Here is a 57,671-nt window from a genome sequence, read left to right on the forward strand (position 1 = left end):
GAGGTAACGCACCAAAAACAGTTAGTTCTGCTTGCCCTTGTAACATGCTAGTTAGCACAGTGCGATATTGCCCACGTAAATCAGTCAGATCACGGCCGATAGGCTTACCCGCATAATAGAACACAAAAGGTAAAACAATCAGCAAGGTGAGCATAATGCCACCTAATGTATTGGCTAAGCGAGCATCAATTAACCCAAGGCCAAACATAATCATCATAATGACGACAAAAGCGGCAATAATAGGTGATATAACACGAATGTAGAGGTGATCTAATGTTTCAACATCAGCCACTAAGCGGTTAAGTAGCTCACCTTGACGAAAACGTGCAATTCCACCGGGAGAAAGAGGCAAGATCTTTTCAAAGGTGAATACCCGTAAGTGTGATAACACGCGAAATGTTGCATCATGACTAACGAGTCTTTCAAAATAACGGCCCGCAGTACGAAATATCGCTGCACCACGAACACCTGCCGCAGGTAGCATATAGTTAAAGCTATAAATCCCCGCAAAGCCGGCTAGAGAAGTACCTGCTAAAAACCAACCTGATAGTGTTAAAAGGCCAATGCTCGCCAATAAAGTTAAGATAGCAAGAATAATACCTAGCAATAACATAAACCAATGGCGACGATAGAGTGCGAGAAAAGGAAGCAATACTTTCATAATTAAAGTTCCTCTTTACGATGAGCAAGAAGACGAGCAAAAGCCCCTTGTTGCTGGCTTAATGATGCATAAGTGCCCGTTTCAATAATTTGACCTTTTTCCATTACCCAAATCTGATCATAACCTAATGTTTCTTCCAATAAATGGGTAACAAGCAACGTAGTTTGATTTAATGATGCATTATTGAGTGCATGCATCACACGTTGTTCGCTATGAGAATCAAGGCTTGCCGCTGGTTCATCTAGTAATAATAATTGGCAAGGAGATAATAGAGCACGGGCTACGGCAATTCGTTGTGCTTGACCAACAGAAAGACGTGCAGCACTATCGCCAATGACTGTATTTAACCCATCAGGTAAATCGTTAATAAAATCGCTGACATAGGCGTTTTCAATAGCCAGATTAATTTGTTCTGAACTGGCATTTGGAGCGCTTAAACGTACATTATCAAGTAAAGTTTGTTCAGGTAAATTTGGATTTTGTCCCACCCAACTTAAACATTGACGCCATGCTTCAGGTGAAAGCTGAGTTAATTCAATACCATTAACTTTTAATGAACCGCGATAAGGTAAGAAACCTAAAAGAGCGTTTAATAATGAGCTTTTTCCTGCACCACTTTGGCCTACAATCGCAATACGTTGTTGAGGATTAATTGTAAAACTTAATGGGCCAGCCAATTTTACGCCTTGATGCGATAAAATCTCTAGTTCATGTGCCGTTATTTCAATACTTTCGTTTGTATTGATACGCTCATTACCTGCTAATTGAGGTTTTTCACCATCAGTCTCTAAAAACTCAACCAGAGACTCCGCTGCGCCCACTGCTTGCGCTTTTGCATGATAATAAGTGCCTAAATCTCGTAAAGGTTGAAAAAATTCAGGAGCAAGGATCAGCGCTAAGAAACCTGAAAAGAGGGTAACACCCAAACCATAACTGCCAAAATTAAGTTCACCTAAATAAGAAAAACCGAAATAAACAGCAACAACAGCAATAGAAACAGCTGTAAAAAACTCCAATACACCAGAAGAAAGGAAAGCCATTCTTAGCACTTCCATCGTACGTTTACGGAAGTCTTCTGTTGCTTCTGTAATTTGTTTGACTTCAGCATTACCACGATTAAATAGCCGTAATGTGTCTAGTCCTCTTAATCTATCGAGGAAATTACCACTTAAACGGCCTAACGCGAGAAAGTTTCTACGGTTTGCATCAGCCGCACCTAAGCCAACCAAAGCCATAAATAGCGGAATAAGCGGAGCAGTAAAGAATAAAATTAACCCCGCAACCCAGTTAACAGGAAATAGGGTGATAAGGATAAGAATAGGAACAATAGCGGAAAGATACATCTGTGGAAGATAACGAGCATAATAATCTTGCATATCTTCAATTTGTTCTAAGATAATCGTTGCCCAGCTTCCTGCTGGTTTGCCTTTAACCCAAACAGGGCCTAATTCTTCAAGTCTATCAAGGACAATTTTACGAATTTGTTGCCTAACAGCCATACCACAGCGATAACCAACACGCTCCCGTATTGCCATTACTGCTGCACGTAAGATAAAAATACCAATAAGGGTGAGAAAGGTAGGTATATGCGTATCACGGTTAATACTGTCCATGATAAATGCTTGAAGTAAAACAGCTAATAACCATGCTTGAGCAATAATTAATAAACCGCTTACAACACCTAGAATCATTGATAGCCGTAGCCATCGACGGGCTGGAGCACTTTGCTGTTTCAGCCATCGAACCAATTCATTTTGTTTAGTTTTATCCATAAGAAAAGATTCAAATCTGCAGGTGAGATACAAAGTATCAGAAAGGCCAAGGTAAGTAGTTATACTCTTTGGCAACCAGGTTAGTATGTTACATGGTAAAAGGCGCTACTGAAATAGCGCCTTGAAAGGAAGTGATGATTTTAGTTGGATTTTTGTGCGTCTAAGTAACGTTCTGCATCTAAAGCGGCCATACAACCGGTTCCTGCAGAGGTAATTGCTTGACGATAAATGTGATCCATTACGTCACCTGCTGCAAAAACACCTTCAATTGAGGTTTGAGTTGCATTACCTTGTGTGCCTGATTGTACCTTGATGTAACCGTTATCTAATTCCAATTGTCCATCAAAAATAGCGGTATTTGGGCTATGTCCAATGGCAATAAATACACCCATTACATCCAATTCTTCGGTTTTATCGCTCTTAGTATCTTTTAAACGAACTTTGGTCACTCCCATATCGTCGCCAAGAACTTCGTCTAAAGTACGATCAGTATGCAAAATAATATTGCCACTGTTTACTTTGTCCATTAAACGATTAATTAAGATTTTTTCAGAACGGAATGAATCACGGCGGTGTATCAGATGAACTTCGGATGCAATATTGGCTAAATACAGTGCTTCTTCTACTGCAGTATTACCGCCACCAACGACCGCGACTTTTTGGTTACGATAGAAGAAACCGTCACAGGTTGCACAAGCAGAGACACCTCGGCCTTTAAAAGATTCTTCTGAAGGTAAGCCGATATAACGTGCAGAAGCACCTGTAGCGATAATTAATGCGTCACAAGTGTATTCTTGTTCATCACCAAATAGACGGAAAGGACGGTTTTTCAGATCGACTTTATTAATATGGTCAGAGATAATCTCTGTATTAAATTTTTCAGCGTGCTGAAACATGCGATCCATTAAACCTGGGCCTGTTAACCCTTCTGGGTCGCCGGGCCAGTTTTCGACTTCTGTTGTTGTTGTCAGCTGACCGCCTTTTTCAACACCCGTAATCAGTACTGGTTCTAAGTTTGCTCTTGCAGCATAAACGGCAGCGGTATAACCCGCAGGGCCTGAACCTAAAATAATAAGTTTGCTATGTTTGATGGTGCTCATGTGTACCTCATCTCTGATTAGGCGTGATGCGAATTGGGGGATTGTAGGAGAAATAAGACGTTAAAAAAAGCCAATGACGAGAAATAGACATAATATTTTAGCTATTTTAGCAATAGTTAATACTAATATAGTTTAATAATTATAGAGTTATATTGGGCTAACATCATCGAATCAACATGAAACATTTTGCTTTACAATTGATGACTATCTTGCGTATATAGAGAATAACATAGCGCCTTGTTCTGATTTTTACTCATTTGCTTTGACAATCCGCTGTACATTTGCGAAAACATGATTGTTAAAGATAATTATCTTCGGATGTTATAGGTACAATTTTTCGACAGACAGGGTGTAAGATAGTTACTTTGCGATATTTGCTAATGAGTATTTAGATAAAATAGATGTTTTATCTGGCATTAAAAGAAAATAGATTGGTAGTTTGCTCTGACCGTTTGATACCGAAGTTTCGACATTGATGCTGAAGGTGTACAGGTATGGGTATAGGAAAATAAAGTAAGAGAAAAAGAGAAAGAGAGTATAGAGATGATTGATAATAAAAAACGTCCGGGTAAAGATCTTGATAGAATAGACCGGAATATTCTAAATGAGCTCCAAAAAGATGGTCGTATTTCAAACGTTGAGTTATCTAAACGTGTTGGTTTATCACCAACACCTTGTTTAGAGCGAGTACGTCGTTTAGAGCGCCAAGGATTTATTTCTGGTTATACTGCGCTGTTAAACCCTCATTACCTCGATGCATCATTACTGGTATTTGTGGAAATCACACTAAACCGTGGCGCGCCAGATGTTTTTGAACAATTTAATATGGCTGTTCAAAAACTTGAAGAAATCCAAGAATGTCATTTAGTTTCTGGTGATTTTGACTATCTGTTGAAAACTCGTGTGCCTGATATGTCTGCTTACCGTAAATTACTGGGTGAAACTCTGTTACGTCTTCCGGGTGTTAATGACACACGTACTTACGTGGTTATGGAAGAAGTTAAACAAAGCAACCGCCTTGTAATCAAAACTCGCTAAGCCAACTTAATAGGTTGGTGCAAAGCAGGAAAAAATTAGGTACACTCCTGTTTATGCATACAGTTTCAACGCTGAGATATCTCAGCGTTGTTCCGTTTTAATTTAACCCTAAGTTAAACCTGGAGAGCCCTCTTTGAGCCAGGAATATACAGAAGACAAAAATATTCGTTTAACAAAGATAAGTAACCGTCGTCGTGTTTGGGAAGCTATTCTCATTTTAATCGGGATTGGTGCTGTCTTTTTGATGGTTTCTTTATTTAGCTTTCATCCCTCTGATCCTAGCTGGTCACAAACCACATGGAATGAACCTATTCAAAACCTAGGTGGCAGTATCGGAGCATGGTTAGCTGATATCCTATTTTCAGCATTTGGCTTACTCGCCTATGCTATTCCAGTTGTGGTTGTTTTTGGTTGTTGGAATTCATTGCGCTACCAAAAAAATCGCGAATATACTGACTTTTTCTCCCTTGCACTTCGCACGATTGGCGCCTTGGCTCTGGTTTTTACCTCTTGTGCATTAGCTGATCTTAATTTTGATGATATCTACAATTTTAGCTCAGGCGGTGTTATTGGCAGCTTATTTAGTAAGGCATTGTTACCTTGGTTTAATGTATTAGGCGCAACACTTGCATTGTTATCTGTTTGGGCTGTTGGTTTTACATTATTTACAGGATGGTCGTGGCTAACTATCACCGAAAAGATTGGTGCAGTTATCCTTGGTACGGTGGGGTTTATTACTAATCGAGGCCAACACGACGCTGAATATGAAGACGAACAAGATGATAACACTCAAGATTTTGTTGATGATGTTACTGAACATTCAAATCAAACAGAAAAACAATCATCAGAACTAACAACAGAAGAGAGTGATGACATCTTATTTTCTGCGCCTTCAGCGCTTGAACTTGCTCGTCAGCAAGATATTGATTCATCGCAACCTTCTAAAACAGAAGAAGATGACTTGCCTTCATTCAGTGCAACAAATGATACCGACGATCATGTTCAATCATTAGCACCAGCTGCGCCTGTTATCGCCGAGTCTGTTGCAGAAAATACGTCTGAAATAACAGAAGAAGCACCTGAACATTACCGTTTTGATATTCCGGAAGCCTTCCTTAAAAAAGATATTCAGCCAGAAGCCAGTGCTCCTCAACATTCTGTTTATTCAATTCCAGAAGAGAACACATCTTCTGTGAAGCCATTAGTTGAGAATAACCCTATTGCACAACCTGCAGAGAGTTTTATGCCTGTAGGACGAGCTGAACCTACATTTTCACTGGCGCCAGATAGCGATGATACCTTAACACAAGCTGCAACGGTGACTGCCGGAGTCGCAACAAGTGCCTTAGTCAGTCACGGAGCACAAGTTAAACAAGGCTTAGGACCTGAACTGCCACGACCAAATCCAGTACGTTTGCCTACTCGCCGTGAGCTTTATGGTATTCACATCCCTTCGCAACGTGAAGCAGAGCTACGTCGTCGTGAAGAAGCGGTTCAATCTGAGCCTGAAGATGAGTTAGCTGATATTCAAGACCAAGCGAATTTTGAACAAGAATTACGTCAGCAATTTCTAGAGCAACAGCGTGAACGCTATGGTGACGAAGCTGATGAGGTTATTGAGCAATCCACCTCTCATTATGAGCCGAATATTGAAACACCACTTTCTTCCTTTGATTATCAACAAGATAATTATCGAGACGAACCTACTGTTACTGCAAATACATTCTCTTCAGCAGAAGATAATAGTCATGAGATCGACGAAAACGAGCTTTATGAACAGCAACAACTCGCTGCGCAATTTAAGCAACAATTGCAGGATCGTTATGGTGATGATGTTTCGTTAGATGATGAAGATGATGAAGTTTTGCCTCAAATATCAACATCAGCACCTTCATTACAAGCAACTACGGGTTACCAACCTCATATTCAACATTCGTTTGCCTCACAATCAGCAAAGCCAACGCAAACAATGGAGAAAAAAGTAGAGTATCCAACCAGTAATGCATTTTTACAAATCTCACCTCGTGATGATGACGAGGAAGAGTACACCCCAAAAATTGAGTTAGAAAGAGAACTCTCCGCATTAGAAGCTTTCTCACCTATTGATGATTTATTGGATGAAGAGCCGATAGAGCCGGTATTTACGCCGATTGTTTCTGAACCTGTTACGCCACGTGCTGTATCTCAAACTGCATCGCAATCACGTATTGAACCACAGCCAAATATGGCTCAGCATTTTGCACAGCAACAGCAACAGCAACAGCAACAGCAACAGCAACAGCAACAGCAACAGCAACAGCAACAGCAACAGCAAGAATCTTTAATTCACCCATTCTTGATGCGTAATGACAGACCGTTGCAAAAACCAACCACACCAATGCCTTCTCTGGATCTATTAACAACACCGCCAGTAGAAGAAGAACCTGTTGATATGTTTGAGCTTGAGCGTATTGGTAAACTTATTGAAGCGCGTCTTAATGATTACCGTGTTAAAGCCAAGGTGGTTGGTATTTCGCCGGGGCCTGTTATCACGCGATTTGAACTTGAACTTGCGCCGGGTGTAAAAGCCGCTCGTATTTCAAATTTATCACGCGACTTAGCACGTTCATTGTCTGCTATTGCAGTGCGTATTGTTGAGGTTATTCCAGGAAAACCGTATGTAGGATTGGAATTACCTAATAAAAAACGTCAAACCGTATATATGCGTGAATTGTTAGATAGTGATGCATTTCGTGACAGTCGCTCTCCATTGACTGTTGTCTTAGGTAAAGATATTGGTGGACAACCTGTTGTTGCCAATCTTGCTAAGATGCCACACTTATTGGTGGCTGGTACAACAGGTTCAGGTAAATCTGTCGGTGTGAATGCGATGATTATAAGCATTCTCTATAAAGCGAAACCAGAAGATGTTCGTTTTATTATGATTGACCCTAAAATGCTTGAGTTATCTGTATATGAAGGTATTCCGCATCTTCTGACTGAAGTTGTGACAGATATGAAAGATGCCGCAAGTGCGTTGCGATGGAGCGTGGCGGAAATGGAGCGTCGTTATAAATTAATGTCCGCACTTGGTGTACGTAACCTTGCGGGTTATAACGAAAAAATTAAAGAAGCTGAAGCAATGGGACGCCCAATTCCAGATCCATTCTGGAAACCAACAGATACTATAGCGACAGAAATGCCAACGTTGGAAAAAGAACCTTATATCGTGGTTGTCGTCGATGAATTCGCTGATTTAATGATGACCGCAGGTAAAAAAGTGGAAGAGTTAATTGCTCGCTTAGCGCAAAAAGCACGTGCTGCGGGTATTCACCTTGTACTTGCAACACAAAGACCTTCAGTTGATATTATTACTGGCTTAATTAAAGCCAATATACCTAGCCGTATTGCCTTTACAGTTTCAAGCAAAATCGACTCTCGAACTATTTTAGATCAAGGTGGTGCTGAATCATTATTAGGCATGGGTGATATGCTTTATGCACCGAATGGTTTTGTGCCTGAGCGTGTTCATGGTGCTTTTGTTAGCGATGATGAAGTACATGCTGTTGCAACTGATTGGAAGGCACGAGGTCGCCCACAATATATTGAAGCTATTACTAAGTGTGGTGAAGAAGGCGAAAGTGGTAATGGTGGTGGTTACGATGACGGTGAAGAACTTGATCCATTATTTGACCAAGCAGTAGAATTTGTTGTTGAAAAACAACGAGTTTCTATTTCTGGTGTACAGCGTCAATTTAGAATTGGCTACAACCGTGCTGCAAGAATTGTAGAGCAAATGGAGATGCAAGGTATTGTCAGTACGCCAAATCACAACAATACGCGTGATGTACTTTCACCACCACCGTCTGATATGTAATATCTTGAAAACTCAGTTATCAGCTAATTAGATAGCATGATAACCTGCACAATATCATTAAAATTTATACGCCGACATTATGTCGGCGTAATCTCATGCCGAGGCTTGTAGAATGAAAAAAGTATTATTTGCAGTGTGCGCGATGACATTAATAAGTAGCCAAGCCGCTTGGGCTGATGCGCGCCAAGATCTGCAACAACGATTAAATAAAGTAAATAGTTTTCAAGCTAACTTTAGTCAAACTGTCACTAGTAATGAAGGTGCCCTTATTCAAAAAGGGGAAGGTAATTTAAAAGTACAACGTCCAGATTTGTTTAATTGGCAAATGACTGCGCCTGATGAGAGCACATTGATTTCTGATGGCAAAACATTATGGTTTTATAATCCCTTTGTAGAGCAAGTCACAGCGAGTTGGCTTGAAAGTGCGACAACCAACACTCCGTTTATGTTGATCGCGCGTAACGACAGTAAAGAATGGCAAAATTACGAAATTAAACAAACGGGTGACCGTTTTGAGCTAACACCAAAAGTAGAAAATAACTTAAAACATTTTACGATCACCGTGTTACCTAATGGGCAAATCCAGCAATTTGCTGCCACAGAACAAGATGGTCAGGTGAGTAATTATCAACTCACGGCTCAAACGGTTACGCCAATCGATGCATCCGCATTTCGCTTTACACCTCCTGCGGGTGTGACTGTGGATGACCAACGTCAGTGAGGATATTTTGAGTAATTTATCACTCGATTTTTCACGCAATGAGTTCCAACCTCTGGCTGCAAGAATGCGACCTGAAACATTGGAGCAATATATCGGACAAACGCATTTGCTTGCCGAAGGTAAGCCATTACCTCGTGCTATTAAGGCAGGGCAATTGCATTCCATGATTTTATGGGGGCCACCAGGAACAGGGAAAACAACCCTTGCTGAGATTATTGGTCGCTATGCACAAGCTGATATAGAACGTTTATCTGCGGTAACATCGGGTATTAAAGAAATCAGAGAGTCTATTGAAATTGCGCGCCAAAATCGTAATGCAGGGCGCAGAACAATACTGTTTGTTGATGAAGTACATCGTTTTAATAAAAGCCAGCAAGATGCTTTTTTACCTCATATTGAAGATGGAACTATCACTTTTATTGGCGCAACGACCGAAAACCCTTCTTTTGAACTTAATTCAGCCTTGCTCTCTAGGGCGAGAGTTTATCTATTACGTTCATTGAGTGAAGCTGATATTGAGTTAGTACTTCAACAAGCATTAGATGATACTGAGCGTGGTTTAGGTGGTCGCAATATCATTTTACCTACTGACACCCGTAAAATGATTGCACAATTGGTTAATGGTGATGCACGTCGTTCATTAAATTTACTTGAAATGATGGCAGATATTGCTGAAGTAGATAGCCAAGGAAAACGTACATTGACACCCGCGTTACTCACTGAAATCAGTGGTGAGCGTAGTGCGCGTTTTGATAATAAAGGTGATCGCTTTTACGATCTTATCTCTGCATTGCATAAATCAGTAAGAGGGTCTGCACCTGATGCAGCACTTTATTGGTACGCAAGGATCATAACAGCAGGTGGCGATCCACTTTATGTTGCTCGCCGTTTATTGGCAATCGCATCAGAAGATGTAGGTAATGCCGATCCTCGTGCAATGCAAGTTGCTATTGCTGCATGGGATTGCTTTACGCGTGTAGGGCCTGCTGAAGGTGAACGCGCGATTGCGCAAGCCATTGTGTATTTGTCTTGCGCACCAAAAAGTAATGCGGTTTATACTGCATTTAAAGCAGCTATTGCAGATGCCAAAAGTAAACCTGATTATGATGTGCCTGAACATTTGCGTAATGCACCGACAAAACTCATGAAAGATATGGGGCTTGGTGCTGAGTATCGTTATGCTCATGATGAGCCTAATGCTTATGCGGCTGGAGAGGTTTATTTTCCTAAAGAAATGGCCAATACGCAGTACTATTACCCAGTAAAAAGAGGGTTAGAGATCAAGGTTGCAGAGAAATTAGACTGGCTTTCTCAACAAGATCAAAATAGTGCTACAAAACGCTATCGCAAAATGTAAAGATGCGGTAAGGTTATTAAATTATCATTAATTTCTTAACTATGCCTTGTCTCAGATATCTTTTTATAAGATAGGAGAGAAGGTTTTTATTAATCTATCAATAAGCACAGGATAAGCATGCTCGATCCAAATCTACTGCGTAATGAGCTAGACGCGGTCGCCGAAAAACTGGCTCGCAGGGGGTTCACCCTCGATGTGGAAAAAATCCGTCAACAAGAAGAACGCCGTAAGGTGTTACAAGTTGAAACCGAATCCCTGCAAGCAGAACGTAATTCTCGATCGAAGTCCATCGGTGCGGCAAAAGCGCGTGGTGAAGATATTGAGCCACTTCGTCAGGAAGTTAACCTGTTAGGTGAAAAACTTGAAGCTGCAAAAGCAGAACTTGAAGTTCTTCAAGCAGAAATCCGCGATTACGTTTTAACTATCCCGAATATGCCAGATGATGCTGTGCCAAATGGTAAAGATGATAGCGAAAACGTAGAAGTTTCTCGTTGGGGCACACCAAAGACTTATGATTTCGAATTAAAAGATCATGTGACTTTAGGTGAGTTGACTGATGGTTTAGATTTCGCTTCTGCGGTGAAAATTACTGGTTCACGTTTTGTTGTGATGAAAGGTCAAATTGCACGTTTACATCGTGCTATCACACAATTTATGCTGAATCTGCATACCGAAGAGCACGGCTACCAAGAAATGTATGTTCCTTACTTGGTTAACCACGCAACTCTGTACGGTACAGGTCAGTTACCTAAATTTAGTGAAGACTTATTCCATACTAAACCGTTAGAAGAAGAAGCAGAAAGCCAATACGCGCTTATTCCAACAGCAGAAGTGCCAGTTACCAACATGGTAAGAGACGTTATTCTCGAAGAAGACGATTTACCATTGAAAATGACAGCTCATACGCCATGTTTCCGTTCAGAAGCGGGCTCTTATGGCCGTGATACTCGTGGCCTTATTCGTATGCACCAATTTGATAAAGTTGAGCTGGTTCAAATTGCTCATCCTGAAAAATCAATGGAAGCATTAGAAGAGCTAACAGGTCATGCTGAAAAAGTACTGCAATTACTGAATCTGCCATATCGTAAAGTTGTGCTTTGCACAGGTGATATCGGTTTTGGTTCACGTAAAACTTACGACTTAGAAGTTTGGGTTCCGGCTCAAAATACTTACCGTGAAATTTCTTCATGCTCAAATATGTGGGATTTCCAAGCACGTCGTATGCAAGCGCGTTTCCGTTCTAAAGGTGACAAGAAAACACAACTGGTTCATACATTAAATGGTTCTGGTTTAGCAGTAGGTCGTACCTTAGTCGCAATCATGGAAAATTATCAAATGGCTGATGGTCGTATTGAAATTCCAGAAGTGCTACGTCCTTATATGAATGGTTTAGAATATATCGGTTAATTATTATCTAATTAATTGAATATTAATAATTTAACCCTCTGCTTAGGCAGGGGGTTTTTTATTGATCGTAATAAATATTTATCTCTATGAATTTAATTTATCTTAGAGATTAAAGCTAATGTGTAAAGATATAATCGAGTAAATGTTTTCTAAAAAGATAATTAGGAACCGTTTAATTCTAAGATATGCCATTTTTATTTATCGCATTTTCATTCCCTGCTTGACAATTTCTCTCATTAACATTAATTTGGATTTCTGGATGTTTAGCCGTCTAGATTTCCATTTGATAAGTAGGTTACTTAAAATGATAACACTAAAAAATGTCAGCAAAATTTATCTGCGAGGTAAAAAACAAACTGTTGCTGTTGATGATATTAATCTCAATATTGAACAAGGGGATATCTTTGGCATTATTGGTTATAGTGGCGCAGGGAAAAGTAGTTTGATCCGACTATTAAATCGCTTAGAGCCAGTTACTAAAGGTGAGGTGATTGTAGGTAAATATAATATTACTACGAGTAGTGAGCGCGAGATCCGTAAAATTCGTCACTCGATAGGCATGATTTTTCAACATTTTAATTTATTGTGGTCACGCACAGTTAGAGAAAATATTGAGTTTCCACTTGAAATTTCCGGTTTAGATAAAAAACAACGTTTTCAGCGAGCAAGTGAACTTATGACGTTGGTTGGGCTTGCTGATAAAGCAGATGAATACCCATCAACATTAAGTGGTGGACAAAAGCAACGTGTGGGCATTGCTAGAGCGCTAGCAAACAATCCTGATGTTTTATTATGTGATGAAGCGACATCTGCATTAGATCCAAAAACAACACAAACAATTTTAGCACTGCTTGCTGAAATTAATAAAAAAATGAATATTACGATAGTGTTGATCACACATGAAATGCAAGTTGTAAAAGCAATATGCAATAAAGTTGCAGTTATTGAGCAAGGAAGAATAATAGAACAAGGTGAAGTGCTAAAAATATTTAATCAGCCAAAACATAATGTGACGCAACAATTTTTATCTCAATCAATACAGGTTATAGATAATAATGATGATATTGATGATATAAAACAACAAAGCACAGTAATAAAGCTGTTACTGCAAGAGGGTAAAAAATATGACTATTTACTTTATGATTTAATTTCTAAATTTAATGAGCCTGTTAATTTAATAAAAGGTAGTTTTTCACAAGAGAATGGATTTATTTATCTACAGTTAAATAATAAATCGGATGAAATAATCCAATATCTTGAGAGCAATAATTTTGATATAGCGGTTTTATGATATGGATGAAATACAAATTTTAGTTAATAATTATTTCCCTCATTTAAAACTCAATGTCTTAGGAGAAGAAACATTAAATACTCTATATATGACATTAGTTTCGGGTCTATTATCTTGCTTATTAGGTATATTAATTGGTGTCGCATTATTTTTAACAGCAAAAGAAGGCTATAAAGAGCAGATTTCTATTTATAGAACGCTCTCATTTATTGTAAATATTTTTAGAGCCGTTCCTTTTATTATTTTAATTATCTTATTGTTTCCTTTTACCAAATGGATTGTGGGAACTATATTAGGTGTTAATGCAGCACTACCTGCATTAGTGATTTCTGCAGCTGCTTTTTATGCTCGATTGGTTGAATTAGCACTACGTGAAGTTGATAAAGGCGTAATAGAAGCAAGCCTTTCAATGGGGGCTAATTTACCTACATTAATATTTAAAGTGTTACTGCCTGAATCATCCCCTGCGCTGGTTTCTGGATTAACCGTAACATTAATTTCTTTAGTTGGAGGAACAGCTGTTGCTGGGGCGATTGGTGCCGGTGGATTAGGGAACTTAGCTTATTTAGAAGGATTTCAGCGCAGTCATCTTGATGTGGTTTGGGTTGCTACATTAGTTATTTTATTAATTGTGTTATGTATTCAGCTATTGGGAGATAGCGTTGTAAGAAATATAGATAAACGTTAATCAAAGAATAAACTTAATTAAAAATCAAATTTAAAAATAAGGTTATAACAATGAAATTAACAGTAATAAAAAAACTGGGTTCACTGCTACTTGTTAGCTTAGCTTTATCTGCTTGTAAGCCAACGAATGAAAAGTCAGAAAATAAATTAATTATAGGTGCATCAAGTACACCTCATGCTGAAATCCTAGAGTTTATAAAACCCCAATTAGAAAAAGAAGGGTTAGAGTTAGATATTCGGATCTTTAATGATTATATTATTCCTAACCAAGCATTAGCAGAAAAAGAATTAGATGCGAATTTTTTCCAACATGTGCCTTATTTAAATAAAACCTTAGCAGATCATCCTGATTGGAAATTAGTTTCTGCTGGCGCTGTGCATATGCACCCTTATCGTTTTTTCTCACAAAAATATAAAAGCTTACAGGATTTGCCTAATGGAGCGAAAATGATAAGTAGTAATAATCTGGCACAGCATGGACATATATTAAAATTATTCCAAGACGAAGGAATAATTAAATTACGTGATGACATCGATCCTGATGATTCTACAATTGACGATATTGTAGAAAATCCTCGTAATATTAAATTCCTATTTACTTATGATGGTCCATTATTACCACAAATTTATAAAAATGGTGAAGCAGATGTCGCTTCTATTGATGGACACTTTGCTATTAATGCGGGGCTAGATTTAACCAAAGAAGTGATTTATACCGAGCCTGCTGCAAACAGTAAGTTTGCTAACGTGGTTGTGATTAGAGAAGAAGATAAAAATGATCCACGTATTGCTAAATTAATGACGCAATTACGAGCTCCAGAGACAAAACAATTTATTCTAGAAACGTTTAAGGGCGAAGCTGTTCCTGTTCCATAATATTATCTGTAGCAAAAATTTGTGATCAAACCATCAGTGGAACAAGAAATTGTTCCACTTTTTTGTTTATAACAAGAGCTATTATAAAAAGGTTTTTAATAAAGAAATGACTATTTAACAAAAATATAACGCAATCCTTCATTGGTTAAACCGATCACGGCAGATCCTATTTATGCTGTTAAATTAGACCTATCGCTCGAATTTACCTCAATTATTTTATGACGTTTCTATTTACATAGAACCCTACAAAAGAGCATATTCTATGATAGTTTCTAAACCACAGTTACATCAATTAATTAAAAATAAATTACATCATGCAGGACTAAACGAAGCGCATGCAGATACGGTGGCTGATGTCTTAGTCCATGCTGATGGTAAAGGCATTCACTCTCATGGTGCTGTGCGTGTAGAGTATTATGCAGAGCGCATTAGCAAAGGTGGTACAAATACCACACCTAACTTTACTTATACTGAAACTGGACCTTGTAGCGCTGTATTTGATGGCGATAATGGTGCTGGGCATGTTGCAGCTAAAGATGCAATGGAATGTGCTATCAAAATGGCACAAGACAAGGGCGTTGCTGTTGTCGGTGTTCGACGCATAGGTCACAGTGGAGCACTATCTTATTTTGTCGAGCAAGCATCACAAGCAGGAATGATTGGTATCTCACTTTGCCAATCTGATCCTATGGTTGTTCCTTTTGGTGGCTCAGAAGTGTATTACGGTACAAACCCTATCGCGTTTTCTGCCCCAGGTGTAGGTGATAAACATATTACATTTGATATGGCGACAACCGTGCAGGCATGGGGTAAGGTACTAGATGCACGTTCAAGACATACTGATATTCCTGATACTTGGGCGGTAGATGAAAGCGGAAAACCTACGACAGATCCTTTTGCGGTAAAAGGCTTATTGCCTATTGCTGGTCCTAAAGGTTATGGCTTGATGATGATGGTCGATGTGTTGTCAGGTATTTTGCTTGGACTTCCTTTTGGTAAACATGTTAGCTCGATGTATCACGATTTAACGCAAGGACGAGAATTGGGTCAATTGCATATTGTAATTAATCCAGCATTCTTTACTGATGCGACATTATTTAGAGAGCATATCTCACAAGTTATGGGGGAATTAAATGCCATTAAGCCGGCCCCTAATGTTGAAAAAGTCCTTTATCCTGGTGAAAATAGTCAAATAGAAGAACAGAGAAGTGAAAGTGAAGGTATTGAAATTGTTGATGAAATTTATGACTATTTAATATCTGATGTACTTTACAATAAATCTTATGATAATAAAAATCCGTTTGCGGGTTAATGATAATAGCTATTTATACTAGACAATAAAAAGCAGTAGAATTTACGCTCTACTGCTTTTTTATTTAAAGTTAATGCTAAGAATTAACTAACTAATTTACCAATATTAGACTCAGCGGTTTTATTTAGAGAAATTGTTCCATTTCCACCATTTCCACCGTTATTTCCTTGATTTCCTATATTATGGTGATAAAAAACGTCACGATAAGAACCATACATTGCAGTATAGGAAAGAGGGATGGTAATAAGTAAACCTAAACCAAATGGAATAATACTAATAGCAATAATAAAGAACAGTAAAATAAAGAAGAAGAAACCACCAGATAAGTTTATTTTTACTGCTGAAAGGCTTGCTTTAACTGCAGGGAATGCTTTATAGCCATTGACTAATACCAGAGCTGGTACAAACCAATAGGCTGCAGTGCTTAACGCACCAAAAATAGCGATAATAACAAAAAATAATGTAAACCCAGATGAGTTATCCATCATCATTTCAGCAATGATTTCGTCAGGGTAATCGCTATTGATAGCATAAAAAATATCCATCATAGCAGCACTGCTGACGACAACCGCAAGAATAATCCCTACGAGTAAGATAAGAAAGCTGATCCCATAAGCGCCCATTAAACTGAGATAGCGCTTGTTATAAAAACCAAAAAATAAATTATCAACATCAATACGCTGTGTTTCATACTGTTGATGAGCAATTGCCACGACACCTGCGGCTAATACAGTAGTAATAAAAGGTGAGATGATTGGACCAATTAGTGGAATAAACCCAAGAATGGTCGAGATAATAAGACTAACGATAAAGTAGATAATAATAACGCCTATCCACATCCAAAAACGTTCTTTTATTAAATCCCATCCTAGCCCTAACCAGCGAACACCGCCTGAGGCACCTCGCGCTTGAGGGATAGGCGTAAATACCTCTTGTGGCTCTGTTAGCGATGAATTGTTGTCTTGTTCCATTTCCTGTACCTTAATCCCGATATTTTTGTTTATAAATATAAGCGCTCTATAATATCTTTTTGTTTTGTTATTAATCAACTGTATTAAAGCTAATATAGGTTAAGGATAATCTTATTATGAGGTTAATTTTATTTTGCCTATAAAAATATTCGATGTGAGTTTGATAAAAGCAGAATAAAGATAATTAATTGTCTTTTTGATAAAGGATTAGTTTATTTATCAGCATATAGAAAATTTATAGTTTAATTATGATGCAGTACTACATTGCTCACTTTAAGTTGATACCATCTTTCTTATATTAAAATATACGTGAATTAAATAAGATGTATATCATGGGGAATAAAACAGGCGCTAAACCTGCTGCAAAAGCGACAGGTGAAACAGATAAGCGATGAAGAGTAACACCTGTAAGTAAGAAGAAACTCCCTGATTTTAAAGTTCATGATCATAAAAAAGGTAATTAATATAAGCTTTTGCTAATTTTAGTAAAACAAAAAAGCAGCGCTAAAAACGCTGCTTCTTAAATTAATTTTAAGTAGAAAAACTTAATACATGACTTTATGGCCGTAAGACTCAAGAATAGATTTTACATTTTCCATTGTCTCTTTTGACGGTGGATGAATACCATCTAATTTGTATTCTTCGCCTAAAGCGACCCATTTATGTTTGCCGAGTTCGTGGTAAGGTAGTAGCTCTACTTTTTCAATGTTTTTCATATCTTTAATAAATTCGCCTAAACGATGAGCAGAATCATCATCATCAGACCAACCCGGAACAACCACATAACGAACCCATGTTTTTTGGCCTCGTTTTGCTAAATAACGCGCAAATTCAAGTGTACGTTGGTTTGATACGCCCACTAATTTTTGGTGAATTTCATCATTGACTTGTTTTAGGTCGAGCATCACCAAGTCAGTAGCATCCATTAATTCATCAATAACGGGATCATAACGACGAACAAAGCCGTTAGTATCTAAGCAAGTATGGATATTTTCTTTTTGACATGCGCGGAACCAATCGCGCACAAACTCTGCTTGCAAAATCGCTTCGCCACCAGAAGCAGTAACACCGCCACCAGAAGCATTCATAAAATGACGATAGGTTACCGCCTCTTTCATTAATTCATCAACTGTGACGATTTGCCCACCATGAGTATCCCATGTGTCACGGTTGTGACAATAGAGGCATCTCATTAAGCATCCTTGAAAGAAAACAATGAAACGTATTCCGGGACCGTCAACAGTACCGCAGGATTCAAATGAGTGGATACGACCAAGTACGGACATAACAGGGTTACTCCAAAACTGTCTAGATAAAAAGGCCCCAAAGTAGGGGCCTTTATTCTAAGCGATTTTATCTACTTTCTCAGTAAATAAATGCATATAGTTATCTTTATTACATTGTTTGTGTAAATGTACGGGTGATAACGTCTTGCTGTTGCTCTTTAGTCAGTGAGTTAAAGCGAACTGCATAACCAGAAACACGGATAGTTAACTGAGGATATTTCTCAGGATCTTCCATTGCTTCTAACAGCATTTCACGATTCATCACGTTAACGTTCAGATGTTGACCACCTTCAATGCCGGCTTCATGGTGGAAATAACCATCCATCAGACCCGCAAGGTTCGCTTTACGAACATCATCATCTTTACCTAATGCATTAGGTACGATTGAGAAGGTGTAAGAAATACCGTCTTTTGCATAAGCAAATGGCAGTTTAGCAACTGAAGTCAGTGAAGCAACAGCACCTTTTTGGTCACGACCGTGCATTGGGTTAGCACCTGGTCCGAATGGTGCGCCTGCACGACGACCGTCTGGAGTGTTACCTGTTTTCTTACCGTAAACAACGTTTGAAGTGATAGTCAGGATAGACTGTGTAGGTACCGCATTACGGTAAGTACGCAGTTTCTGAATTTTCTTCATGAAACGTTCAACTAAGTCACAAGCGATATCATCTACACGAGAATCGTTGTTACCAAATTGTGGGTATTCGCCATCAATTTTGAAGTCAACTGCTAAGCCGTTTTCATCACGGATTGGAGAAACTTTTGCATATTTGATAGCAGACAATGAGTCAGCTGCAACAGACAGACCTGCGATACCACATGCCATTGTACGATATACATCACGGTCATGAAGTGCCATCAGAGCTGCTTCATAGCTGTATTTATCGTGCATGTAATGGATAACGTTCAGTGCAGTTACGTACTGAGTTGCTAACCAATCCATAAAGTGGTCCATTTGGTTCATCACAGTATCGAAGTCTAAGACTTCATCCATGATTGGCGCATGTTTTGGACCTACTTGGATCTTCAGTTTTTCGTCAACACCACCATTGATGGTATACAGTAAGGTTTTCGCTAAGTTTGCACGAGCACCGAAGAACTGCATTTGTTTACCAACAACCATTGGGCTAACACAACATGCGATTGCATAGTCATCGCTGTCGAAGTCAGGACGCATTAAGTCATCATTTTCGTACTGGATTGAAGAAGTATCGATTGAGACTTTCGCTGCGTATTTTTTGAAGTTGATAGGCAGTTGTTCTGACCACAGGATGGTCATGTTTGGTTCCGGAGATGGACCCATTGTGTACAGGGTATTTAAGAAACGGAAAGTATTCTTAGTTACCAGAGTACGGCCATCTAAACCCATACCAGCTAAAGATTCTGTTGCCCAGATTGGGTCACCAGAGAACAGTTCATCATATTCAGGAGTACGTAAGAAACGAACCATACGTAATTTCATGACTAAGTGGTCAATTAATTCCTGAGCTTGTTCTTCTGTCAGTAAACCAGCTTCAATATCACGTTGGATGTAGATATCTAAGAAAGTAGATACACGACCAAATGACATTGCAGCACCGTTTTGAGATTTAACAGCGGCTAAGTAACCGAAGTAAGTCCATTGTACTGCTTCTTTTGCGTTTTGAGCTGGGCGAGAAATATCGTAACCGTATTTCGCAGCCATTTCTTGGATTTGACCTAAAGCAGCATGCTGCTCTGCGATTTCTTCACGCAGTTGGATAGTCATTTCCAGATCTTCGCCTTTTTCCATTCTTTCTTGTAAAGAAGTGAACTGAGCGAATTTGTCTTTACGCAGGAACTCGATACCGTACAGTGCAACACGACGGTAGTCACCGATGATACGGCCACGACCATAAGCATCTGGTAAACCTGTTAAGATACCAGATTTACGGCATTTCATGATGTCTGGAGTATAAACATCGAAAACGCCTTGGTTGTGAGTTTTACGATAATCAGTAAAGATTTTTTTCAGTTCTGGGTCCAGCTCACGGTTGTAAGCGTGGCAAGAACTTTCAACCATACGGATACCACCGAATGGGATGATCGCACGTTTCAGAGGTGCATCAGTCTGTAAACCTACGATTTGTTCTAAATCTTTAGTGATGTAACCCGCATCGTGTGATGTGATAGTTGAAGCAACAGAAGTATCAAAATCAACCGGCGCATGCGTACGGTTTTCGATTTTGATGCCTTCCATAACTTGTTCCCAAAGTGTATCAGTTGCTTTAGTGGAACCTGCTAGGAAAGATTCGTCGCCTTCATATGGAGTATAGTTTTTTTGGATAAAATCACGAACGTTAACACCGTTCTGCCATTCACCTTCAGAAAAACCTTTCCATGCTTCAGCAAATTTTTCATTTAAATCAGACATGATACTTCTACCTTTTTACAATGGAACTTAAGAAATCAGTCATACCTGCACGGATTAATGTTTGTCACCGCGCAGATGCATTAACCAGTATACCAGACCGACTAGGACTGCCCCGCCAATAATGTTACCGATAGTGACAGGCAATAAATTATCAGAGAGAAAATTTGATACCGTTAAATTTGAAAATTGTTCGGGTGATGCACCTACTTTAGTCCAGAATTCTGCGGGTGCAAAATTCTTAATAACAATACCTAAAGGAATAAGAAACATGTTAGCGATACTGTGCTCAAAACCGCTAGCAACGAACATACCGATAGGTAAAATCAGTGCAAAAAGCTTATCAATGAGTGTACGACCTGCATAGCTCATCCATACTGCAAGACAAACCATTAAGTTAGCTAGAATGCCTAAACAGACTGCTTCGATAAAGGTGTGTTCAACTTTATGTTGTGCAGTTTGTAAAACGTTTAGCCCCCAAAGCCCATTTGCAGCCATATGTTGGCCAGCAAACCACATTAAGGCAACAAAAAAGAGTGCGCCAATGAAGTTACCAAGATAGACATTTATCCAGTTAGCAAACATTTTGCCCCAAGATATACGTCCAGTCGCTTTAGGAATAATAGTCAGAACAGTTGAGGTAAATAAATCTGCGCCACAAACGACGACGAGCATTAACCCCAGAGAGAAGCAGATCCCGCCAACTAATTTAGCCAGCCCAAATGGAACAGATGCGGTGCCTGTAGTAGCAGTAATATAAAAAACAAAAGCAATTGATATAAACATTCCCGCAGTAAATGCAGATAAGTAAGTCGTTGGAATATGTTTATTTGCTTTATAACAACATGCATCATCGGCAACTTTTGCCATATCAGCAGGTGATAATAAATTAAAAGGGCTGTCAGCTTTCATACTAACACTCTCTTATATGTTGGAATAATTATAGCACGCAATAATAGTAGCAAAGGGGCTTACTTCTAAAATTGATATGGATCATGGTCGCTTATTAGAAACCCGTTTTTAGTGCGTAAAAACCCGCTATTTATGCTATAACTATTTGATTAATAAAATAAAAAAAATTTTTAAAAATTATCAAAAAATTTTAGGGTAGCTGGATAAATAAAGTAAAAAGTAAAGATAAAGTATTATTTAGACTCCGTATGTTAAGAATTAAAAATCAAATTTAACGCCTTATTTACTTTTGCTATAAATATAAACATTACTTTATTTGTGGTTAATCAAGATTGATTACTCCAGACATATAACCATTATAAAAATAAGGTTTTTAAATTTTTGAGATCTGGTTAAACAAATAGCAATTTAAACTACACTTAAGCACTATTTTTAGTGCAAAAGTTTAATATCTATTTATAGTGTCGTATTAAATATCTCAAATCGTCACTTTTGCCATATTTTGGCAATTTTGTCGGATGGCATATTTGTCAAGTTGACAAAATTGTCAAAAATTTATTTTTAGCAAAATAAAACACTCTACTTTTCAATAGAGTGTTTCAATTTAAATACGCGCTTATTATTCAGTTAAATCTAGTGATTATTTAATAAGTCATCCTAAATAAAATAGGCTTATTTGTTCGATTGACGTTTTGCTTTTTGTAATTTTTCATAAGCAGCAAGTAGCGACTGATGAATAGGTAAATTTGTTAAGTCAGCATCGATAGGCTGTAAACCATAAAATGCTTGTTTACCTTGTATTGCGTTTAAGGCTGCTTGTAACGTTTCTTCTCCATACATACGAGAGAATGCATACATGTATTGCGCAGGTTCACGTTCAGTCTCTTGTTGTAATAATAAGAGATTGTGTAAGCAACGATAATAATTTTGGCGTTCTGGCGTAAATAAAGAAGCATTGAAATCTTGAGTCCATTCAACCCAAATAAGCGCTTGGTCAAGATCACCACCAGCAAGTGCAAGCATGGATTTTAATTCACCCACTCGCAAATGGCTCCAGCCATTATCTTTACCCGGTGCAATACCAATCATTTCTCTGATGCGAGTAAAGTCGTCTAAACCATCTTCATCAAATTGACCGATAAGTGATAAATATTCTTCTTTTGTACCTTCGCTTGTTGGTAACGAAAGAATAGTATCACGCCAATGTACACCCATAATGTTATTGGCTAACTGTAGATCTTCTGCAGGGTAAATATCCGATAAACCAGGCACTAAAATACGGCATGCATAAACGCCTAAGTGTGAGTAATCCATAATATAGACTTCAGCATCACACTGTTGGCATAGTGCCATTAAGGTATGGAACTCTTCTTCAGTGGTGCCACTGAAATTCCAATCAGCAAAAGTATAATCGGCATCTTTCTTAAATAGATCCCAACTAATTAAACCACTTGAATCAATGAAATGTGTTTCAAGATTGGTGTGATCACCCACTTCTTCATCATCAAAGCTTGGTGGGTTGAAAACATCAAGATCTTTAAGACTACGGCCTTGTAATAATTCAGTGACAGTACGCTCTAAAGCGACACCAAAATCAGGATGAGCTCCAAAAGAAGCGAAGCAAGTTCCATTTTGTGGGTTAAATAACACGACACAAATAACAGGGAATTTTCCACCTAAAGAAGCATCAAAGCTAAAGATTGGGAAACCTTCTTGCTCTAAGGTATTAATCGCTTCAATAACAGCAGGGTAGCGAGCTAAAACCTCTTTAGGAATTTCAGGTAAACTAATTCTTTCGGTGATAATCCGGTTTTTCACATAGCGTTCAAAAACTTCTGAAAGTCCTTGGACACGAGCTTCATTCTTTGTGTTACCCGCAGACATACCATTAGAGGCATACAAGTTAGCGATAATATTTACAGGAATATAAACCGGTTTTTCATCTGATTGACGTATAAATGGTAGTGCGCAAATTCCACGATCATGATTACTTGATTGTAAATCAACTAATTCACTACCACATAACTCACCTTCAGGATCATAAAATTCACGTAAACGTGCATCCAATAAGCCCGTAGGAACAGAATCATCCTCAGTGAGAGGGAACCATTTTTCACTTGGATAGTGAACAAATTCACCTTCTGCAATATCAGTACCTAGCCAGAAATCAGAGAAGAAATAATTAGTTGAAAGACGTTCAAAGTATTCGCCTAATGCGGAAGCTAATGCTGCTTTTTTGCTGGCACCTTTACCGTTAGTAAAACATAAAGGGCAATCTTTATCGCGAATATGAACAGACCAGACATTAGGAACTGGGTTTAACCATGAAGCTTCTTCGATGTTAAAGCCTAAGTCGGTTAATTTTTTTTGGAAGCTAGCGATAGAATCTTCCAGTGCGGCATCTTTGCCAGGAATGAATGTTTGTGACATGGCAGGTTTCATTAATATTTTGCGGATGATAGTTAGGGGCACATGATACTGAAATCCCTTGTTAAGCACTAATAATTTCTCTTATTTCGAACAGGCTAACCATATTCTTCACTAATAAATTGTTTAACATATGAGTTTTTTTAATAAATACGTTCGATTTATCACGGAATTAATAATTTTAAATCATCATAATTAGATTTATTTATAAACTCATAAGGGATCAGTTCGATGATGAAAAAAACATTGCTTGCCAGTCTATTAGCTGTAGTTAGTGGTTCTGTTTTCGCCTTACCTAATGTCACCATTTTAGCGACTGGTGGTACCATCGCAGGTGGTGGTGATTCAGCAACAACATCAAGCTATACAGCGGGTAAATTAGGTATTGATACGCTAATTAATGCCGTACCTGAGGCTAAAAAAGTCGCTAATTTAAAAGGCGAGCAAGTCGTTAACATTGGTTCTCAAGATATGAATGACCAAGTATGGCTTAAGCTGGCTAATAAAATTAATGCAGATTGTGATAAAACGGACGGATTTGTTATCACTCATGGTACTGATACCATGGAAGAGACGGCTTACTTTCTGGATTTAACAACAGCCTGTAAAAAACCAGTTGTTATGGTTGGTGCAATGCGTCCTGCAACTGCATTAGGTGCTGAAGGTCCTTTAAATCTTTTTAATGCAGTTGTGATTGCCAGTGATAAAGCCTCTGAAAATCGTGGTGTGTTAGTCACTATGAATAATGCGGTGATCGGCGGTAAAGATGTCGTGAAAATGAATACGACTGAAGTACAAGCATTCCAGCCGGTTAATGCAGGCGCTCAAGGTTACGTACACAATGGCAAGGTACATTATTATACTGCAGCATTACCTCATGCTGATAAGCCTGCATTTGATATCAGTAAACTAACTGAATTACCAAAAGTGGGTATTGTTTATAACTATTCAAACGCTTCTAATTTACCAGCAAAAGCTTTTATTGATGATGGTTACAAAGGTATTGTCAGCGCCGGTGTTGGTAATGGTAACTTATATACTGATATTTTTGATACTTTAGCTGATGGCGCTAAAAAAGGTGTCGTAATTGTTCGTTCAAGCCGTGTACCCGTTGGTTTCACTACACAAAATGGCGAAGTCGATGACGTAAAATATGGTTTTGTGGCATCAGAACGTCTGAATCCACAAAAAGCAAGAGTATTATTACAATTATCACTCACACAGACTCAAGATCCTGCTAAGATCCAAGAAAATTTTGAAAAGTATTAATTTAAAATAGCTTGAATAATAACAAGGCCTCATTAAAGAGGCTTTGTTATTTTTAGCAATAAAATCAGGTTAATTTTTTTTGGTTCGAGACACGACTATTTGTGCTGTAAAGAAAGCAATTAGCGGAGTTACTGCAAAAACAATAAATAACCAATGTGCTGCATTTTGTGCACCCTCCAATCCCCCTGGCTCAGTCAAACCAGCCATATTAACGACAGTACCTGATATCGAAGCACCAACTGCGGCTGAAAATAATTGAATTGTCGTAATTGATGTCGCTGCTTTTTGAGCCTCTTGCCCCTGAGAGACATGTAATACACGGGTTAAATAATGAGGCCAAGCCATACCAATTCCTGCACCAGTAAAAAAGAGTGCTACACAAATAACGACAATTTGCCCATAAGGTAATGTGACGTTATTGGATATAAATAAACCAAGGATCACTATGGCAGAAAAATTAATCATAGGGCCAAAGCGCATTAAGCGTTGAGCAGTATATTGTTGGCTAGATGAAGAAATAATCGCAGAAAAAGACCAGCCAGCGCCCACTAATGCTGCTAAATAACCGGAAAGCAATGGGGTAATATTATGAATAGTCTGTAAAAAATAGGGCACAAAAACTTCAGTTTGTACACTTATACCTAATAATGCCATGGTGAGATAAATAGGGGCTAAAGGTGCAGAAAAAGAGAATGTCCCTTTAGGAAATAAGCCATCATTTGATTTTTTATCTATGTGTATTAAAAGCAAAATAAAGATAATAGCAAATAAAAATGATAATACATGATACAACGTGGTGTTATAAAGACTGCCGATTGAAATAGATAACACAGCAACCATTAATAGAAAAAGTTGCTGATAGGGTAAAGGTGATTTGGCGATGATATTATCAGCATTGTTTTCAGTAGGAAGAATAGTAAATAATAAAATAGCATAAGGAATACCTACGAATAAAATAGACCAAAATGCACCGCGCCAAATATCATATTCTGCAAATACTCCACCTAATGCAGGGCCTAACAGTGTTGATATTCCCCACATACTTGACATTAATGCCATAGCTCTAGACCAAAGTGGCTGTGGAAACATCACTCTAACTAGAGAATAAGCTAGTGCAAGCAACATGCCGCCACCCGCCCCTTGAATAAATCGGCCTAGCAGCAATATCTGCATAGAAGGTGCTGTTGCACAGATAACGGAACCGATTAAAAAACAAAGCGTAGCAATCATGTAACTATTACGAGGTGCAAATTTGCTCAACAAACGAGACGTCAACGCGGAAAAAAGAATAGAGGCTAAAATAAAAACAGTCGTATTCCATGCATATAAATTGAGCCCACCTATATCTCGGACAACTGAAGGTAGTGTTGTTATCGTGATATAAACATTAATTGCATGTAATGCAACGCCTCCTGCTAAAGCTAGCGATTTTAGACTATTTTTTCCATGAAGAAGCATTCCCCAGCTTGCTTCTTCTTTTTTATTCACACTCCCCGACATAAAACACTCCTAATCGTTATTTTTACGCACTGCGTATTATGCGTTAGCTCACAATAATCATTGCGCCAATTTAACGAGAATGATACAACCGATAAAGGTCATTTTGTAAAAACATATTCAGATAGGGTGAATTTGAATGAGTCAGGTATATAACTTTAGTGCAGGTCCGGCTATGTTACCGGCAGAAGTCCTTCGTCGTGCAGAATTAGAATTATGCAATTGGCATGAACTTGGGCGCTCGGTCATGGAAATCAGCCACCGCAGTAAAGAGTTTCTTGAAGTTGCTCATCAGGCAGAGCAAGATCTTCGTGATCTTCTCAATGTGCCAGAAAACTACAAAATTCTTTTTTGCCATGGTGGGGCGCGAGGCCACTTTGCAGCTTTACCTCTCAACTTATTAGGTGAGAAGACAACGGCTGACTATATTGATGGTGGCTATTGGGCGAAAAGCGCAGCTGAGGAAGTTGAAAAATATTGTTCGCCAAATATCATTAAAATTAAAACAGAAATTGATGGTAAAATTGGTATTAAGCCAATGAAAGAATGGCAATTAAGTAATGATGCTGCTTATGTACATTATTGCCCAAATGAAACTATCGATGGTATCGCCATTCATGAAGAACCCAATTTTGATGACAACAAAATTGTTATTGCAGACTACTCATCTTCTATTTTATCCCAACCACTAGATATTAGTCGCTTTGGTGTAATTTATGCTGGTGCACAAAAGAATATTGGCCCTGCGGGTTTAACCATTGTTATTATTCGTGAAGATCTATTAGGTAAAGCTCGTAAAGAAACACCATCAGTGTTTGATTATACAGTGCTCGCTGAAAATGACTCAATGTTTAATACACCACCTACCTTTGCTTGGTATTTATCAGGTATGGTCTTTAAATGGCTAAAAGAGCAGGGTGGTTTGCAAGAAATGGCAAAACGTAACTATGAAAAAGCGACGCTTCTTTATAGTGCTATTGATAACAGTGATTTTTATATCAACCGTATTGCAACAGAAAATCGCTCATTAATGAATGTACCTTTCCAAATGTCTTCTCCTGAATTAGATTCAGTCTTCTTAAAAGAGGCAGAAGCACAAGGCTTAGTCGCATTAAAAGGTCATCGTGTATCAGGTGGTATGCGTGCATCAATTTATAACGCAATGCCATTAGCTGGTGTTCAAGCATTAGTTGATTTTATGGCTGATTTTGAGCGTCGCCACGCATAATTGATACATTATATGTTTAGGAAGCCTATGTGAAAGTGGGTTTCCTTTTATCCAAAGATGTTGATAATGATAATCAAATTATCCCAGTACTAAAAATAAATAAAAAATAATAAGTACCTAAGTCGTTTTCTTATTTTTTGATTAAACCGTATCCCATCTTATTTTATTTGTTTATCGGAGTTCTTACCTGTTTATGGAATCGTTGACATTACAGCCTATTGCTCATATTGAAGGCACTATTAATTTACCAGGTTCAAAAAGTGTCTCTAATCGTGCGTTATTATTAGCCGCTTTAGCTAAAGGTAAAACACGTTTAACTAATCTATTAGATAGTGATGATATTCGTCATATGCTAAATGCATTAAAAGCATTAGGTGTGCAGTATCAATTATCAAATAACAATACAGTCTGTGATATAGAGGGTTTAGGTGGTGAATTTAAAACTAAGTCACCATTAGAACTCTTCTTAGGTAATGCAGGTACAGCAATGCGTCCATTGGCAGCTGCATTAAGTCTAGGCTCGCATGATATTGTATTGACGGGTGAGCCACGAATGAAAGAGCGTCCCATTGGGCACTTAGTTGATGCTTTACGCCAAGGTGGAGCGAGTATCGATTATCTCGAACAAACGGATTATCCACCTATTCGTTTACGTGGAGGTTTTAAGGGGGGGAATGTAGAAGTCGATGGCAGTGTTTCAAGCCAATTTTTGACCGCCTTATTAATGACCGCTCCATTAGCTGAGCAAGATACAACTATTACAATTAAAGGTGAGCTAGTATCAAAACCGTATATCGATATTACCTTAGCATTGATTAATACCTTTGGTGGCAAGATTGAAAATCAAAATTATCAACAATTTGTTGTGAAAGGTGGTCAACAATATCAATCACCTGAAAAATACCTTGTAGAAGGAGATGCATCATCAGCATCTTATTTCTTAGCAGCCGCGGCAATTAAAGGTGGAACAGTCCGAGTGACAGGTATTGGCAAAAATAGTTTGCAAGGCGATATTCATTTTGCTTCTGTACTTGAAAAGATGGGAGCGAAAATACGTTGGGGCGATGATTATATTGAATGTGAACGTGGCTCGTTAAAAGGCATCGATATGGATATGAATACTATTCCTGATGCAGCAATGACCATTGCTACTACAGCACTATTTGCAAAAGGTGATACTGTTATTCGTAATATCTATAACTGGCGAGTAAAAGAGACCGACCGATTGGCTGCAATGGCTGCGGAGTTGCAAAAAGTGGGTGCAATTGTAGAAGAAGGGCATGATTACTTAAAAGTAACGCCACCACAGCAGTTAACAACTGCAAATATCAAAACTTATAACGATCATCGTATTGCTATGTGTTTTTCGCTGGTGGCATTGTCTGACACACCTATTACTATTCTTGATCCGGGTTGTACAGCCAAAACATTCCCAGATTATTTTGATAAGTTAGAAACGCTTTCTCAGCATCATGGTTAATATCCATTATATTTAATAAAAACCAGTCAAATTTAAATCAGTTAAATCGGCAGTATTGGACTTTTAAAAGCACAATATTGCCGATTTTTTATTATATTCGGATAAAATTTTCTAAAAAATAACCTATCTATAAAAAATTGTATTGAATAAATCTCTTTGGCCTTTATCTGCTTGTTTCTTCCTATACATTGTATGCGTATAATGACGCGCATACATTAATACTGTTTTTCTCTGTTTGAATTTTAAGCCTGTTATATCAATGTAATAAGCGCGATAAACACAGAAATACAGTGCCCACGAAAAGGAGAAACTCATGGCGGTTATCGTCCCTGTTATAACTGTTGATGGGCCTAGCGGAGCCGGTAAAGGAACATTGTGCCAAGCATTGGCGAAAGCGTTTGGCTGGCATTTACTCGATTCTGGCGCTATTTATCGTGTATTGGCATTAGCTGCATTACATCATCATGTCGATATTACTTCTGAAGATGCATTAGTACCTCTAGCAGCAAATTTAGATGTACGTTTTGTTCCTAATGAGAATGGCTTAAGTGTTATTCTCGAAGGTGAAGACGTGTCGAATGAAATTCGTACTGAAACAGTTGGGAACACGGCCTCACAAGCAGCAACTTTTCCCCGTGTAAGAGAAGCATTATTGCGTCGTCAGCGAGCATTCCGTACAGAACCTGGTCTTATTGCCGATGGGCGAGATATGGGAACGATCGTTTTCCCTGATGCTCAAGTGAAAATTTTTCTTGAAGCCAGCGCAGAAGAACGAGCGCGTCGTCGCATGTTACAGTTGCAGGAAAAGGGCTTTAATGTTAACTTTGAGCGCCTTTTATCTGAGATAAAAGAACGCGATCACCGTGACCGGAATCGCGCCGTTGCGCCACTTGTTGCAGCGAAAGATGCATTAATTCTCGATTCTACAAGTTTGTCTATCGACGAAGTTATTGAAAAATCGTTAACTTATGCTAAAAAAAATCTGCAATTATCAGCGTAATTAATTTTTATTTCGTTTATACTAGGTAATTATCAAAATCGGGTTGACGTGTTAATGAAAACACAATAATGCCCGATGACCTTGTCACAAAGGATGTAACGAGGTATGTGAAACAACCCCATTCGGCCGGATGCTAAATGGACGTTAATTAAATTTACTTGAAGATCATTAACATGACAGAATCTTTTGCTCAACTCTTTGAAGAATCCCTAAAAACAATCGAAACTCGTCCTGGCGCTATCGTTCGCGGCGTTGTAGTTGCTATCGATAAAGACGTTGTTCTGGTTGATGCAGGTCTGAAATCAGAATCTGCTATTCCTGTAGAACAATTCAAAAACGCTCAAGGCGAATTAGAAATCCAAGTGGGCGACGAAATTGATGTTGCTCTGGACGCGGTTGAAGATGGCTTCGGTGAAACCGTTCTGTCTCGTGAGAAAGCTAAACGTCACGAAGCGTGGCTGATGCTGGAAAAAGCTTACGAAGAAAACGAAACTGTTGTTGGTATCATCAACGGTAAAGTTAAAGGTGGTTTCACTGTTGAACTGAACGGCATTCGTGCGTTCTTACCAGGTTCACTGGTAGACGTTCGCCCAGTTCGCGATACAACTCATCTGGAAAACAAAGAGCTTGAGTTCAAAGTCATCAAATTAGACCAAAAACGTAACAACGTTGTTGTGTCTCGTCGTGCGGTTATCGAATCTGAAAACAGCGCAGAACGCGATCAGTTATTAGAAAACCTGCAAGAAGGCATGGAAGTTAAAGGTATCGTTAAGAACCTTACTGACTACGGTGCATTCGTTGATCTGGGCGGTGTTGACGGCTTACTGCACATCACTGACATGGCTTGGAAACGTGTTAAACACCCAAGCGAAATTGTCAATGTTGGCGACGAAATCACTGTTAAAGTCCTGAAATTCGACCGTGAACGTACTCGCGTATCATTAGGTCTGAAACAACTGGGCGAAGATCCATGGGTAGCTATCGCTAAACGTTATCCAGAAGGTACTAGACTGACTGGTCGTGTAACTAATCTGACTGATTACGGCTGCTTCGTAGAAATCGAAGAAGGCGTTGAAGGTCTGGTACACGTTTCTGAAATGGATTGGACTAACAAAAACATTCACCCATCTAAAGTTGTTAACGTTGGTGATGTTGTTGAAGTTATGGTTCTTGACATCGATGAAGAACGTCGCCGTATTTCACTGGGTCTGAAACAGTGCAAATCTAACCCATGGCAGCAGTTCGCAGAAACTCACAACAAGAACGACCGTGTTGAAGGTAAAATCAAGTCTATCACTGACTTCGGTATCTTCATCGGTTTAGACGGCGGTATCGACGGTCTGGTTCACTTATCTGACATTTCTTGGAATGTTGCAGGTGAAGAAGCAGTTCGTGAATACAAAAAAGGCGACGAAATCGCTGCTGTAGTTCTGCAAGTTGATGCTGAACGTGAACGTATCTCACTGGGCGTTAAACAATTATCAGAAGATCCATTCAATAATTACCTGTCTGCTCACAAAAAAGGTGCTATTGTTTCTGGTAAAGTAACTGCTGTTGACGCTAAAGGCGCAACTGTAGAATTAGCTGACGGTGTTGAAGGTTACCTGCGTGCTTCTGAAGCTTCACGTGACCGCGTTGAAGATGCAACTCTGGTTCTGAATGTTGGCGAAGCTGTTGAAGCTAAATACACTGGCGTTGACCGTAAAAACCGCGTTATCAACTTATCTGTTCGTGCTAAAGACGAAGCAGACGAGAAAGACGCTATCGCTTCTGTAAACAACAAAGAAGAAGTTGGTTTTTCAAACAACGCTATGGCTGAAGCTTTCAAAGCAGCTAAAGGCGAATAATTTAAGTTATTAACGGAGGCAACGTTAATCGTTGCCTATATATCGGTAGTTTAGGGAGGTAATATGACCAAGTCTGAGTTAATCGAGAGACTTGCAGGCCTACAATCTCATCTTTCGGCTAAGACGGTTGAAGAAGCTGTAAAAGAAATGCTTGATCATATGGCTGATACTTTAGCTGATGGTGAGCGTATCGAAGTCCGCGGATTCGGCAGTTTTTCTCTACACTACCGTGCGCCGCGTACGGGTCGTAACCCGAAAACTGGTGATAAAGTAGATCTGGAAGGTAAATACGTTCCACACTTTAAGCCAGGCAAAGAGTTACGTGACCGTGTAAATATTTATACGGAATAATAACTCCTGTCGAAATGGCACGATGTTAGTTAACTTTCTCAAAAACGGTGCTTCGGTGCCGTTTTTTATTATCTTTTATTTGTGTTGATTATTTTTGATTACTTACATACATTAGTTTTTGATTGTTAGTCCTTTACTTCATTTACCATATTTACTTATTTTCCTTTTTGTTCCCCTTTTTATTCTCTTTACTTACTTTTCTTTGTATTACTTTATTGTACTTCTCTCGTTATTTCTTTATTTAATTATCACAATTGTTGACTTGTTTTGTTTTTTTCGAGTTTCTTCTCAAAATATGGTGTATACGACAATAAAGAATTTTCTTTTTATAACGAAGTACAAAAAAATGTTCTAAAGAGCTACCTTTAATAAAAATATAACTTCATGATATTTAGAGATGCTTATGAAGGGATGCAAAAATGATTCTATTGAGAGGAATAATAAGTGTTTTGAGGTCAAAAATATTATCAATAAAACAACACTTCTTTTATTCAAAATATTTTAAACAATTTTACTTTACAACACTGAGTTTAGATAGTATTGCTTTGGCAATATTATTAGGTTGTTTACCTTTATTATTTCAGCATACGCTTTTTAGTTTAACGACTTATTATATTGTAATTATTATTGCAGTATTTTTATTACTTATTCCTTTTTCATTAATTCGTTTCTTAGCATTATTTTTATTTTTCTGGGGTTATTCTAATCTTATAGCATACTCTTTGATGGTAAGAACAGTTCAACTTGTTGATAATATTGTGTCATTTGAAACAAATATTGTTGAATATCGTCAATTATCAGATGGTAATCTTATTATCAAAATTCCCGTTCCCAAAGAGACATTTTTTTCATCTTCTATTTACGCTAACGTATATTGGAGAAACCCACCTAAAAATATTGAAGTAGGGCAAATTTGGAAATTTAAAATCCAATTCAAAGCTGTACACAGCTATTTAAATGATGGGGGATTTGATAGCCAAAAATATGCAGTTTCTAAGAAAGAAACCTTAGCGGGGAAAGTGATGTCAGCTACATTCGTTTATGCTGATATTTCGCTACGTACTCAATTTATTCATTCACTTTTAACCTATTGGCAAACAGCAAAAAATAAAGGTGAGATTATTGCGTTAGTTTTAGGTGATAAACGCGATATAGAGTATGAAAAAAAAGATCTTTATATGAAAACCGGAGTTGCACATCTTATTGTTATATCGGGATTACATATTGGATTAGCCGCGCTTGTAGGGTGGGTTATAGCAAGGGGTATTCAGTTCTTATTTCCTATTAAATGGATAAATACACAATTTCCATTGTTAATGGCTTGGGGATGTGGTGTATTTTATGCAACTTTATCGGGCTGGGGAATACCTGCAACAAGAGCTGTTATCGGATTAAGTGTTTGGGTGATTTTACATTGGCAAAGCCGGTTATTTCTGCCTTGGCAATGGGCTCTCTGGAGCGCTGCTCTTATTTTGATTATTGAGCCACTATCGATACTTTCAGTCAGTTTTTGGCTTTCATTTTCAGCTGTATTTGCCATTATTTTTTGGTATTGGATGTATCCATTAAAAGCTAAATATAATTATCAAAAACGGTGGTTTATTTTAAGGCTAATGCACTTACAATTTGGATTGTTGATTATTTTATTACCTTTTCAACTTTATTTATTTAGTGGTGCCAATTTTTTTAGTTTTATCGTTAATTTATGGGCAGTTCCTATTATTTCATTTATTACCGTACCGTTAATAATGCTTGGATTATTGACATCTTTTTTCTCATTTTTACAACCAATAATTTGGCACTGGGTTGATCTTTCTATTAATCTTGCTTTTTGGTGTGCTCCTTTATTTTTACCTTATTGGCAATATAGTGGTGCTATTCCTTTTTTATTAGGGTTTCTCGGGGTTGGTATTATTTTAATTATAAAAATGTCATGGTGGCGCCATCATTTTATTTTGCTTATTGCTAGTGGTATTCTTTTATATTGCGAATTCACTACTTTCTCACGATATCAATGGCGTATGACTATGCTAGATGTTGGTCATGGTTTAGCTATTATTCTTGAAAAAGATAGAGAAGCGATTATTTATGACACAGGAATACGTTGGAAAAGTGGTGGTTCAATTGCAAAAAGTGTCATTATTCCTTATTTAAAATATCATCGATTTAATCCAGTGGCATTAATAATCAGCCATGATCATTTAGATCATACAGGTGGTATTAATGATTTAATGATGGCTTATCCTAATTTAACACTTCGTAGTAGTTTTGATAATTCTTCACATTTACCCTGTTTACAGGGGAGATCATGGCTATGGAAAGGGATTAAGTTTGATGCATTATGGCCACCCAATAAAGCTCTTTCACCTAAAAATAATCAATCATGTGTGATCAATGTAAGTGATGGTAAACATAATATACTGTTGACAGGTGACATTGAAAAAGAGGCAGAAATCCAATTAATAAGGTCGAAAAAACACCAGTTAAGTGCTGATATTTTGCAGGTTCCTCATCATGGTAGCCAAACATCGTCCACATTGGCGTTTATTCAAACAGTGTCGCCCAAATTTGCACTCGTTTCTGCCGCTCGTTATAGCCTTTGGCGTTTACCTTCTGATAAAGTACACCTTCGTTATAAAAAAGAAGCTATTAATTGGCTAACAACCTCTATTAGTGGGCAGATATCGATCGAGTTTAATCAAGACAATATTGATGTATTTACCTATAGACGAGATATTTTACCTCGTTGGTATCATCAGTGGTTTGGTGTTTTGACGTTTCCCGAGTAGAATGACCGGCTAATTATTAAAAGTTTGGTAATATATATGAATGATATAGACCTATCAACGTGGCAAACATTCCGACGCTTATGGCCGATGATTCGGATTTTCAAAGCGGGTTTGATCGCTGCAGCAATTGCATTAATCGTCAATGCGGGTGTGGATGCATTTATGATTTCTTTATTAAAACCACTGCTTGATGAAGGTTTTGGTAAAGCAAGTAATGACGTATTAAAATGGATGCCGATTGCTGTTATTGGACTGATAGTTCTGCGTGGTATATCTAACTTTATTTCAAGTTACTGCCTTTCTTGGGTATCTGGGAAAGTTGTAATGAATATGCGTCGCCGACTGTTTTCCCATATTATGGGAATGCCGGTGAGCTTTTTTGACCAGCAATCAACAGGAACTTTGCTTTCTCGTATTACATATGATTCAGAGCAAGTTGCTTCTTCATCATCAGGTGCATTAATTACAGTTGTTCGTGAAGGTGCTTACATTATCGGGCTCTTTGGCTTAATGTTTTACTATAGTTGGCAATTATCTATGATCCTCATTGTTATTGCCCCTATTGTTGCCATTGTTATTCGTTTGGTATCAACACGTTTTAGAACGATCAGTAAACGTATTCAAAATAGTATGGGACAAGTAACAACTAGTGCTGAACAGATGCTGAAAGGGCATAAAGAAGTACTTATTTTTAATGGTCAAGAAGTCGAGAATAAGCGCTTTAATCATGTGAGTAACCATATTCGTCGTCAAGGTATGCGTATGGTTGTTGCATCGTCAATTTCAGATCCTATTATTCAATTAATTGCTTCCTTCGCATTAGCATTTGTTCTATACGCGGCGAGTTTCCCTGACATTATGGATACATTAACCGCAGGTACAATCACTGTTGTTTTCTCATCAATGGTTGCATTAATGCGCCCATTGAAATCATTGACGAATGTAAATGCTCAGTTCCAAAGAGGTATGGCGGCTTGTCAGACCTTATTTGCTATTCTCGATATGGAACAAGAGAAAGATACAGGTAAGCTAGAACTGAAAAAACCAACGGGTGATATTGAATTCCGTAATGTGACTTTCCAATATGTGACAAAAGATACACCTGCCTTGAAAAATATGTCATTTACTATTCCAGCAGGAAAAACTGTTGCATTAGTGGGGCGTTCTGGTTCCGGCAAGTCAACAATAGCTAATCTGATCACACGTTTTTATGATATCAATGAAGGACAAATATTGATTAATGGTCATGATATTCGTGAATACACATTGAAATCTTTACGTAATCAAGTTGCTCTTGTTTCTCAAAATGTTCACTTATTTAATGAAACAGTAGCAAACAATATTGTTTATGCGTGTGAAGACCAATACAGCCGTGACGATATCGAAAAAGCAGCCAAAATGGCGCATGCAATGGACTTTATTAATAAAATGGATAAAGGCCTAGATACTGAAATTGGCGAAAATGGTGTTCTGCTTTCGGGGGGGCAACGTCAACGTATCGCGATAGCAAGGGCTTTACTACGTGACTCACCAATTCTTATCCTTGATGAAGCCACATCAGCACTTGATACAGAATCAGAACGAGCTATTCAATCGGCACTTGATGAACTGCAAAAAAATAGAACCTCTTTAGTGATTGCTCACCGATTATCAACCATTGAAAAAGCAGATGAAATTTTAGTTATTGAAGATGGTGAAATTGTTGAACGTGGCTCACACATTGATTTAATCGATCAAAAAGGTGTTTATGCCCAACTTCACAGGATGCAATTTGGTAAATGATTGAACGGATTTGGTCTGGTAAATCTTGGTTTTATTTCCTCTTACTTCCATTTTCATGGTTGTACGGTGCAATTACTCTATTAAGGCGCTTTGCATATCAAAAAGGATGGTTGTCATCATGGAAAGCTTCTGTTCCTGTTGTGGTTGTTGGTAACTTAACAGCAGGTGGCAATGGCAAAACACCGGTTGTTATATGGCTCGTTGAGCAATTAATACAGCAAGGATTTAAACCAGGCATTGTTTCCCGTGGTTATGGCGGAAAATCAGATCATTATCCATTACTGCTAACATCAGAGACCACACCTGCAATGGCAGGTGATGAACCTGTGTTAATTTATCATCGAACAGGTGCACCCGTTGCGGTTGCACCTAATCGACGAGATGCAGTAAAAGCCTTATTAGCGCAACATGAACTTGATGTAATTATCACTGATGATGGCTTACAGCATTATGCACTACAGCGTGATTATGAAATTGTTGTTATTGATGGGCAGCGTCGATTTGGTAATGGCTGGTGGCTTCCTGCTGGTCCTATGCGGGAACGAGCGAGTCGCTTACATTCAGTTGATGCAATTATCGTTAATGGTGGTTTAAGCCAAGATAATGAGATAGCTATGGTTTTAGCGGGTGATATTGTGGTGAACCTTAAAACAGGTGAGAAAAAGCCAGTTCAACAGATCGCTAAAGCGGTAGCAATAGCCGGAATTGGTCATCCCCCTCGTTTTTTTAATTCTTTGCGTGAAAAAGGAATTCAATTAATTTCAATTAAAGCATTTAGTGATCATAGTGATTACAGTGCCAAAGAATTACAAGATTTAACACCTTTCAATGAAACCCTTATTATGACAGAAAAAGATGCTGTTAAATGTCAGCATTTTGCTCAAGATAATTGGTGGTATTTGCCAGTCAGTGCTGAATTAAATAGTCAATCGGTGCTAAAACAAGTCAGCAATTTAATTTACAGCTCGAAAAAAACTTGTATCTGATCTGAAACAATGATATTTATAGTGGAAATCAGGATAGCGTTACATAAAAGATTACCTACCCACAGTCGCATATCGCTTTTGTCGTAGTTCAATTTAACTCGCCAATACCTTATCTACTCAAAAGCCTTGTGTGGAGATTTTGTGGATCTTTAATGTAGACGTAATATTTTTATGCTGTGAATGCAATTGGCTTTGCACCTAATGGATTGTAGAAACTATTTTGAATGGTGATTATTAATCCTTATATATGATTATTTTATTTATAGGTGCACAATAAAATATCTTCCTCATGTCATCTTTTTGTCATGTTGATACTGTAAATATTGAGCCTTAGAATATTCATTAAGCTTAGCTATCACGGTTTTGAACATTTATATTAAATAATAAAATGCACTACTTAAATTAATGTGTTCAGAATTTAATTGGGGTTTTATATAAGAAGACATAATAAAAAGTAGGATGCATTAGTATAGAAAAATAAAAACTATACGAAGAACAAAAGGAGTTTATCTACCATGACATTACAATTAAGAATGGGTCGCGTAAAATGGTTTGACAATAACAAAGGTTATGGTCTTATTGTTGCAAGAGATATTGAACAAGAAGTTTATGTCAATAAAAAAGCGATTGCCAATACAAAAAACAAAGCATTAACAGAAGGTCAAGACGTTGAATTTTCTGTTATCAGAACAGCCGCTGGCCTAGAAGCCGCTGATGTTATCGGATTTTAAATAAGGTTTACCTTGTTGATGATGTAGTTGAAACGATAGTTTAACACTGAGATTGAATTATCGTTTATACCTATTTTGGGGCAGGTAAGGTCAAATAGCTTACTACCAAGCCGAATAAGTAATATAAAAGAGTTATAACGTTAATTAGAATGCAATAAAGATAATAAAAAGGTTAAATTATTATCAATAAAAGCGGAATGTAATTCTTTATTAATGATGTTGCAGACTCAACGATAAAAAGCCACATTAATGTGGCTTTTTTGTTGCCTATAGTAAAAAAGAAAATAATAAATTTATTAATAACTAAAATAATTTTCGAATTATCACTAAACGAGAGGCTTTGAGTATTAACGCAGATCCTTCCTTATGATATCCTTTTGCTATATAAAATGATTAACCCTTGAGAGGGACAAAATGGATCACCGCTTACTTGAAATTATTGCTTGTCCAGTTTGCCACGGCAAACTTATCTTTGATAAAGAAAATTCAGAGCTTATCTGCAAAATTGATCATTTAGCTTATCCTGTTCGTGACAATATCCCCGTTCTTCTGGAGAATGAAGCAAGAGAATTATCACTAGAAGAGGAAAAGTAACTTCATGTTCACGGTCATAATCCCTGGTCGATATGCATCGACCCGCTTACCGGGTAAACCCCTCGCGGATATTCACGGTAAGCCTATGATTGTTCGTGTTATGGAACAGGCTATGCGTTCTGGAGCAAACCGTGTCATTGTCGCAACCGACAACTTAGATGTTGTTGCCGCTGTGGAAAAGGCGGGTGGGGAAGCGTGTATGACTCGAGAAGATCACCATTCGGGTACAGAACGTTTAGCTGAAGTCATTGAAAAATACCAATTTGCAGATGACGAGATAATCGTTAACGTACAAGGTGATGAGCCTCTTATTCCTCCCGTAATTATTACTCAAGTTGCTGAAAATTTAGCAAGTTGTGGTGCCGGAATGGCAACATTAGCAGTGCCTATTGTTGATTCAAAAGAAGCTTTTAATCCTAACGCTGTGAAAGTGGTGATGGATGCAAAAGGTTTCGCACTTTATTTTTCTCGTGCAACCATTCCTTGGGAAAGAGACCGTTTTAACTTATCACACGATGAAATTGGTGAGCATTACTTACGCCATATTGGAATTTATGCTTATCGTGCAGGTTTTATACGTCGATATATTACTTGGGAACCGAGCCCATTAGAATCTATTGAAATGTTAGAGCAACTGCGAGTGTTGTGGTATGGCGAAAAAATCCATGTTGCAAAAGCATTAGAAGTTCCTGGCGTGGGTGTTGATACTCAAGATGATCTTGTCGCAGCCAGAGCTGCATATCGAGCACTTAACCAAGAGTTCTGATCTTTTAACGGACACAAATAAATTTCAACGGCACTTCAATTAAGTGCCGTTTTTGTATCAGTCGGTAATGATATTTTTTAATTATTGGTTTTCTTCTTTATCTGATTGATGACTTTCATTTTCAGGAATAGTGACGGGTTGTCCTGCTGGTTTTACTGATTGCCACATTGAGCCTAAAAACTCATACCATGCACGTTCACTATGTTGAAAATAGGTTGCTGAAGGGAAATATTTCTCCCAAGGATGTAATGGCGAAGTGATAGCCAATTGGTTAGCTGGTGCAACGATAGGTTTCATGCCTCTAGCTAAAAAGAAACGTTCGGCGCGTGCTAAATGGTTAGCGGACGTCACAAGTAAAAATGGTTTCTTACCAATTAATTTATCAACTTCATAGGCTTCTTCTTCAGTATCTTTCGGTGTTGATAATGCGATAGTTCTTTCAGGAGGTACACCTAAAGATTGTGCCACCTGAGCTGCCACCTCTGCACTACTTATTTGATTAACACCTGCACCACCTGTAAAAATCAGTGTCGAATTAGGATTGCGATAATAGAGTCTTACACCTTCAGCAACACGAAACAAACTATTATTAAGAAGATTAGAACTGGGTGCCCAATCTGGGTTATAAGTAAACCCACCCCCCAAAACAACAATGTAGTTCACATCTTGTTGTGAATTTTCTCGTAATTCATAACGAGCTTGATACTCTTTTTCACTTGGCATTAGTAATGTATCAGCAACAGGCTGTATGCCTAACATCGTCAATAAAATAAGGACAACAGTAAGTAGGCTTTTTCCTGTTTTTTGCCAACGAGTAAACCAAAGTAGAGCTAAGGCAAAAAAGGCGATTAATAAGAGTAAAGGCAAGGGCATTAGAAAACCTGCAACATACTTTTTGAGCAAAAACAGCATAAATCATCCTAAATTGAGTGAAATACATGCAATTGATAGAGAAAGCTTAGTGAAAACTAGGGGATCACAGAGGCATTGTGTCAAAATAGTCGCTACAACAACGTTTCACTAAGTTTTAATCAATAGAAATAAAGAACCGTTAAATTATTTATAAAACGATAAGCGTTCGAACATTAATTTTTTCATTAATAAGCGTTATATTTATACTGCGCTTTGCGAATAATCTGATTCATGGCTTATTTCTTTAGAGAAAACAGTCAGTATCATAGAACACTGGTAAAATTGCCGTCTTAATTTTATGTACAGTGTCTCATATTTTTTGAATTTATCAGAATGCAAAGAGCGCAAGTAGCAAGTTGTTATCATGAGGCGTTTTAATGTCAGATCGTAATTTTGACGATATTGCAGATAAATTCTCCCGCAATATCTATGGCACAACAAAGGGTAAAATTCGCCAAGCAGTGATTTGGGAAGATTTACAACAATTATTAACCCTTCTGCCTAATCGCACTTTGCGTATTTTAGATGCCGGAGGTGGAGAAGGGTATTTTTCTCGCCAATTGGCTAAATTAGGACACCAAATTATCTTATGTGATTTATCACAAGAGATGCTTAATCGTGCACAAGAAGCGGCGATTGATGAAGGTGTTGCTGAGAACATGACGTTTATTTGTTGTGCTGCTCAAGAGATTAAAGAGCATATAGATGAAAGAGTTGACTTAATTCTGTTTCATGCCGTATTGGAGTGGATCACGGATCAGAAAGACGCCGTAAATGTTCTTACCGATATGCTACTACCTAATGGTATCTTATCGCTGATGTTTTACAATGCGAATGGCATTGTTATGAGAAATGCGATATTGGGGAATTTTCATCTGGCAAATCCTGAAATTCCTCGAAGAAGAAAAAAATCATTATCGCCTCAAAATCCATTGCAACCTGAAGATGTTTATCAATGGCTGACAGAATTTTCAATGACAATATTAGGAAAAACGGGAGTTCGTGTTTTTCATGATTATTTACAAAGTCGCCAGTTGCAAAATAAAGATTTTCCATCGTTGCTTGCATTAGAGCAACGTTATTGTCGGCAAGAGCCCTATATCAGTCTGGGGCGTTACATTCATGTCATGGCACAAAAGCGTGTAAATTAAGGATGTACTATGAGTGATTTTACCCAGACCGTTCCTGAGTTAGTGTCTTGGGCGAGAAAAAATGATTTCTCAATCTCACTGCCACCTGAAAGATTAGCTTTTTTGATGGCAGTCGCTGTATTAAACAGTGAACGCCTTGATGGCGAAATTAGTGAAGGGGAGTTAATTGATGCCTTTAGAGAGGTCTGTAAAGGCTTTGAGCAACCCGCAGAATCAATACAAGTTCGTGCCAATAACGCCATTAATGATATGGTTAAGCAACGGCTTTTTAATCGTTTTACCAGTGAATTGGTAGAAGGCAATGCAATATACCGTTTAACACCGTTAGGCATTGGAATTAGTGATTATTATATTCGCCAACGTGAGTTTTCATCGTTACGTTTATCTATGCAGTTATCTATTGTAGCGGGAGAACTCGATTCTGCTGCAAGTTCTGCTGAAGATGGTGGCGATGAATATCATTGGCATCGTAATGTTTTTGCGCCACTGAAATATTCAGTCGCAGAAATTTTCGATAGCATTGATTTGTCACAGCGAATAATGGATGAACAGCAAAATACAGTAAAAGAAGATATTGCAGCGCTATTAAATCAAGACTGGCAAGCCGCTATATCAAGCTGTGAACAACTGTTATCTGAAACCTCTGGCACATTAAGAGAGCTACAAGATACGCTTGAAGCCGCAGGTGATAAACTTCAAGCTAATCTATTGCGTATTCAAGAAGCAAACATGAATACGGGTCATGTTGATCAAATAGATACGTTAGTATTTGAGCTACAAAGTAAGCTAGACCGTATTATTAGTTGGGGTCAGCAATCTATTGATTTATGGATTGGCTATGATAGACATGTCCATAAATTTATTCGTACTGCGATTGACATGGATAAAAACCGTATATTTTCTCGTCGATTACGTCAATCAGTACAAAACTATTTCGACAGCCCATGGGCATTAACTTACGCTAATGCAGATAGGTTGTATGATATGCGTGATGAAGAACTGACTTTACGAGATGAAGAAGTCACAGGTGAATTACCTGAAGAACTCGAATATCAAATGTTCAGCGAAGTGAATGAACAAATAGCGCAATGGGTAGAGCAAGAGCTTGCTTCTTACAAATTAGAGCAACGAGCATTAGATCTCAGTTCAGTATTAGTTGAATATCTTGATCGTTACCCGCAACAGAAACATTTTGATGTTGCCCGTATTGTTATTGATCAGGCGGTACGATTAGGTGTAGCAAAAGCTGAGCTCGCAGGATTACCTGCAAAATGGTCAGAAATTAACGAATATGGAGCTAAGGTACAAGCGCATGTCATCGATACATACTGAACAATTTATGCCAGCAAAACTAGCGCAGGCATTAGCGAACTCACTTTTTCCTGAACTGGATAGCCAGTTACGTGCAGGTCGACATATTGGTATAGATTCTCTGGATAATCATGCTTTCTTGATGGACTTTCAAGATGAATTGTCAGATTTTTATGCGCGTTATAATGTTGAATTAATCCGAGCTCCAGAAGGCTTCTTCTATTTACGTCCTCGCTCAACTACGCTTATTCCCCGTTCTGTATTGTCTGAAATGGATATGCTGGTGGGGAAAATTCTTTGTTATCTCTATCTTAGCCCAGAGCGATTAGCGAATCAGGGTATATTTACTGTTCAAGAACTATTCGATGAGTTAAGAACGTTAGCAGATGAAAATAAATTATTACGTTTAGTGAATCAGCGTTCCACCGGTTCTGATCTTGATTTGCAAAAGCTACAAGAAAAAATGAGAACCTCTCTAAATCGTTTACGTCGTTTAGGTATGATCTCATTCTTATTAAATGACTTGCAGCGTTTTTCAATAACAGAATCAGTGTTCCGCTTTGGTGCTGATGTGCGTAGTGGTGATTCTCCACTTGAAGCTCAAATGCGAATGATCCGTGATGGTGAAGCGATGGCGCTTGATACAGGATCAGAGACACCAAACGATGATGAAGAAAATGAAGATGAGCAATTACAATCAGGTGAAGATGATGCGGAGGAAGAAAATAAATGATTGAACGTGGAAAATTTCGCTCATTAACACTGATCAACTGGAATGGGTTCTTTGCTCGCACTTTTGACTTAGATGAATTGGTGACGACATTATCAGGCGGGAATGGTGCAGGTAAATCAACCACTATGGCTGCATTTATCACAGCAATGATCCCTGATCTTACTTTACTGCATTTTCGTAATACTACTGAAGCTGGATCAACAAGTGGCTCTCGTGATAAAGGATTATATGGAAAGCTACGCCCGGGAGTTTGTTACGCTGTATTAGATGTGATCAACTCACGTCATTTACGTGCTGTGGTAGGGGTTCGTTTACAGCAGATTGCTGGTCGCGATAAAAAAGTTGATATCAAACCCTTTATGATCCAAGGGTTGCCAATGGCAGAAAACCCAACAGAAATTCTGACTCAAGCTGTTGCAGATCGCCAAGCACGGGTTTTACCACTCAATGAACTAAAAGAAAAAGTTGAAGCCATTGATGGGGTTGTTTTCAGACAGTTTAATTCAATTACTGACTTCCATGCAGTGATGTTTGATTTAGGGGTGATCCCTAAGCGCTTGCGGTCAGCCAGTGATCGTGCCAAATTTTATCGTTTAATTGAAGCTTCATTATATGGTGGTATTTCAAGTGCGATCACTCGTTCTTTACGTGATTACTTACTACCTGAAAATAGCGGAGTCAGGAAAGCATTCCAAGACATGGAAGGTGCGTTGCGGGAAAACCGTATGACGCTTGAAGCTATTCGTGTCACACAATCAGATCGTGATTTATTTAAACACCTGATCACAGAAGCAACATCTTACGTTGCGGCAGACTATATGCGTCATGCAAATGAACGACGCGTTCATCTTGATGAAGCTTTAGAAGTTCGCCGTGAATTATGGAGCCAGAGAAAATCCATCAATAACGAGGCATATCGCTTTGTTGAAATGGGTAAAGAGCTGGAAGAACAACAAGCACTTTCTTCTGATCTTGAAGCGGATTATCAAGCAGCAAGTGACCGATTAAACTTAGTACAAAATGCAGTTCGTCAACAAGAAAAAATTGACCGTTATGTTGCCGATGTGGAAGAAATAACTTTCCGCTTAGAAGAACAAAGTGAAGTCGTTGAAGAAGCCGCGTCTAAGAAAGAAGAACTTGAAGCACGAGTAGAATCGGCAGAAGAAGAAGTCGATGAACTGAAAAATCAGTTAGCAGACTATCAGCAAGCATTAGATGTACAACAAACACGCGCTATTCAATATCGCCAAGCTGTGCAGGCTTTAGAGCGAGCTAAAGCACAATGTGATATTGCTGATTTAGATGAAAGTAATGCTGATCAGTGGGCTGAACGTATTCAAGCAAAAATTCAGACCATTACTCATTCACTACTTTCTATGGAACAGAAACTTAATGTTTCTGAAGCAGCGAAAACACAGTTTGACCAAGCTTATAAATTGGTTAACGCTATTGTTGGTGAGGTTGATCGTAAAGATGCATGGAGTGCCGCCAAAACGGCATTACGTGAATGGTCTTCGCATCGACACCAAGCGGATAGGGTTCATCCTATTCGTATGCAATTAGCAGAATTAGAGCAACGTTTACATCAGCGAAACAATGCTCAGCGTCAACTTGAAGAATTTAATAAACATCATGGCAAATCAATGGAGCCAGATGATCTTTTAATTTTACAAGATGAGTTAGAAGCTAAAATTGAAGAGCTTAGTGATTATGTTAATGAGTCTGGTGAACATCGCATGCAAATGCGCCAAGAGCTAGATCAACTCAAGCAACAAATTGAAAAGCTGAAAAAACAAGCCCCAGCATGGCTTGCAGCACAAGATGCATTAACGCAACTGTGTGAGCAAACTCGTCAATCTTTTGAAACAGGTCATCAAGTAACTGAATATATGCAACAGTTACTTGAAAAAGAGCGCGAAGCCACCGTATTACGTGATGAAACAGCAACACGCAAACAACAAATTGAAGCACAAATTGAACGTTTAAGTCAGCCAAGTGGTGCTGAAGATGGGCGGTTAATTACGTTAGCAGAGCGTTTTAATGGGGTTTTATTATCAGAGATTTATGATGATATTACATTAGATGATGCACCTTATTTCTCAGCGTTATATGGCCCTGCACGTCATGCCATCGTAGTACAAGATCTCTCTCTTGTTCAGGCGCAATTAGAAACATTAGAAGATTGTCCTGAAGATCTCTATTTTATCGAAGGCGATCCTCAATCTTTCGATGATAGTGTATTTAATGCACAAGAGATGGATAAAGCGGTTCTTATCAAGAGCTCTGATAGACAATGGCGTTATTCTCGCTATCCTGAGATCCCACTTTTTGGTCGTGCTGCGCGTGAAAATCAATTAGAAATATTATCTCGTCAACGCGATGAGCTTTCTGAACTTTATGCAACGCAAGCTTTCGATGTGCAAAAAATTCAACGAGCACACCATGCCTTTAGTCAATTTGTTGGGCAACATATTTCCGTCGCTTTTGAAGCCGATCCTGAAGAGGATATCCGCCAGCTTAATCAAAGACGTAATGAGCTAGAAAGAGCATTAGCACAATATGAAGAAAGTACTCAGCAGCAACGCCAACATTATGCTCGTGCCAAAGAATCACTGAATCTGCTTAATAAACTGATCCCTCAAGTGAATATCTTGATGGATGAAACATTGATTGACCGTGTTGAAGAGCTACGTGAAGAGCTATATGTCGCTGAAGAGTCTATGCGCCACTTACAGCGTCATGAAAAAGCACTAGCAACGCTAGAACCTATTGCGTCAATTTTGCAAAGTGATCCACAAGAGCATGAGCAATTAGCGCAAGACTATGAACAAGCAAAGGAAGAACAACAGCGTTATCAACAACAAGCTTTCTTGTTGGTGGAAGTCGTACAACGTCGTGCGCATTTTAGTTATAGCGATGCAGTTGAGATTGTGAGCGAAAATAGCGATCTTAATGAGAAGTTACGTCGTCGTTTAGAGATGGCAGAAACAGAACGATCTACAGCAAGAGAGCTTTATCGCCAACAACAAGCGCAATGTGCTCAATTTAATCAAGTGCTCGCATCATTAAAAAGTTCTTTTGATACTAAATCTGAATTGCTTAGAGAGCTTGAGCAAGAGATGCGTGATACGGGGATACATATTGATGTTGGCGCAGAAGTAAGAGCAAAAGAACTGCGTGATCAACGTTATTCTGCTGTTAGTGCTAACCGTACTCGTATTAGCCAACTTGAGCGCGATATCGCACTTAGTGAAGCCGAACGCGATAATTTAACCAAAAAAATTCGTAAACTTGAGCGTGATTACACTCAAATTCGTGAGCATGTTGTGAGTGCAAAAGCGGGTTGGTGTGCTGTGATGCGATTAGTGAAAGAAAATGGCATGGAACGTCGTTTACATCGCCGAGACTTCGCTTACCTTTCTGCTGATGAATTGCGTTCAATGTCGGATAAGGCGCTAGGTGCATTACGTCAAGCTGTTGCTGATAATGAATACTTACGTGATGCATTACGTCGTTCTGAAGATGCTAAATATCCTGATCGTAAAGTTCAGTTCTTTATTGCGGTATATCAGCATTTAAGAGAGCGTATTCGCCAAGATATCATTAAAACTGATGATCCAGTTGATGCAATTGAACAGATGGAAATTGAGCTTGCACGCTTAACGGAAGAACTGACAAGCCGTGAACAGAAATTAGCGATTAGCTCACGAAGTGTAGCGAATATTATTCGCAAAACTATCCAGCGAGAGCAAAACCGTATCCGTATGCTAAACCAAGGTTTACAAGCGGTTTCATTTGGCCAAGTGCGAGGCGTTCGACTTAACGTCAATATTCGTGAAAGCCATCAAGTGCTTCTTGATGTGTTATCAGAAGAAGATAATCAATACCAAGACTTATTTAAAAACCAAAACCTTACCTTCTCTGAAGCGATGGCGAAGCTCTATCAACGTTTAAATCCACAAGTAGATATTGGGCAACGTATGCCACAAACGGTGGGAGAAGAGCTGTTAGATTATCGTAATTATCTAGAAATGGATGTCGAGGTTAATCGTGGGCCAGAAGGGTGGTTAAAAGCGGAAAGTGGCGCGTTATCAACGGGTGAAGCGATTGGTACTGGTATGTCAATTTTGGTGATGGTTGTACAAAGTTGGGAAGAAGAATCTCGGCGCTTAAGAGGAAAAGATATTTCCCCTTGTCGTTTGCTTTTCCTCGATGAAGCTGCACGTTTGGATGCTAAATCTATTGCAACGCTATTCGAGCTTTGTGATCGTTTAGATATGCAGTTAATCATTGCGGCACCAGAAAATATCAGTCCAGAAAAAGGTACGACTTATAAACTCGTCCGTAAAGTGTTCAATGGTACAGAACATGTTCACGTTGTGGGTTTAAAAGGTTTTGGTCAACACGCAGAAAAAGATAAAATCGCATCATCAAATGTTGCTGAAATAACAGAATAATTTTATTTGATTATCAGCTAAAAATAGGCAAATAGAAGGCGTTACGGGCATATGTTCATAGCGCCTTCTTTTTTTCAAAGTGTTAGACAGATCAAAAAATGAAAGTAAATTAACAAAAAAATGAAAATTTAAATGATATAACGTGCGCTATATCTCATTTAAATGTAAGCGTGATGTCTATGATTGTTCCCGTATGTGATTAATATAAAAATTAAAGGAAAGAAAATGCGTAAAGTCACGTTAGCTTTTAGTGCAATTGCTTTAGCGTTAAGTTTAAATGGCGCGGCAATGGCAAAAGTCCATATGCCAGAAGTTGTAAGCCCAGGTGTTACTGTTGCTCAATTAGCACAACAACAACCAATTAATTGGGTTTCTGTTGCAGAAATCGAGAAAAGCTTAGCTGGTCAAGCACCGATGGCTGTTGGTTTTGATATTGATGATACTGTTTTATTCTCCAGTCCAGGTTTTTACCGCGGTAAACTAGAATATTCTCCAAATGATTTCAGTTATCTGAAAAACCCAGAGTTCTGGGAAAAAATGAATAACGAGTGGGATAAATTCAGCATGCCTAAACAAGTCGGTATCGATCTTGTTCAAATGCACTTAAAACGTGGTGATACTGTTTATTTCATTACTGGTCGTACTCAAACTAAAACTGAGACTGTGACCAAATATGTTCAAGAGGGTTTAAATATCCCTGCTGATAAAATGCAGCCTGTTATTTTCGCGGGTGACCAACCTGGTGCAAATAATAAAGTAAGCTGGATGCGTGATCATAAACTGAAAATTTACTACGGTGATGCGGATGCAGATATCGCAGCTGCAGATGAACTGAATATCCGTGGTATTCGTATTCTGCGTGCGGCTAACTCTTCTTACCAACCACTGCCAAAAGCAGGTCAGTTTGGTGAAGAAGTCGTTATCAATTCAGAATACTAATCTTTACCCTTTGTTTACCTTTATTTGTAAGGCGTAGGAAACTACGCCTTTTTCTATTTAAAAATACCATCCATTTAAATAATTTTATTTATTTAGTACATTGTAATTCTTAAATTCTATAAAACGCTCACTTTATTTGTCTGTTTTTTGCGCACTGATTATTTTTCCAGATAAAATAATATATTGAAGATAAAAATAGAAAATTAGTCTTTTTATGATTAGATAAAATAAAATTCCCGACAAAGGTTTATAAAACTTTAAAAATATTAGTTTATTCCTATAAAACTCTTTTCCAAGCTCATCTAATATTCTAGGATACCAGAATAATAATAAGGGATGAGGGTAGAGGATTTATGGCGCACCAACCAATTAAAAGAGCAATCGCATATTCAGTTGTTGTAGGTACACTGCTTTCTGGGCATTATGCTATGGCGACTGAAACTAAATCAGTTGTATTATCTACACCCGAAACAGAAACTATGACATTAATGCCTGTCATTAATGAAACGATGCTAACATCCACCAATGTAGCAATGAATATCCCACAAGTGACCGAGCTAGAGGCAAAAGCAAAGTTACAGTCTTGGCTCCCAATAGGATATAAACCGTCATATTTAACTCAACTGGTAAAAGTCTACCAAGCAAATAACCTCGCACTGATTTGGCAAGATGAAAAAATTGCACAGCAATTACAGGAACAAATTGCAGAAGTGGCTATTTCAGGTATTCAGCCTCAATTTGGACAATGGTTAGTACAATTAGAAACACCGGAGTTAACAAAAGAAGGGCGTGATATTATTTTATCAGACGCATTTTTAGGTTATATCAGTTTTGTTGAGCAAGTGAATAAATCAGGTGCGTCTTTGCTGTATCGTAATGGCTCACAAACTTTGCCATCACCATCAGATAAATTTGTGGTTGACCTGCAACAAAACATTCAAAATGGCACTTTAGGTAGTTTCGTTATTTCTTATGCACCTTCTCATCCTTATTACAGTTTAATGAAAGAAGAAGTGCGCAAACAATTACATAGTGCAGTTGTTTGGCCGGAAATGAAAGGAACAGGATCATTAAAGCCAAATCAATCCTCTGAAGAAGTCTTAGCACTTAGACAAATATTACGCCATTTAAAATTGATCCCTGAATTAGCAGAAAATGAACAAGAAATTGCAACAACCGTTTATGATGCACCTTTAATTTCCGCAGTTAAAGTGTTTCAAACAGCTCACGGATTAGAGCCTGATGGTATTATCGGACGACAAACGCGAGTGTGGTTGAATATAACTCCTGAACAACGTGCCAGTATTATGGCACTAAATATTCAACGTCTTCGCTTAACTCCGGCCATAGGTGATACTGGAATTTGGGTGAATATCCCTGATTTCTCGCTTTATTTTTATGCCAATAATGAACTTATTCTTGATTCAAAAGTGATTGTAGGCAGACCAGATAGAAAAACACCGATTATGAGCAGTGCGTTGAACAACGTAGTGGTTAATCCACCTTGGAATGTGCCAACAAGCATGACACGTAAAGATATTGTGCCTAGAGGTAAAGCAGATCCTAGCTACTTTAGTCGTAAGGGATATACCATTTACTCTGGATGGGGAAATGATGCTTACCCAATTAATCCTTATGATATTGATTGGCAAAATATGAGTGCAGCAAACTTTCCTTATCGTATTTGGCAGGCACCGGGTCCAACCAATTCATTAGGTCGCTATAAATTTAATATGCCAAATTCAGAAGCGATTTATTTACATGACACTCCAAATCATTCACTATTCTCAAAAAATATGAGAGCAATTAGTTCAGGTTGTATTCGTGTAAATAAAGCCTCTGAGCTTGCTTCAATTTTATTGGGTGATGCAGGATGGAAACAAGATAGAATTGATGCGGCGTTAAAACGTGGTTCAACACAATATGCTCCAATTCCTGAACGTATCCCAGTTTATTTATATTATCAAACAGCATGGGTAGCACAGGAGAATGCGCCTCAATATCGTGTAGATATTTATGGTTATGACAAAAGCATTTCAAATGCACAACCTTATTTAGAGAATATTAAGAAATACTTGTAATATAAAAAAACATAAATTGAATAAAGGGTGGCTAAATTGACTGCCCTTTTTTATATATAAATCAATAATATATTTTATTTACTGTATTTTTTTAATAAGGAAATCAAAAGAATAATAAATTACAAAATATTTTTAAAATTTCCATTAAAAATAGAATGATAAAAAGAGTCTTTAGTATAAATAACTAAATTAATAAGATTTGAAATTCTTATAAATAAAAACGAAGTGTTATTTACAATTCTATACAAACCATAAGAAACAATTCGGGAAAAATATTGTCATAATAAAGGTTCTTCCTCCTGAAATAATTTTTTGAGTGCATATACTATGGATATTATTGATTCACACCGCCGTAAGTGGCTGGGGTTGGGTATGGCGGCAGTGGGATTAGGTTTATTGCCTTCTCATGCTTTTGCTTCGTTAGCTACACCTCGTCCAAAAATCCTTCGCTTTAATAATTTAAATACGGGTGAAACTATTAAAGCCGAGTTTTTTGATGGTAAACGTTATAATAAACATGAGCTAGCTAAGCTAAACCATCTATTTAGAGATTACCGACAAAATAAAATTAAAACGATTGATCCTGCCTTGTTTGATCAAATCTACTTATTGCAAGTGATGCTGAATAACAATAAACCTGTTGAACTTATTTCAGGTTATCGCTCTTTAGTGACGAATAATAATCTACGTAATAGCAGTAGTGGAGTAGCAAAAAAGAGCTATCACACGCGTGGACAAGCAATGGACTTTCGTTTGGTTGGTACTGATCTTTCTAAAGTGCGCCAAGTTGCATTAAGAATGAAAGCGGGTGGTGTTGGATATTATCCAAGAAGTAATTTTGTGCATATTGATACAGGACCAGTTCGCTCATGGTAATCTATTGAGAATTAGTTAATAGAGAGTGGAGTGATTCATGATGTATCACATTGTACCTGTGACAAACTATATGCAAAATTGCACCCTTATTTGGTGTGATGAAACGAAGGAAGCGGCAATTGTTGATCCTGGTGGAGATGTCGAAACGCTTATTGCGGAAATCGAAGCCCGCCAATTAACATTAACCAAAGTATTATTAACTCACGGACACTTTGATCATATTGCAGGCACCTCTCAAATTGTTGAACATTTCAATGTTCCTGTTTATGGGCCTCATAAAGATGATAGTTTTTTACTTGAAGAATTAGAACAACAGTGTCGTATGTTTAATTTTCCTTGTGGAAAATCATTTACACCAGATAGTTGGTTAAATGAGGGTGATACCGTGACAATAGGTAAAACAATTTCGTTATCTGTTTTACATTGCCCTGGTCATACACCAGGACATATTATTTTTGTTAATCACCAGAATAAACTTATTTCAATGGGTGATGTGTTATTTAAAGAAAGTATTGGTCGTACCGATTTTCCACGCGGAAACCATGCTGATCTTATTGCATCAATCAAAAATAAAGTCTTACCTTTAGGTGATGATTATCTGTTTATTCCGGGACATGGCCCTATGTCTAACTTAGGCCATGAGCGCCAATACAATCCGTTTTTACAAGATGAAATGCCAATTTGGTAATAGTGCGCTGATATAAGTGAATAAATATGAAAGCGCTTTATTATAAAGCGCTTTTTTATCAGTAAAAAATGAGATTTATATTTCTTTGATTCTAAATATAAATGCCACATTATTAAATAAAGTGGCATTTATCTTAATTACGCTTTAGAAGGCAATTAAAGCACAGCAACAATGGCTTCACATAGTGGAACCATATTTTCAAGGGTTAAACCAGCTACGTTAATACGGCCTGATCCTACAATATAAATACCGTATTCAGCGCGTAAACGCTCAACTTGTTCTTTATTTAAACCACTAAATGAGAACATCCCATTTTGGTCAATAATAAAGCTAAAGTCTTGCTTAGCACCTTTTTCTTGCAGTGTCGTCACTAACAGCTGACGCATACGCTGAATACGTTCGCGCATAGTTGTTAGCTCTTCAATCCATTCTTCTTTTAACTCAGGGTTAGAAAGAATGGTTGTTACTACTGAAGCACCGTGTGCTGGTGGATTTGAGTAGTTGGCACGAATAATTGCTTTTGCTTGGCTAAAGGCTTTTTCAGCAGTATCGCTGTCTTTGGTGACAATGGTGCATGCACCTACACGTTCATTGTAAAGGCCGAAGTTTTTAGAATATGAACTTGCAACAATAAGCTCAGGATTTTTTTCTGCAAAGAGGCGTAAGCCTTGTGCATCTTCTTCAAGACCACGAGCAAAACCTTGGTATGCAAAGTCAAAAACAGGTAACCAGCCTTTTTCTGCGGATAGTGTCGCTAGTTGGCGCCATTGTTCTTCTGTTGGATCAATACCACTTGGGTTATGGCAGCAACCATGGAATAAGACAACGTCACCAGCTTGAGCATTTGCAAGACTTGCTAACATACCGTCAAAATCTAACCCGCGATTTTCTGCATCATAATAATCATAATTACAGATCTCAAGACCTGCAGTTTGGAAAATATTATTATGGTTAGGCCAAGTTGGATTACTTATCCAGACGCGTTTTGCAGTGGTTTGTTGAGCAATAAAATCTGCAGCAATACGTAAAGCTCCTGTACCACCAGGGGCTTGTGCTGTGCGTGCGCGTTTTTCAGTGATGATAGGGTGTTGTTCACCAAACAAAAGTGCTTGGGTCACATTGCCAAATTCAGGAATACCGCTAATAGGAAGGTAATTTTTAGTGGTTTCGTTTTCTAACAGGTATTTTTCTGCTTTTTTAACAGTGGTTAAAACAGGAGTTTTGCCTGTTTCATCCTTGTAAACACCAATCCCTAAATTAATTTTGTTTTCACGAGGATCAGAACGGAAACTATCAGCTAAACCCAGAATAGGATCGGCTGGTGCAGCAATGATTTTCTCAAACATAGTGTAATTGTTCCCTAAGCTCAAAACGAAGCCGAAATATGAGTATCAAGAGTAACGCTATGAGGACTTTTTGCCAACTGTTTGTAGAGAAATTAACAAGAAGTTGTGAACTAAGTGAGAATAAATAGCAAATCAAGATGTAAATAAGTGAATATCCTGTGATTACATTAACATGTAAAAATAATCACTGAAAAGTCATAATTGTTTAGTATGATAAACTTTTATGATTTTAAAAAAGAGAAGTAAGGGGATTTATTGTATTCAATAAGCTAGTTGGGTGTGATTGGTTTAGGTAAAAAATAAGCAAGTAGGGAGGAGAGAGTGATGGTTAAATTGTACAAATAAAAAAGCAACACCGAAGTGTTGCTTTTCAAATCAATTAACTTGACTGTTTAATTACCTATAAGGGTAATTAGAACTGATAAGTCAGACCTAAACCAACTACGTTATCAGTTGCAACGCCGTAAGTTTTAGTGAAGTCATTTTCATCTAACAGGTTGATTTTATAATCAACAACTGCAGTCATGTTTTTGTTAAATTTGTAGAAAGAACCTACAGAGATATATTTAACTAAATCTTGATCGTTGCCTTGAGCAGTACCTAAGTCTTTACCTTTAGATTGAACATAACCTAAAGATGGTTTCAGACCTAAGTCAACGAAGTCATACTGTGCAGTTAACTCGATGTTTTGAGTTTTGTTAGCGATCAGAGCATCTGAACCGTAGTAGTTCATGTTACGGCTTTCACCGTACATAGCTGCTAAGTAAACGTTGTTAGCTGCGAATTTACCACCGAAGTTCCATGCTTCTGCATTTTTACCAGTAGCAGAACTGTGGTGTTCCTGCCAGTTAGTACGAGCAGAGTTAGAGTAACCACCACCCAGTGTTACGCCCCAGCCTAAGTTATAAGCTGTAGAGAAACCGAAACCGTCACCATTAGCTTTAGCTGTGTCAACACGTTTGCTGCTGTTGTTAGTGTTTTCGTTGTTTTTGCCTTGATATTGCAGAGCAAAGTTCAGGCCATCAACGTAACCGAACATATCAGTGTTACGATAAGTTAAAACACCAGTAGTACGGCCAGTCATGTAAACGTCAGACTGAGACATTGAGTCACCGCCCCATAAAGGCAGAACGTCTGTCCATGCGTTGGTGTCGTAAATTACACCGTAGTTACGACCATAGTCTAATGAACCGTAGTCAGCAAATTTAAAACCAGCGTAAGCAAAACGAGTTTTAGATGAGTTTTCGCTTTCAGTAGTGTTAGTTTTGATTTCATACTCAAAACGACCGAAACCAACTAAATCTTTATTGATTTGAGTTTCGCCTTTGAAACCGATACGTGCACGTGAAGCGTCACCGCTTTCGTGATCACTCTTAGAATCAGAATCTGCGAAGTAATGACGAACGTCAACTTTACCGTAGATGTCTACTTTGTTGCCGTCTTTGTTATACATTTCAGCTGCGTTTGCTGCACCAGCAAACATTAAAGCTGGGATTACCACTGCAAGAAGATTGCGCTTCATCATTATTATTACCCTCATTGGTGTTATTCAGACACCTTTGCCACTGCCAGAAATAGTTTCTTAATTTTTATGGAACTATTTATGAGAGTTAAGTGTCGTCTGTGTCGGGTGACAGTGTTCCATTGGTAAAAAATTTTATCTACCCCCAATTTGCTACAAAAACGAAAAAAGTGTAACAAATTGTAACTATGTATTTCAAAGTATGTATTTCGGGGAACTTTTGAATCAAATAACAGCCATGCATAAAAAAAGCCAACCTTGCGGTTGGCTTCTTTATTTAAGCTAAATCTGTACAATAAAACAGCACTGCAAAATTTTAACTGAATACTAATTAATCACTAAATTAAAAATCTGCATTTCTTGGTGTGCGAGGGAACGGAATAACTTCACGAACGTTTGCGACACCGGTCACATAAGCAACTAAACGTTCAAAACCTAAACCGAAACCTGAATGAGGCACTGTGCCATAACGACGTAGGTCGCGATACCACCAGTAGTCTTCTTTATTCATTCCCATTTCTTCTAAACGTTTATCAAACATATCTAAACGCTCTTCACGCTGAGAACCACCAATGATCTCACCAATTCCTGGTGCTAATACATCCATTGCTGCAACTGTTTTACCGTCTTCGTTCATACGCATATAGAATGCTTTGATATCTTTCGGGTAGTTTTTTACAACCACAGGTGCTTTAAAGTGTTTCTCTGCAAGATAACGCTCATGCTCAGAAGAGAGGTCAACACCCCAATAAACTGGGTTTTCAAATTTCTCACCACAGTTTTCAAGCACAGTAACTGCATCGGTATAATCAATTTGAGCAAAATCAGAGGTGATAAAATTCTCTAAGCGTGTGATAGCGTCTTTATCGACACGTTGTGCAAAGAATTCCATATCATCTTTACGCTCTGCTAATACGGCTGCAAAGGTGTATTTCAGCATTTTTTCAGCAAGTGCTGCGATATCGTTAAGATCAGCAAATGCCACTTCAGGCTCAACCATCCAGAATTCAGCAAGGTGACGACTGGTATTTGAGTTTTCAGCACGGAATGTTGGGCCGAAAGTATACACTTTGCTTAATGCAGAGGCATAAGTCTCACCATTTAATTGACCTGATACGGTTAAAAACGCTTCACGGCCAAAAAAGTCTTCACTGAAATCAACTTCGCCTTTATCTGTACGTGGCAGATTGTTCATATCAAGTGTAGAGACACGGAACATTTCACCAGCACCTTCTGTATCAGCCGCTGTAATTAGTGGCGTAGAAACCCAGA

At 38.1% G+C, this 57,671-nt stretch carries 42 protein-coding genes (2 of these 42 cut by a window edge); 29 read left to right on the plus strand and 13 right to left on the minus strand.

Going from position 1 to position 57,671, the window contains the following annotated elements; translation table 11 throughout:
- The 3 genes from cydC to trxB form a co-directional block, all read right to left on the minus strand.
- Nucleotides 1–661, minus strand: partial view of a heme ABC transporter ATP-binding protein/permease CydC gene (gene cydC, locus ABN217_RS05615; protein ID WP_349440114.1) — the beginning only. The gene continues 1,091 nt to the left of window position 1, outside the view; the window shows 661 of its 1,752 coding nt (coding positions 1–661); it begins with the start codon at nucleotides 659–661; the stop codon falls past the left edge of the window.
- Between the two features lie 2 nt (nucleotides 662–663).
- The gene (cydD, locus tag ABN217_RS05620; protein WP_196553348.1) at nucleotides 664–2,433 is read right to left on the minus strand and encodes a heme ABC transporter permease/ATP-binding protein CydD; all 1,770 of its coding nucleotides are present in this window, start codon (nucleotides 2,431–2,433) and stop codon (nucleotides 664–666) included.
- Nucleotides 2,434–2,573: 140 nt separating this feature from the next.
- Complete coding sequence (gene trxB / locus ABN217_RS05625; protein ID WP_036938142.1) at nucleotides 2,574–3,533, minus strand: thioredoxin-disulfide reductase; 960 nt, start codon at nucleotides 3,531–3,533, stop codon at nucleotides 2,574–2,576.
- A gap of 543 nt (nucleotides 3,534–4,076) precedes the next feature.
- Here trxB and lrp point away from each other — a divergent pair.
- The 9 genes from lrp (at nucleotide 4,077) to allD (ending at nucleotide 16,078) form a co-directional block, all read left to right on the plus strand.
- Entirely contained in the window at nucleotides 4,077–4,571 is a 495-nt protein-coding gene (gene lrp, locus ABN217_RS05630) for a leucine-responsive transcriptional regulator Lrp (RefSeq protein WP_004244566.1), read from the plus strand.
- A 133-nt stretch (nucleotides 4,572–4,704) separates the two neighbouring features.
- A complete protein-coding gene (locus tag ABN217_RS05635; RefSeq protein ID WP_349459165.1) occupies nucleotides 4,705–8,427 on the plus strand; it encodes a DNA translocase FtsK 4TM domain-containing protein in 3,723 nt (1,240 codons plus the stop codon).
- A gap of 112 nt (nucleotides 8,428–8,539) precedes the next feature.
- Nucleotides 8,540–9,148, plus strand: coding sequence for an outer membrane lipoprotein periplasmic chaperone LolA (gene lolA, locus ABN217_RS05640; protein WP_196553346.1), 609 nt, complete (start codon nucleotides 8,540–8,542; stop codon nucleotides 9,146–9,148).
- A gap of 7 nt (nucleotides 9,149–9,155) precedes the next feature.
- On the plus strand, nucleotides 9,156–10,505 hold the full coding sequence (locus ABN217_RS05645; protein WP_072069730.1) for a replication-associated recombination protein A: 1,350 nt from the start codon (nucleotides 9,156–9,158) through the stop codon (nucleotides 10,503–10,505).
- Between the two features lie 117 nt (nucleotides 10,506–10,622).
- Entirely contained in the window at nucleotides 10,623–11,912 is a 1,290-nt protein-coding gene (gene serS, locus ABN217_RS05650; protein ID WP_072069685.1) for a serine--tRNA ligase, read from the plus strand.
- Nucleotides 11,913–12,216: 304 nt separating this feature from the next.
- Entirely contained in the window at nucleotides 12,217–13,203 is a 987-nt protein-coding gene (locus ABN217_RS05655; RefSeq protein WP_197269381.1) for a methionine ABC transporter ATP-binding protein, read from the plus strand.
- A 1-nt stretch (nucleotide 13,204) separates the two neighbouring features.
- Nucleotides 13,205–13,891, plus strand: coding sequence for a methionine ABC transporter permease (locus ABN217_RS05660; RefSeq protein WP_349439418.1), 687 nt, complete (start codon nucleotides 13,205–13,207; stop codon nucleotides 13,889–13,891).
- A 50-nt stretch (nucleotides 13,892–13,941) separates the two neighbouring features.
- On the plus strand, nucleotides 13,942–14,766 hold the full coding sequence (locus ABN217_RS05665; RefSeq protein ID WP_197269380.1) for a MetQ/NlpA family ABC transporter substrate-binding protein: 825 nt from the start codon (nucleotides 13,942–13,944) through the stop codon (nucleotides 14,764–14,766).
- 262 nt (nucleotides 14,767–15,028) lie between these two features.
- Nucleotides 15,029–16,078 carry an ureidoglycolate dehydrogenase gene (gene allD / locus ABN217_RS05670; RefSeq protein WP_349459166.1) on the plus strand — a complete coding sequence of 350 codons (1,050 nt, stop codon included), beginning with the start codon at nucleotides 15,029–15,031 and terminating at the stop codon, nucleotides 16,076–16,078.
- 83 nt (nucleotides 16,079–16,161) lie between these two features.
- Here allD and ABN217_RS05675 read toward each other — a convergent pair whose 3' ends face one another.
- The 5 genes from ABN217_RS05675 to ycaO all read right to left on the minus strand — a co-directional run bounded on the left by ABN217_RS05675 (nucleotide 16,162) and on the right by ycaO (nucleotide 24,066).
- A complete protein-coding gene (locus tag ABN217_RS05675; protein ID WP_349440120.1) occupies nucleotides 16,162–17,049 on the minus strand; it encodes a BPSS1780 family membrane protein in 888 nt (295 codons plus the stop codon).
- A 545-nt stretch (nucleotides 17,050–17,594) separates the two neighbouring features.
- Entirely contained in the window at nucleotides 17,595–18,335 is a 741-nt protein-coding gene (gene pflA, locus ABN217_RS05680) for a pyruvate formate lyase 1-activating protein (protein WP_036938126.1), read from the minus strand.
- Nucleotides 18,336–18,444: 109 nt separating this feature from the next.
- On the minus strand, nucleotides 18,445–20,727 hold the full coding sequence (gene pflB, locus ABN217_RS05685) for a formate C-acetyltransferase (RefSeq protein ID WP_196553342.1): 2,283 nt from the start codon (nucleotides 20,725–20,727) through the stop codon (nucleotides 18,445–18,447).
- A 54-nt stretch (nucleotides 20,728–20,781) separates the two neighbouring features.
- On the minus strand, nucleotides 20,782–21,636 hold the full coding sequence (focA, locus tag ABN217_RS05690) for a formate transporter FocA (protein ID WP_109408791.1): 855 nt from the start codon (nucleotides 21,634–21,636) through the stop codon (nucleotides 20,782–20,784).
- Nucleotides 21,637–22,308: 672 nt separating this feature from the next.
- A complete protein-coding gene (ycaO, locus tag ABN217_RS05695; RefSeq protein WP_349459167.1) occupies nucleotides 22,309–24,066 on the minus strand; it encodes a 30S ribosomal protein S12 methylthiotransferase accessory factor YcaO in 1,758 nt (585 codons plus the stop codon).
- Between the two features lie 228 nt (nucleotides 24,067–24,294).
- On the opposite strand from ycaO, the gene ansB reads away from it, so the two are divergent.
- Complete coding sequence (gene ansB / locus ABN217_RS05700; RefSeq protein WP_196553340.1) at nucleotides 24,295–25,332, plus strand: L-asparaginase 2; 1,038 nt, start codon at nucleotides 24,295–24,297, stop codon at nucleotides 25,330–25,332.
- A 69-nt stretch (nucleotides 25,333–25,401) separates the two neighbouring features.
- On the opposite strand, the gene ABN217_RS05705 is transcribed toward ansB, so the two are convergent.
- Complete coding sequence (locus ABN217_RS05705) at nucleotides 25,402–26,832, minus strand: MFS transporter (protein ID WP_197269378.1); 1,431 nt, start codon at nucleotides 26,830–26,832, stop codon at nucleotides 25,402–25,404.
- 136 nt (nucleotides 26,833–26,968) lie between these two features.
- On the opposite strand from ABN217_RS05705, the gene serC reads away from it, so the two are divergent.
- The 11 genes from serC to kdsB all read left to right on the plus strand — a co-directional run bounded on the left by serC (nucleotide 26,969) and on the right by kdsB (nucleotide 40,383).
- Nucleotides 26,969–28,057, plus strand: coding sequence for a 3-phosphoserine/phosphohydroxythreonine transaminase (serC, locus tag ABN217_RS05710; protein WP_349459168.1), 1,089 nt, complete (start codon nucleotides 26,969–26,971; stop codon nucleotides 28,055–28,057).
- Between the two features lie 193 nt (nucleotides 28,058–28,250).
- Complete coding sequence (gene aroA / locus ABN217_RS05715) at nucleotides 28,251–29,537, plus strand: 3-phosphoshikimate 1-carboxyvinyltransferase (protein WP_197269376.1); 1,287 nt, start codon at nucleotides 28,251–28,253, stop codon at nucleotides 29,535–29,537.
- A gap of 313 nt (nucleotides 29,538–29,850) precedes the next feature.
- Entirely contained in the window at nucleotides 29,851–30,537 is a 687-nt protein-coding gene (gene cmk, locus ABN217_RS05720; protein WP_109408797.1) for a (d)CMP kinase, read from the plus strand.
- Nucleotides 30,538–30,710: 173 nt separating this feature from the next.
- Nucleotides 30,711–32,384 carry a 30S ribosomal protein S1 gene (rpsA, locus tag ABN217_RS05725; protein ID WP_036938108.1) on the plus strand — a complete coding sequence of 558 codons (1,674 nt, stop codon included), beginning with the start codon at nucleotides 30,711–30,713 and terminating at the stop codon, nucleotides 32,382–32,384.
- 63 nt (nucleotides 32,385–32,447) lie between these two features.
- Nucleotides 32,448–32,735 (plus strand): integration host factor subunit beta, encoded by a 288-nt coding sequence (gene ihfB / locus ABN217_RS05730; protein ID WP_006537420.1) that lies wholly within the window; start codon nucleotides 32,448–32,450, stop codon nucleotides 32,733–32,735.
- 545 nt (nucleotides 32,736–33,280) lie between these two features.
- On the plus strand, nucleotides 33,281–35,524 hold the full coding sequence (locus ABN217_RS05735) for a DNA internalization-related competence protein ComEC/Rec2 (RefSeq protein WP_349459169.1): 2,244 nt from the start codon (nucleotides 33,281–33,283) through the stop codon (nucleotides 35,522–35,524).
- A 36-nt stretch (nucleotides 35,525–35,560) separates the two neighbouring features.
- Nucleotides 35,561–37,306 carry a lipid A ABC transporter ATP-binding protein/permease MsbA gene (gene msbA / locus ABN217_RS05740; RefSeq protein WP_072069672.1) on the plus strand — a complete coding sequence of 582 codons (1,746 nt, stop codon included), beginning with the start codon at nucleotides 35,561–35,563 and terminating at the stop codon, nucleotides 37,304–37,306.
- Nucleotides 37,303–38,292, plus strand: a complete 990-nt coding sequence (lpxK, locus tag ABN217_RS05745) for a tetraacyldisaccharide 4'-kinase (RefSeq protein WP_349439420.1) — start codon at nucleotides 37,303–37,305, stop codon at nucleotides 38,290–38,292. The genes msbA and lpxK overlap by 4 nt, the downstream gene beginning before the upstream one ends.
- A gap of 515 nt (nucleotides 38,293–38,807) precedes the next feature.
- A complete protein-coding gene (locus tag ABN217_RS05750; RefSeq protein WP_023581324.1) occupies nucleotides 38,808–39,023 on the plus strand; it encodes a cold-shock protein in 216 nt (71 codons plus the stop codon).
- A gap of 414 nt (nucleotides 39,024–39,437) precedes the next feature.
- Complete coding sequence (locus ABN217_RS05755; protein ID WP_004244593.1) at nucleotides 39,438–39,617, plus strand: Trm112 family protein; 180 nt, start codon at nucleotides 39,438–39,440, stop codon at nucleotides 39,615–39,617.
- Between the two features lie 4 nt (nucleotides 39,618–39,621).
- The gene (kdsB, locus tag ABN217_RS05760) at nucleotides 39,622–40,383 is read left to right on the plus strand and encodes a 3-deoxy-manno-octulosonate cytidylyltransferase (protein WP_196553336.1); all 762 of its coding nucleotides are present in this window, start codon (nucleotides 39,622–39,624) and stop codon (nucleotides 40,381–40,383) included.
- Nucleotides 40,384–40,464: 81 nt separating this feature from the next.
- Here kdsB and elyC read toward each other — a convergent pair whose 3' ends face one another.
- On the minus strand, nucleotides 40,465–41,295 hold the full coding sequence (elyC, locus tag ABN217_RS05765) for an envelope biogenesis factor ElyC (protein WP_349439421.1): 831 nt from the start codon (nucleotides 41,293–41,295) through the stop codon (nucleotides 40,465–40,467).
- A gap of 377 nt (nucleotides 41,296–41,672) precedes the next feature.
- On the opposite strand from elyC, the gene cmoM reads away from it, so the two are divergent.
- From cmoM to ABN217_RS05805, 8 genes are all read left to right on the plus strand, one after another.
- Nucleotides 41,673–42,446 (plus strand): tRNA uridine 5-oxyacetic acid(34) methyltransferase CmoM, encoded by a 774-nt coding sequence (cmoM, locus tag ABN217_RS05770; RefSeq protein ID WP_109408802.1) that lies wholly within the window; start codon nucleotides 41,673–41,675, stop codon nucleotides 42,444–42,446.
- A 9-nt stretch (nucleotides 42,447–42,455) separates the two neighbouring features.
- Nucleotides 42,456–43,778, plus strand: a complete 1,323-nt coding sequence (gene mukF / locus ABN217_RS05775) for a chromosome partition protein MukF (protein ID WP_072069667.1) — start codon at nucleotides 42,456–42,458, stop codon at nucleotides 43,776–43,778.
- Nucleotides 43,759–44,490 (plus strand): chromosome partition protein MukE, encoded by a 732-nt coding sequence (mukE, locus tag ABN217_RS05780; RefSeq protein ID WP_166539631.1) that lies wholly within the window; start codon nucleotides 43,759–43,761, stop codon nucleotides 44,488–44,490. The genes mukF and mukE overlap by 20 nt, the downstream gene beginning before the upstream one ends.
- Nucleotides 44,487–48,947, plus strand: a complete 4,461-nt coding sequence (gene mukB / locus ABN217_RS05785) for a chromosome partition protein MukB (protein WP_340895829.1) — start codon at nucleotides 44,487–44,489, stop codon at nucleotides 48,945–48,947. The genes mukE and mukB overlap by 4 nt, the downstream gene beginning before the upstream one ends.
- Before the next feature lie 225 nt (nucleotides 48,948–49,172).
- Nucleotides 49,173–49,886, plus strand: coding sequence for an acid phosphatase AphA (aphA, locus tag ABN217_RS05790; RefSeq protein ID WP_072069664.1), 714 nt, complete (start codon nucleotides 49,173–49,175; stop codon nucleotides 49,884–49,886).
- A gap of 353 nt (nucleotides 49,887–50,239) precedes the next feature.
- Nucleotides 50,240–51,967 (plus strand): L,D-transpeptidase, encoded by a 1,728-nt coding sequence (gene ldtD / locus ABN217_RS05795; RefSeq protein ID WP_349459170.1) that lies wholly within the window; start codon nucleotides 50,240–50,242, stop codon nucleotides 51,965–51,967.
- Between the two features lie 327 nt (nucleotides 51,968–52,294).
- Complete coding sequence (gene mepK / locus ABN217_RS05800) at nucleotides 52,295–52,843, plus strand: peptidoglycan L,D-endopeptidase MepK (protein WP_072069662.1); 549 nt, start codon at nucleotides 52,295–52,297, stop codon at nucleotides 52,841–52,843.
- Nucleotides 52,844–52,880: 37 nt separating this feature from the next.
- Nucleotides 52,881–53,531 (plus strand): MBL fold metallo-hydrolase, encoded by a 651-nt coding sequence (locus ABN217_RS05805; RefSeq protein WP_072069661.1) that lies wholly within the window; start codon nucleotides 52,881–52,883, stop codon nucleotides 53,529–53,531.
- A gap of 155 nt (nucleotides 53,532–53,686) precedes the next feature.
- Here the strand turns inward: ABN217_RS05805 and ABN217_RS05810 are convergent, their stop codons facing one another.
- The 3 genes from ABN217_RS05810 to asnS all read right to left on the minus strand — a co-directional run.
- A complete protein-coding gene (locus tag ABN217_RS05810; RefSeq protein WP_072069660.1) occupies nucleotides 53,687–54,877 on the minus strand; it encodes an amino acid aminotransferase in 1,191 nt (396 codons plus the stop codon).
- 412 nt (nucleotides 54,878–55,289) lie between these two features.
- Nucleotides 55,290–56,402 (minus strand): porin, encoded by a 1,113-nt coding sequence (locus tag ABN217_RS05815; protein WP_269436239.1) that lies wholly within the window; start codon nucleotides 56,400–56,402, stop codon nucleotides 55,290–55,292.
- A gap of 340 nt (nucleotides 56,403–56,742) precedes the next feature.
- Nucleotides 56,743–57,671 carry the 3' portion of an asparagine--tRNA ligase gene (gene asnS / locus ABN217_RS05820; protein WP_072069658.1) on the minus strand. 472 nt of this gene lie beyond the right edge of the window, so the window shows 929 of its 1,401 coding nt (coding positions 473–1,401); the start codon falls outside the window, past its right edge; the stop codon is at nucleotides 56,743–56,745.

The organism is Proteus sp. fly-1067, from assembly GCF_040139345.1.
In the GTDB taxonomy this organism is placed as follows: Bacteria; Pseudomonadota; Gammaproteobacteria; order Enterobacterales; family Enterobacteriaceae; genus Proteus; species Proteus vulgaris_B.

Excerpts from the sequence above, each read along its gene's own strand:
- cydD (WP_196553348.1), bottom strand. The coding sequence starts at position 2,433 with ATGGATAAAACTAAACAAAATGAATTGGTTCGATGGCTGAAACAGCAA.
- trxB (WP_036938142.1), bottom strand. The coding sequence starts at position 3,533 with ATGAGCACCATCAAACATAGCAAACTTATTATTTTAGGTTCAGGCCCT.
- lrp (WP_004244566.1), top strand. The coding sequence starts at position 4,077 with ATGATTGATAATAAAAAACGTCCGGGTAAAGATCTTGATAGAATAGAC.
- lolA (WP_196553346.1), top strand. The coding sequence starts at position 8,540 with ATGAAAAAAGTATTATTTGCAGTGTGCGCGATGACATTAATAAGTAGC.
- serS (WP_072069685.1), top strand. The coding sequence starts at position 10,623 with ATGCTCGATCCAAATCTACTGCGTAATGAGCTAGACGCGGTCGCCGAA.
- ABN217_RS05655 (WP_197269381.1), top strand. The coding sequence starts at position 12,217 with ATGATAACACTAAAAAATGTCAGCAAAATTTATCTGCGAGGTAAAAAA.
- ABN217_RS05660 (WP_349439418.1), top strand. The coding sequence starts at position 13,205 with ATGGATGAAATACAAATTTTAGTTAATAATTATTTCCCTCATTTAAAA.
- ABN217_RS05665 (WP_197269380.1), top strand. The coding sequence starts at position 13,942 with ATGAAATTAACAGTAATAAAAAAACTGGGTTCACTGCTACTTGTTAGC.
- allD (WP_349459166.1), top strand. The coding sequence starts at position 15,029 with ATGATAGTTTCTAAACCACAGTTACATCAATTAATTAAAAATAAATTA.
- ABN217_RS05675 (WP_349440120.1), bottom strand. The coding sequence starts at position 17,049 with ATGGAACAAGACAACAATTCATCGCTAACAGAGCCACAAGAGGTATTT.
- pflA (WP_036938126.1), bottom strand. The coding sequence starts at position 18,335 with ATGTCCGTACTTGGTCGTATCCACTCATTTGAATCCTGCGGTACTGTT.
- pflB (WP_196553342.1), bottom strand. The coding sequence starts at position 20,727 with ATGTCTGATTTAAATGAAAAATTTGCTGAAGCATGGAAAGGTTTTTCT.
- focA (WP_109408791.1), bottom strand. The coding sequence starts at position 21,636 with ATGAAAGCTGACAGCCCTTTTAATTTATTATCACCTGCTGATATGGCA.
- ycaO (WP_349459167.1), bottom strand. The coding sequence starts at position 24,066 with ATGTCACAAACATTCATTCCTGGCAAAGATGCCGCACTGGAAGATTCT.
- ansB (WP_196553340.1), top strand. The coding sequence starts at position 24,295 with ATGATGAAAAAAACATTGCTTGCCAGTCTATTAGCTGTAGTTAGTGGT.
- ABN217_RS05705 (WP_197269378.1), bottom strand. The coding sequence starts at position 26,832 with ATGTCGGGGAGTGTGAATAAAAAAGAAGAAGCAAGCTGGGGAATGCTT.
- serC (WP_349459168.1), top strand. The coding sequence starts at position 26,969 with ATGAGTCAGGTATATAACTTTAGTGCAGGTCCGGCTATGTTACCGGCA.
- aroA (WP_197269376.1), top strand. The coding sequence starts at position 28,251 with ATGGAATCGTTGACATTACAGCCTATTGCTCATATTGAAGGCACTATT.
- cmk (WP_109408797.1), top strand. The coding sequence starts at position 29,851 with ATGGCGGTTATCGTCCCTGTTATAACTGTTGATGGGCCTAGCGGAGCC.
- rpsA (WP_036938108.1), top strand. The coding sequence starts at position 30,711 with ATGACAGAATCTTTTGCTCAACTCTTTGAAGAATCCCTAAAAACAATC.
- ihfB (WP_006537420.1), top strand. The coding sequence starts at position 32,448 with ATGACCAAGTCTGAGTTAATCGAGAGACTTGCAGGCCTACAATCTCAT.
- msbA (WP_072069672.1), top strand. The coding sequence starts at position 35,561 with ATGAATGATATAGACCTATCAACGTGGCAAACATTCCGACGCTTATGG.
- lpxK (WP_349439420.1), top strand. The coding sequence starts at position 37,303 with ATGATTGAACGGATTTGGTCTGGTAAATCTTGGTTTTATTTCCTCTTA.
- ABN217_RS05750 (WP_023581324.1), top strand. The coding sequence starts at position 38,808 with ATGACATTACAATTAAGAATGGGTCGCGTAAAATGGTTTGACAATAAC.
- ABN217_RS05755 (WP_004244593.1), top strand. The coding sequence starts at position 39,438 with ATGGATCACCGCTTACTTGAAATTATTGCTTGTCCAGTTTGCCACGGC.
- kdsB (WP_196553336.1), top strand. The coding sequence starts at position 39,622 with ATGTTCACGGTCATAATCCCTGGTCGATATGCATCGACCCGCTTACCG.
- elyC (WP_349439421.1), bottom strand. The coding sequence starts at position 41,295 with ATGCTGTTTTTGCTCAAAAAGTATGTTGCAGGTTTTCTAATGCCCTTG.
- cmoM (WP_109408802.1), top strand. The coding sequence starts at position 41,673 with ATGTCAGATCGTAATTTTGACGATATTGCAGATAAATTCTCCCGCAAT.
- mukF (WP_072069667.1), top strand. The coding sequence starts at position 42,456 with ATGAGTGATTTTACCCAGACCGTTCCTGAGTTAGTGTCTTGGGCGAGA.
- mukE (WP_166539631.1), top strand. The coding sequence starts at position 43,759 with ATGTCATCGATACATACTGAACAATTTATGCCAGCAAAACTAGCGCAG.
- mukB (WP_340895829.1), top strand. The coding sequence starts at position 44,487 with ATGATTGAACGTGGAAAATTTCGCTCATTAACACTGATCAACTGGAAT.
- aphA (WP_072069664.1), top strand. The coding sequence starts at position 49,173 with ATGCGTAAAGTCACGTTAGCTTTTAGTGCAATTGCTTTAGCGTTAAGT.
- ldtD (WP_349459170.1), top strand. The coding sequence starts at position 50,240 with ATGGCGCACCAACCAATTAAAAGAGCAATCGCATATTCAGTTGTTGTA.
- mepK (WP_072069662.1), top strand. The coding sequence starts at position 52,295 with ATGGATATTATTGATTCACACCGCCGTAAGTGGCTGGGGTTGGGTATG.
- ABN217_RS05805 (WP_072069661.1), top strand. The coding sequence starts at position 52,881 with ATGATGTATCACATTGTACCTGTGACAAACTATATGCAAAATTGCACC.
- ABN217_RS05810 (WP_072069660.1), bottom strand. The coding sequence starts at position 54,877 with ATGTTTGAGAAAATCATTGCTGCACCAGCCGATCCTATTCTGGGTTTA.
- ABN217_RS05815 (WP_269436239.1), bottom strand. The coding sequence starts at position 56,402 with ATGATGAAGCGCAATCTTCTTGCAGTGGTAATCCCAGCTTTAATGTTT.